Raw genomic sequence first — 55,605 nt, 5'->3', positions numbered from 1 at the left:
CCTTAAAGAAGGTGACATAGTTGTCTTCATGCCAGCCAATAAACAGGGCGAAGTAAAATCGATAGAAATGCATCATACAAGGATCCCGAGGGCTGAACCTGGTGACAACATAGGCTTCAACGTGAGAGGCATAGCCAAAACAGACATAAGACGGGGAGACGTATGCGGCCACGTTAACAACCCGCCAACCGTGGCAAGAGAATTCATTGGCCAAATAATTGTAATATACCATCCGACAGCAATAGCCGCCGGTTACACACCAGTCCTACACTATCATACTGGGCAAATGGCTTGCAGATTCACAGAACTAATCAAGAAAATTGACCCCCGCTCTGGACAGGTTGTCGAAGAAAAACCATCCTTCCTCAAAACTGGGGACGCTGCTCTAGTGCGGATGGAACCGCTCCGTCCAATATCTATTGAAACCTACGCAGAGTTTCCAGAGCTTGGAAGGTTCGCCGTCAGAGACATGGGCACCACAATCGCCGCAGGCATAGTGAAAGAAATAACCAAGAAAGGCCTACAATAAACACCTATCCCCTTTTTATTTAGCAAGAAGCTAAAATAGCAGCTTTTAACACACTGCTATAGGCACCGTTCAAGCTGTTATGAAACGCTAGCGAACCGTAAGAGAAAATAATCTCTAAAAGTTCAGCATATAAGTCAGAGTTGATATTATGTCCGGAGCTGAAACGCTGTTGCCATATTTAAAAGAAAAGAAAAGTAATGAATTTGAACCTACAATAATCGTGGACAGCCGCGAAGCAAGCAGCGCTGAAAAAATCGTTAAAGGACTTAGAGAACGCGGCGTAAACGTGAAAATCGAAGCTTTGGAAAAAGGAGACTATATTCTATCCGACGTTTGTGCTGTTGAACGCAAGAGGGTTCAAGATTTTGTTTACACGCTTACACACCGCTACCTTTTTGAACAGCTTTTCAAGCTTAAAGAAGTTTACCCAAAAGCGTTAATTCTCCTTGAGGGTTACATGCCCATAATCTACAGATTCAGCAGAATAAAGCCGGAAGCCGTTTGGGGCGCCTTATTCAACCTAGCTAAAAATGGCATAGCCATAGTGAACACTACTTCTCACAAGGAGACTGTGGATTTTCTCTGCATCGCTGCCCGACAAGAGCAGATTGTTGAAAAACGTGTTCCAACAGTGCATCCCGTCAAGAAATGCGAAACCCTCGAGGATGCCCAAATCTTTTTCGTGGCAAGTTTACCTAATATCGGAAGAGAAAAAGCCATAGCAATCCTTAAATCTTACCAAACACCGTTAAACGCATTCTTAAACGTTGACAATTGGCCAAAAACAGTTTATGGGCTTGGCCCAAAAATAAGCAGCAGGGTTAAAGAGGTGCTAAATACGCCATTTAAAGGGTGAAACGTCACATGGACGTAGAAATCGCCTCAACAAAGAAGGTTACAGTATTAGGGTTGGATAAACGTAACATAGGTGACATTGCATGGTGCGCCACAACATATGGCGCGAATAGGCTTTACTGGATAAACGGCTACTTGCTATGCCTAGAGGTTTACGAGAAATCCTTCGAGCATGAATTGAAAAACCGTGAGTTTCCAATAAGCCAAATCTGCTATGCAGAATTTCCAAAATACGAGAAAATATACGAGGTAGACAAGAGCCTTCAAATTCCAATAGTGAATGTTTCAGACATGAAAATCTTCAAGAACCTATTGAGGGCTATAAAGGAAGACGCGGAAAAACAAGGCTAAAACTTCTTCAAACGCTGAAAGAAAATCTTTATACCACACCTTTGAACTTTTTTGTGAAAAGCCATTTTATATATAAATGGGAGAAAACGGTAGAAAAGAGGAGTATTTGACCTTAAGCTTCACTTTCCTTTGAACAGAGGCTTTCGCTTTTCGACGAAGGCCGAAACTCCCTCTTGGAAGTCTTCTGTTGAAGCGACTACGCTGAAGCCTTCCCTTTCCAGCGCTATTGCAGCGTCGAGACTCATTTCATATCCCTTATTCACTAAGGCCTTCGCCACTTTAAGAGCTACTGGAGCTTTCTGGGCTAGTTCCAGGGCAAACTGTCGTACAACTTCCTTGAACCTGTCTGGAGGTGCCGTCATGTTTACAAGGCCAAGCTGCTCCGCTGTTTTTGCGTCAATCATTTTACCTGTAAAAATAAGCTCTTTAGCCTTGGTCATGCCTATTAATCTGGTGAGTCTTTGAGTCCCACCCCAGCCGGGAATTAGCCCAATATTTATCTCAGTCTGCCCCATTCTCGCGTTTTCCGAAGCAATGCGGATGTCGCATGCCATCGCCGCTTCTAGGCCTCCGCCTAATGCGTAGCCATTTATAGCCGCTATAACGGGTTTTTCAAGATTTTCAATGGTGCTGCAAAGCTTTCCGCCAATTTGGGATAGTTCCCTGGCTTTCAAGGCATTCATCTCCCTCATGGTTTTGATATCTGCTCCAGCTGAAAATGCCTTTTCGCCAGCACCTGTTAACACAATAACCTTCACGTTTTCGTCGGCTTCTGCGTCTTTAAGGGCTTTAAGAATCTCGTCTATAACGTCGGCGTTAAGGGCATTAAGGGCTTCAGGCCTGTTTATTGTTATTGTGGCTATGCCCTCGCTTTTCTCGTAGAGTATATGCTTAAACTCCATCGGTTTTTGTCTCCCTACTTTTGCGTCCAATCGTAAAAGCCCTTGCCGGTTTTTCTTCCAAGAAGGTTAGCTCTAACCATTTGTCTCAGCCCGGGATGCGGCTGAAACCTTTGGTCAAGCTCACGCTGTAGAACTTCAGCTATGGCCAGGGTTGTGTCAGCCCCTACGTAGTCCAACAGCATAAGAGGCCCCATGGGCCAATTCAATCCAAGTTTTACGGCTTTGTCTATGTCGTCTCTGTCGGCGACACCCTCCCAGTACAGGGCTACGGCCTCATTTAAGGCTGGTATAAGTATGCGGTTGACGATGAATCCTGGACAATCTTTTTTCACTAGAACTGTTTCTTTCTGCATTCTATGGGCTACGTTTAGAACCGTTTGCACAGTTTCATCTGAAGTTTTTGCGCCTCTTACCACCTCAACAAGCTTCATAAGTTGAGGTGGATTGAAGAAGTGCATCCCACAAACTTTTTCCGGACGGTTTGTGGCTGAAGCAAGCTCCGTTATGCTCATGGATGAAGTGTTAGAAGCGATTATCGCGTGAGGGGGTGCCATGGCATCAACTTCACGGAAAGTGGTCTTTTTTAACTCTAAAATTTCCGGGATAGCCTCAATGATCAAGTCAGCTTTTGAGACGGCCTCTTTCAGGTCAGTGGTTGGATGTATCCGCGCCAAAACCTCGTTATACTCAGTCTCGGTTATCTGGCCCTTACTTAGGAATTTTTGCAAGCTGCTGCGAATCATGTTTAAGCCGTTTTCAACAAAACGCTGTTCAACGTCTCGTAAGTAGACCTCGTATTTGCCTATCTGTGCCGCCACTTGTGCAATACCATGTCCCATCAAACCGGCACCTAAAACGGCGATAGTTTTAACTTCCATATTACCTCACCAACATTTCCAGCGAGGAGATTTTGCATTTCAAGTTGATAAAAGGCTTTCTAAAATAATTCCCTTAAAAGTTGTTTGAGGTCGTTTCGTGATGAGGTATCTCAAGTTTGTTACAGCTTAAAGCTCTAGTGGAGCCCCGTATAATTCTCCAAAAAATACTTCGTTGAAGGCTTTTCTGGGTCTGGGAGGTGGATTTTCTGCTGGAACACCTATTGGTAGAAGCGCTATAACTGCTAGATCTTCCGGAACCTTGAGAATTTTCTTCACGTCCTCTTCGTTAAATGCCCCTATCCAGCATGTACCATACCCGAGGTCTGTAGCAGCCAATACCATGTGTTCAACCGCAATCATTGGATCTTGTTTGTAAGGGATTCTGGTTTCCGCAAGCTTATAAGGAAGCTTTTTAGGCAAGGCTTTAGGGTCTCCTAAAGCAACAACGACAACGTCAGCATCCGCTATAAACATCTGGTTGCTAGCTGCAACAGCCAAAGCTCTTTTTGTTTCCGAGTTTCTTACGACAATGAACCGCCATGGCTGGCGGTTGCCACCAGAAGGCGCTAAACGGCCCGCTTCAAGAATCTTTTTTAAGTCTTCATTAGGTATTGGAGCATGTTTAAACTTTCTTATGCTTCTCCTTTTTTCTATGACCTCAAACAAGTCCATTAATTATCCCCCTTTCCTTATACGTTTTTGCATCCTTGAGCTTTAGATGGCTTAATTCTTATATAAGGGCCTTGTTAAATAAAATGCGTTGATCCCATGTTTATCTAACGGAATGTGATGTCATGCGGAAAACAATCTTTAAGAAGCTTGAGGCGCAAGGGTTAATAGCTAATTATAATCGTTTGAGGAAAAACCTTCCACCGAAACTTCCTGACAGAGTTTTTATTTGGGATGAAACCTTAAGAGAGGGTGTTGAATCCCCCACGGTGTTTTTGACTTATGTGGAAAGAGTTAAGTTAGCTAAACTTTTGGATGAAGCTGGAGTCTCCGTTATTAATGTCGGTTTCCCCGCGCTTTCAGAAGAGGAGAAGAATGCTGTTAAAAGAATAACCAACGAAGGTTTTCAGCAGGCCAGCATAGCCGCTTCAGCACGCGCCACAAAAAGTGATATAGACGCTTGCCTCGACTGCAACATAAAAGAAATTCCAATAGTTACCCCGTTTAATGGGCTTAACCTCCAGTATAGACTCAAAATGTCAAAGGAGCAAGTTCTAAAAAACACTGTCGAATGCATAGAATATGCAAAGAGACACGGTGTCACTGTTGATTTCGTTTTGGAGGACGCATCAAGAACGCCTCTGCCGGATATTCTGCAAATTTTTGAAGCTGCCCTTAAGGCTGGTGCTGACAGACTCGTCATCGCGGACACCGTGGGATTTTTAAGGCCTTTATCGATGCGTTATCTGGTTTCCCATGTCAGGGACAGCTTGAAACAATCTCTTGGCAAGGAACCGCCTCTTTCCGTTCACTGCCATAACGATTTTGGTTTAGCCACAGCGAACACTCTGGCAGCTGTAGAGGAGGGTGTTGCCTATGTCCATACAGGTATTGCCGGCTTTGGCGAAAGGGCTGGTATCGCCCCGTTGGAGGAGGTTGTCGCCGCCCTTGAAATATTATACAATCTAGATACTGGAGTAGATGTAAAAAAACTTTACAGACTTGCGCAACAGGCGGAGAAAACCTTCGCATTACCCATACAATTTCATAAGCCCATAGTCGGTGAAAATGCTTTTGCATATGAAGTTGAAGAACACGTCGAGGGAATGTTGGCTCACCCGCTTATATATGAACCATTCCCACCAGAAATGATTGAAAGAGAAGCGCAATTATACATCAGTCGAAGCGGTGGAAGACAACTAGTCCAAAAGCGCTTGGAAGCCGCTGGAATAAAGGCCACGCCTTGGCAAATAGATGAAATCGTTAGACGAATCAGAGGCACTCAGGAAAGCCTAGACAAGGGTGGAACTCAAATGATTTTCTACCAAATTAAAAAGTTAATGAAAGAATTGCGCAGAGGCCTAACAGAAGAGGATTTTTGGCAAATAGTGGAACAAGTTACAAAACAAAAGCCCAAGACACCGGTGCCACCAGTGGAGGTTAAGGAACCAAGCCCTTAGATCACAGCCAGTTCAGTAATAACTCGTTTGATTTCTTCCACGCTTAGAGGTCTTGGATAGTTATATATGGGACCGCTTGGTTTCTCATTGTAGTAGGGCCTATTGCAGTTTGGGCAACCGGAGGTTTGAAAAGGCCTCCCGGTTTCAACTATCTGTTTTAAAGCTTGTTTGTCGACGCCATAATCAACTATATGGCCGTCCATGTCAAATTTCATGTTATCAGCTCTCGCCATTCCGTGAACTATCAAATAACGGGCTAGTTGGATTCGTCTATACTGTCCGATGGATGGTTGCTTCATGTTTTCCAACGCGGTTCCAGCGACTGGAGTAAACGCGAAAAGGGCAGGCAGAACACTCATGTTAACACACTTTTGAATCATATATACCATTTCTTTTTCTGTTTCGCCTAACCCCACAATTAGGTGGGTGCTAACTTTACCCTCTCCAAAGACCTTCACAGCTTCTGCTAAAAGAGCTAACTGTCGCCCCATTTTGTATGGACCCCCAGCCGACACGCCCTTAACCTTGTCAAAAATTTCTTCAGTCGCTGCGTCTAACGGTATGCCTATTCTTTCAGCTCCAGCTTCAGCTAAATGCTTTATGTTTTCAAGGTCTAATGGCTGACATGAAATTGATATTGGAACTTTTACGTTGCTGGAAACTTCTCTTAGAAGGGCCGAGAGGTGTGTAAAAACTTTGGGATAGTTTAAGGCTTGAATGCACACGCGTTTCATTCCGCCATTTTTAACGGTTTCCGCCAAGGCTTCGAGAACAATTTCTGTTGGAAACGCTGGCCAAGTAATTCTTGAAAGCATGTCTGCTCTGCCGTGGCTTTTTCTGGCTTGAGGACAGAATCCGCAGTTTGCCGTGCATCTGCCTTTTCGATACGTCATTAGATATGCTGTCGTAGGAGAAGCATCAAGCTTTCCGCTGAGCAAGCCCATAGCTATGGCGGAGCCTAGGGAAACTCGCACTTTCTTCGGAAGCTCACTGTCCAATTTTGCGCCACACATGAGGCTAGTCGATATGCTTCTTTGCTAAAGATTCTAAATTCATAAATATTTTATTGCGTAAACATTCACAAGCCCCTTTTTAGAGTGTGCAAAACTTGCGAAGGTCAAGGCTTGAAAACTACGAGGCCATTTTATCAGCGTTAGCTAAGAGGCCGTTAACCGTCGATAGCATAGCCTACAGAACCAGCATGGACTGTACAATACTTCAGCGACATTTAGAATCACTCTTAAAATACGGACTTGTACATGAGGAAATAAGCAGCGGAAAAAGACTTTATAAAATAACGGAGAGAGGTATGGCGGTTTTCAGAACCCTAAGCTTTCAAAGGCGCTTAGACAATATAACAAAATCTATCAGGACGGTCGGAGTTGAAGCGGCGCCAACCCCACTCATAAGGGACAACGAAAAAGAGAAGGCAAGAGACCAAACTTAAAGAGATTTATTAACCACATTGTATGCTTTACTAAGGAGAAATATGGTTAAAACTCCGGAAACAATTTGGCAAATGCCAAATGAGGAGCTGCTCAACTTTTTAAACACTGGCCTAGAATGTTCAAGGCGTAAAAAAATACGCTTTTACGCTCCTAGCTTCATGCATTACAAGACGGCTTATTTCTGTTCTTCGCCAAGGGATTTTCCAACAATCTCAGTGACTGGGAAAAGCTGCGCGTTAAAGTGTAAACACTGTGGTGGCAAAGTTTTGGAAACTATGTATCCGGTTAAAACTCCGGAAGAACTTTACAATTTGTGCAGCAGGCTTAAGGCTGAAGGAGCTGTGGGCTGCTTGATAAGCGGTGGTTGCCTTCCAAACGGTTCTGTTCCATTAGATAACTTCACAGGAACCATAAAACGTGTTAAGGAGGATCTCGGGCTAACGGTCTTCGCTCATGTCGGCGTTTTAGATTATAAGAGGGCTTTAAGGCTCAAGGAGGCTGGTGTGGATGCAGCTTTAATAGATATTTTAGGAGCAAATGAAACTATTAAGGAGGTCTACAACCTTAACTTAACCGTTGAAAGCTATGAAAGAGCCTTGAAAGCTTTAAACCAAGCTGGCTTGCCCTTTATCCCACATGTTATTGTTGGTCTCCATTACGGAAAACTTAAGGGTGAGTTTAATGCTCTTCGGATAATTTCGCGCTACAAGCCTTCAGCCCTTGTGGTTATCGCTTTCATGCCCATCTATGGAACAGCCATGGCGCATGTGGAGCCACCCAAACCACTAGACATAGCGCGTGTTTTAACCATTGCAAGAATTATGTTTCCGGAAACGCCAATAGCTTTAGGTTGTATGCGTCCTAAGGGCAGGCACAGAACCGAGACGGATGTTTTAGCCATTAAGGCCTGTGTGGATGCCATAGCTTTTCCAGCTGAAGAAGCCATAAAATTTGCATGCGATCAAGGTTTCAAAACAAGTTTTTCATCTTACTGTTGTTCGCAGATATACCTAGACTTTTTGAGGATTAACAGTGTATAATGTCGTTTTTAGGCTTTGTTGATAAAGCATTTGCTTTCTAGGAGGGTTGTGGAAAGAATTAAAAGCTTAAGCCGCTCAATTATTATGTAAGGGATTTGGTGTTCATGCCGAAAGTTAAAGTTGATTGGAGTAAATGTAATGGCGATGGTGTATGTGTTGAAATCTGTCCAGTAAATGTCTTTGAACTTCAAAAGCTGCCGGAATACCCGGACACGTCAAAGTCGGTTCCAGTTAGAGAGAGTGACTGTATAACGTGCATGGCATGCGTGACATCCTGCCCAACACAAGCGATAACGGTTGAGGAATAAAGAGTTTAAGTCGACTCCCCTTTTCTCTTCTATATGGGAGAAGCTAGATTAGATGGTTTAAAGTTTCTAGAATAAAGGCTGCCGCGGCTATAGCCAACATTACTATGCTCCACGGCTTTGTTATTTTGTGGCTTCGCCTATTCATTGCAAACAAGACGAGCGTTACAAGGATTACGAATGGCACAGTTATCAAAATTTCTTGTATAGAAACACTGAAAGACCTTACTAGGGCGACTATTCCAAGCACGAGGGTCATGGTTATAATATTGTCGCCTATCACATTGCCTATAGAGATCTCTTGTTCGCCGCGGAGGGCAGCGGCCACTGATACAGCGACTTCTGGGACAACGCAGCCCAACGCCATTATGGTAATACCAGCATAGAACTGGCTTAGGCCGAAGGTCTCAGCTATTGATACGGCGCTGTAAACCAGAAGAAAAGTTCCGGCTATGAGGGAAACTCCGCCTAAAAACAGAATGGCGGCGGGTTTTGCTACGCCTTTAGGTTTAGGGTTTTCAGGGTTTCCGTTGCCGTTTCCTTTTCGAATGGAATAGTATATGAAGGCTGGGTATAACGCCAAAAAGATAATTCCAATCCACTGGGTTACCATGCCTGTTATAATTGTTAAAACTATTAGCAATACTGCAATTCCAGTCATGAAGAGGCATTCCTTGCTTATAGTAGAATTTTTGATTTTGAATGTGCCTAAGAGTCCACATATACCTATGATAAGGGGGATGTTGTATATGTTTGAGCCTATTATGTTGCCCAGAGCCATTTGCGAAGACCCATAAAAGGCTGCAACCAGCGAGCTTAAAAACTCTGGGGCGGAGGTTACGGTTGCCACAAAAACTGTTCCAACAACAACCTTATGGAGATTTAGATTAGAAGCTAGACACGCGGCTGCTTGAACTATCTTTTTTGAACCGATGTATAGGAGGAGCACACTTGCTATGAAGGTTGCTACGCTCAACAGCAGTATCATTCGTAAACCCAAGCGCTTCTGCTTTCATTTCTCCCAAAGACTCTAAAAGGCCGTATATAACCTTATCTGAGGCAATAGGCCACATATTAAATTTGAACTAGGTCTAATTTGGCTTATATTCCACCGACGATGACGCTAATAGTGTTAAAAGCTTTTAACGTGCTGGCGGAATGAAGACTCTAAGTCTGTTTAACGCATTCAGCCTCTCCCTATCACCGATCTTTGCTTCTTCGACAGCTTTCCTTAGAATTTGGATGGACTCATCCATGGCTTTCCTATCCACTGGATATGGTACACCATCTTTTCCACCGTAAGCGAAAGAATATTTCACAGGATCTTTCCAGCTCGGTTTTTCACCATATATGAGTTCGGCTATAAGGGCTAAGCCGCGCACGGTAGCTACGCCTACACCCTTGAAGCCTAAAAGCTCCTCATAGTTGCGGGGTTGAAACTCATAAACCTCTTGGAGGGCTTTCCAGTTTATGTTAGCCGGCATGGACAAAAAATCTATTTGGTAGTCTACCCATGGCGTTTGAGTCCCCTCTGGAAGCCAGTCTTCAATGGACTTCTGATGGGCTGGGCGAATAGACATGACCAGGCGCATAAGCTTTTTGGGCGGTTCGCATGCTAAGTCCACGGAAGCCTTTCGGCAACCCTCGCTTTCTTTCGCGGTCATGTCTAGGGCTACTTGGCGTCGCGTATCTCCCACAATGGCATTATGCGGTTCAACCACAAAGCTTGCCACGTTTTCTGAAAGCCAGTGATATCGCCTTGCAGTGCGGTCTTGAGGGCACATTCCTTGCTGGACAACTGCCCACCGTCCATTTTCATCTAGAAAAAAGGCATGGTGATAAAGTTGGTATCCAGCTTGAATAGCTGTATTATCCACTTTAGCGCTAATTCTGCTGGCATATTGAAGGCTTGATATTTTGTTGTCTGAGAAACCGAACTTTTCGCCTATTTGCCCAATTTCAAGCGGTGTCTGCCTTGAAATTTTACCCTTTCCACCGCAAACAGCAACGCCATGTTCTTCGGGGATTATAGCTTGCTTCAAAACGCCTGTGACTACTGTCGTTACGCCTGAAGAGTGCCAATCATAACCTAAAACGCAACCCAAAGCCTGGAACCAAAATGGGTCAGACAAACGTTTTAAAAATTCGCCTGTGCCATGCTCGTCGATTATTATGGTTACGATTTCTTTGGCTAGCTTTTGCATGCGAACAACTAGCCACTTCGGCGCTTTACCATAATGAAGGGGTAGCCTCGCCACACCAGTCCTCTGCATTTCACTTATCGCCTATTAAACCCAAGAATATGCTATGCTTTTAGCCTTATTTCTACCTTATCAAAGTCAAGTTTGTAGTTGACATGTTCATAGAAATGCAGCCCTCTCGTATTGCAACATCTCCTTCCAAAAGCACGCCCCCTCAAGTTTTGGAATCTTTGAAAATGGTGCTGTTTTGATCCTTATTTTTCTAGTCCCCCTATCTCTTATGAATTTGAGTTTAGCGCTTTTATTCAGCTTTTTAACATTTTACATGTTTCTAGAAAGAATTTTAAAGCTTATATTGAGAAATTAAACCTTTAAAAACTGGATTTTCATTGTTTAGATTCTTTTAGTGGTTAATCCGGTTGAAAGATTTGAGTTTTCTCCTCTCGTTCTTGCATAGCACTACTGGATTCTGTATATTTTTGTTTGGGGGTTTATGGATCGTTTTAAATTTTTACTGCACAAATGGTTAAAAGCACCACTATATTTAGTGCATAAAAATAGTCTTAAAACACTAAAAATAATGGCACGCACGCGACGTGAAGCCTTTATGAAATGCCCATACTGCAGTTCAGAAAACATTAAAACTCTTGAAACCCGCGACTCAGCAGACAACACCATAAGAAGACGCAAAGAATGTGGCAACTGTGGAAAACGCTTCACCACATACGAGTATATAGAGGCCATTGAGTTGATGGTGCGAAAACGCGACGGCAGACTTGAACGCTTTGACATAAACAAAATCATTAGAGGCTTACAGAAAGCATGCGAAAAAAGGCCAGTAACCATGGAGCAAATTCGCTCCCTGGCGGAAAAGGTTAGGCAAGAACTCATGCAACTCGGCAAGGAAGAAGTTTCATCCCAAGAAATTGGCGACTTAGTGATGAAACATTTGAAAAACCTTGACCGCGTAGCCTATGTGCGCTTCGCCTCGGTATACCGCAGATTCGAAGAACCCGAAGACTTCCGTCGCGTGCTAAAAGAGGTGAACATAACTTGAAGTTTGTTAGAAAACGGGATGGAAGGCTTGAGCCCTTTGATCAAGAGCGTATAACAAACGCCATTTGGAAAGCCGCTAAGGCCGTCGGCGGAAAAGACCGTGAACTAGCCAAGAAACTAAGCGACCAAGTTGTCGCCGAACTGAAAAAGCGGTTCGGCGAAGACGGTGTCCCCACAGTTGAGGAAATTCAGGATGTTGTGGAAAAGGTTTTAATAGAAAACGGTCATGCGCGAACCGCTAAGGCATACATTCTTTACCGCAAACAACACCAGGACATACGGGAGCTTGCAGCTCTCTTAAGCCAAGCGGACCTTGTAGACCAGTATTTAGAGATGGAAGACTGGCGGGTTAAAGAAAACTCCAACATGAGCTATTCGCTTCAAGGCTTAAACAACTATCTATCATCTACAGTTATCGCCAAATACTGGATAAGCCGAATCTATCCACCTAACATAGCAGAGGCCCACTTTTCAGGCGACATGCACATCCACGACTTAGGTGTGCTTGGGCCTTACTGCGTAGGCTGGGACATAAAGGACTTGTTATTAACTGGGTTTGGAGGAGTTCCGGGTAAAATTGAAAGCACTCCAGCTAAACATTTCAGAACGGCCCTTGGCCAAGTGGTAAACTTCTTTTACACGCTGCAGGGTGAGGCAGCTGGCGCCCAAGCCTTCTCAAACTTCGACACTTACCTCGCGCCTTTCATACGATATGACGGCTTAAGCCAAAAAGAAGTGGAACAGGCCCTTCAAGAGTTCTTTTTCAACATGAATGTGCCCACGCGGGTTGGCTTTCAGACACCATTCACAAATGTCACATTGGACTTGAAAGTGCCAGATTTTATGAAAGATGAACCGGTTATAATAGGCGGAAAAGTCATGGACGCCACTTACGGTGAAATGGAAAAAGAAATGGAAATATTCAACATTGCTTTTACAGAAGTTCTAAGTAAAGGCGACGCTAGAGGAAGAGTATTCACTTTCCCAATTCCAACATACTGCATAACGAAGGACTTCAACTGGGATTCGCTGGTTTCTGAGAAAATTTTCGAAGTAGCCGCCAAATACGGAGCGCCCTACTTCTCAAACTTTGTGAATAGCGACATGAAACCCGAAGATGTCCGAAGCATGTGCTGCCGCCTAAGAATAGACAACCGGGAACTCCGAAAACGCGGCGGAGGCTTCTTTGGAGCTAATCCGTTGACAGGCAGCATAGGCGTTGTAACACTAAATCTTCCAAGAATCGGCTACCTAGCCAAGGATGAGGACGAATTCTTCGAACGATTAGAGACGCTGATGGAGCTGGCTAAAGACAGCTTAGAAATAAAACGCAAAGTTCTAGAACAATTCACAGATAAGGGTCTATACCCCTATTCGAAGCGGTATCTACGCGGTGTAAAAGAGACTTTTGGAAAATACTGGAAGAACCACTTCTCAACCATAGGCCTGGTAGGCATGAACGAAGCCATCCAAAACCTTTTCGGCTACAGTATAGCCACGCCAGAAGGCCTTGAATTCGCAGAAAAAGTGTTAAACTTTATGCGGGAAAAACTCGCCGACTTCCAAGAGGAAACAGGCAACATTTACAATCTGGAGGCTACACCAGCCGAAGGCGCAAGTTATCGCTTAGCTCGCATAGACAAACGTAAATATCCCGATATAATAGTGGCCAACGAGAAGTATCTGTCGAAAGGCGCTGAACCCTTCTACACAAACTCTTCGCAGTTGCCTGTAGACTACGATGCAGATCTTTTCGAAGCATTGGAACACCAAGATAGGCTCCAGCCGCTCTACACTGGTGGAACAGTTTTTCACATCTATCTCGGTGAGCGTCTCTACTCATGGAAGTCCGCAGCAGAACTTGTCCGCAAAGTGACATGGAACTTCCGCCTACCATACTTAACGCTGACACCAACTTTCAGCGTCTGCCCAACCCACGGCTATCTAAGCGGCGAACATAGGCGATGTCCCAAGTGTGGAGTCTGCTGCGAAGTATACTCGCGAGTAGTAGGCTACCTCCGCCCAGTAGATCAGTGGAACGACGGGAAACAAGCTGAATTCGCGATACGCAGAACCTTTGAAAAAGCCGTCATCACGCCTCAAGCTGTGGCAGCTCGGTGACCATCCAAATGAAGTTCAGCGGCCTGCAAAAAACCAGCTTAATAGACTATCCTAACCGCGTGGCAGCAGTCTTGTTCACACCAGGCTGCAATTTGCGTTGTCCATACTGCTACAACTGGCGTATAGTGGTTAATCCACAGCCACCCTTCCTAAACGAGGAAACAGCTCTCCAAATATTGGAAGAACGCAAAAAATACGTGGACGCCGTCGTCATAACAGGCGGTGAGCCAACCATCCACAAGGAACTACCCCGCTTCCTGAAGAGGCTTAAGGAACGAGGCTTCGCCGTCAAACTCGACACAAATGGCTTAAACCCAACAGTGCTTGAAGAGTGCCTCCCATACGTGGATTATGTAGCTTTAGACTTTAAAACTTCGCCAGAAAAATACCGTTTGTTGGGAGCTAAGGAGACAGAAGCCTTTCTAAGAACCGTCGAGATATTAAAAAGTGGAAAAGTGGAATACGAGTTCAGAACCACCGTTGTGCCAAAAATTGTTGAGGCGACGGACATAACACGCATGGGCGAAATAGCGAAAGGCGCCGAAAACTACGCCCTCCAACAGTTTATACCCGGCGACACGTTAAGCGAAGAGTACAAAAACATACAACCATACCCATTGGACATACTTGGGAAGTACGCGGAGATCTTGAAAAAATATGTAGGTAATATTGTAACACGCTTCTAATCAAGCAAGCCCCTTAACAGTGATTAATCAGTGAAAAAATGCATAACCACGTTGGCTTTACTTTTCTTGTGGATGATAGCCACAGCGCCTAACGTAAATGCAGGAAACAGCGCTGTTATAGTCCCGCCAGCGGAAATGTTTTCTTTAAACATACATCTAAACGAGTCAAGCAGTTTACATGGAGGTTTTTATGCCGTAAATGGGACTGTCAACTTTCTGTTTTCCGCTCCAGACGGAAAGGTATTGTTTGCTTCAAACAATACACGCAACAGTACAATAAACTTTTAAGCATCAAAAGCTGGGACATATGTTCTTAGTCTATTAAATCCGAGTAAGGAATATGCAGTACTGGTAGAGCTAAACTATTCCGTCAAATCATGGCATAACATCGGTTTTTGGACCTGTACACTACTCATCAATCTCTCTTGGGTACATATTTTGTTTATGATCTTATCCATTACACTTACTGCGATTGGATACTTAAACGATATACTGGAGAAGTTGCTGGGCGCGAAAATATTGGTTATGAAGGAACTTGTGAGCTATAAAAGCCCGGAATTACCAGTAAGGATAAGAAAAGCAGCAGAGAAAAAATGAGACGTGTTAGTAGGCGGATACGCCTACGAAGCGTAGTTTTTTCAGTTTAACCATCGGCACGGTTGTCGTTTCTAGTGTTAATAGCTCCTTTCCAATCATTGGGATTTCCTTCAAAGCGGATAGCATGCTATCTGTGAAGCGCATGTTGACAATGGGCTTTGTTATTTCGCCATTTTCTATTAGGAATGTTCCGTCTCGTGTCAGTCCAGTTAACACAAGCTTTGTGGGTTCAACTGGGTTAACGTAGTGGAATGTGTTGACGAATATACCATGTTTTGTTTCGGCAATAGCCTCTTCTAAGGTGGTGTCTCCAGGCTTCATTATCATATTGTAGGGCAGGGGCATTTCGCCGTAAAAGTCACCTAGCGGTGGAAGTGCATGCCCCGTGCTTTTCTTGCCTTCCTTGCCTGCTGTAAAGGAGTTGTAGCATATGCTTTTCTCTGAAACCACGCCATTTATTATGAGATCTAACGGCTTTTTTGGAACACCTTCACCGTCCACAGGCACCGCGTAGAGAGTTTTCGGGTTTCTGGCATCATCAACCACGTTAAGTTTTCTGTCGAAAACCTGCTGGTTTGCAAAAAACTTGACAAAAGACTCTCCATCTTGGTAATACCTAGCCGAAAAACCTACATACCCCATGTATTCTAGAATTACAGCCACAGCCAGAGGAGACAAAACAACCTCGTATTCGCCAGGTTCAATCTTTACTGGATGGAGACTTCTCACAGCTTTATCCGCGGCGTCCCCAGCCAAAGCTGCTGGCTTAAGTTCTTTCACCTTCCTAGAGTACTGCTGAGCTGCACCGAAGCCCTCTGATTCACCGTTCCTTGCTATTACTGTGGTTTTCATGTAAGCTAAGGAAAGCTGAGCCCAGGCTGAAATCCCCAAGGAATTTGCAACAGCATAGCCCAGCGAACCCGTGGATAAGTATCCGGCAACAGCGGCTACTTTAGGCGACTTAGAATGGGCTGTTTCAACGGCTTCCACAACCATTTCAGCCCTAAAATCAGGTGTGCACTCGGCTGTTTGCCTATCAAATGCTCCACGCATAGGCTTCCAGGGCTCCGATTCTGGAAGGCTTTGGAAATCCTTGTTTGATGAGGAAGCTCTTGCAATTTTGACTGCTTGCTCCACAACTGCTTTTACACTTTCTTCCTCAAGAGTGTTCGCTTGAACAGTGCTTATCCGCTTATCCCTCAAAACAACTTTTATTGCGATTCCGCCACTTTTTTGGGCAATATTCTGGTGAATCTGAGAGTTTGCAAAACGCGTCAAGGAATTGTCAACCATAAATGCTACAGCCTGCGCTTGACTGACATCCTGTTTTAGGGCATAATCAACAATTTTTTGGGCTATTTCCCTAAGCTCTTCCAGGTCCATACAATCTCTCCTACCCCACGAGTCCAACGCGAACCTTCCGGAAGCGGGCTGTTCCACATCCATGCCCTACATACATTACTTGTCCGGGTACACCTTTGCCGCAGTTCGGTGTACCCCACATTTTCCAGTCGTCTTTGCTTACAGCATCACATGAGCCCCAGAACTGGGGCGTTACACCCATATATGTTGGATTTTTAACCATTCTTTCAATGCTTCCATTTTTTATTAGCCAACCTATCTCAGTGCCGAACTGGAAGTTTATACGTTTGTCGTCTATGCTCCATGAACGGTTCGTAATCATCAAAACGCCCTCTTTAGTGTCTTCAATTATCTCATCCGCCTTATAGTCCCCTGGAAGTAAGTTGATGTTTGTCATTCTTATAAGCGGCAGAGCCAAAGGCGAGTCAGCCCGCATGCCTCCACTGCTCTCTTTAAGACCAAGCTGAGCAGCAGTTTCCCTTGAACTCTGATAGCCCACGAAAATGCCCTCCTTAATTAGGTAGACTTTTTTCGCTTTTATACCTTCGTCGTCGAAGCCAAAGGTTCCAAGTCCAAAGGGCACGGTGGCGTCTGCAACAATATTCACTTTTTCAGAACCGTAACGGAATTTTCCAAGCTTTTCAGGTGTCAGAAAACTTGTACCCGCATAGTCGGCTTCTGTTCCCAAAACTCTGTCAAGCTCCGTTGGGTGCCCGCAGCTTTCATGAATCTGCAGAGCCAGCTGGTCGCCCCGCAAGATTAAGTCCATTTCTCCGGAGGGACACTTTTTAGCCTCAAAAAGTTGGATAAGCTCTTCTCCAACGTTTTTGGCGTGATCCAACAAGGCTAAGGACTCGAAAAACTCGTAGCCGCTTGTAGCGAAGTCTCCACGGAAAGCAGACGGATAAGATCTTACTTGAACTTCTGAGCCTTTAACAGCTATGGCGGATATTCCGCCGCCACACCATGTTATCTGCTGGTTTATCTCGGCGCCTTCGCTGCTCATGAAAAACTTGTTTTCACGGTAACCACGATAGTGAGCATAGGAAACATTCACAAGCGGTGAAAACTCCTTCAAAAAGCGGCTGGCCTCAACTAGAACTTTAAGCTTCTCTTCCAACGAAACTTTGAATGGATCCTTTTTGAAACTTGTGGCATACTTCTCACGATAAATCTTCTCAGCTGCTAAAACAACCTCCTTCTTCTTTAACATGGCACTGGCCTTCGCAATGTCTACGGCCAGCTTGACACAACGTTTAATCTCCTCCTTTGATACATTAACCGAACCTGCAAACCCCCATGCGCCATTGACAATCACTCTTACGCCGAACCCTTTTAGCTGCGAAAAAGATGTCGTTTCAGGTTCGCCATTCTTCACCGTCAAGTTCTCGTTTAAGATTTCGCTAATTCTGATGTCAGCGTAGGACGCGCCTCTTTTAGCAGCCTCCTCTAGGGCTAATTTTCCAAAATCTATGGACATTTGCAACACCATCGCGTCTATCTGGACAGTTTAGATGATGATTCTAGCTCTGATTTTAAGCTTTGGCAAGCGTAAAGTTTAAAGGTTTACATCATGTTAAGAGTCGAATGCTTCCATTAGCAAAGAGGTTTAACTGCTTGAGCGAAGAAGAGGAAACTCTAGAAGAGCGTAAAGCAAAAATTCTAATCAAACTCAGAGGCTATAAACTCATCAAAAAAGAAAAAAATAAAGATTTAGCAAGCTATATTGTTGAGTCACCAAAAGAGGATAAAAAGAAAATCTTAATTTGGTGTGTTCCAGACGAGACTGTGGGCATACAGACTATAAACCGCATGGCAAAAGCCATGAAAGAAGCCGAGGTAGACCATGGAATACTCATAGCAGACGGACGCTACACCAACGCCGCAAAACAAACCGCAAAGAAAAAACGCGTAGAACTTTTGCCAAAAACTTTCCCTGTTTTTGACATTTTCGAGCACAAGCTTGTGCCAAAACATGAAATCTTAACACCAGAGGAACGTGAAAAACTTCTAGCCCAATACAGAGTGAAACCATATCAGCTTCCACAAATAAAAGCTTCAGACCCGGCGGCCAAAGCCATAGGCGCAAAACCCGGTGATATCCTACGCATAATCCGAAAAAGTCCTACAGCAGGCGAACATATTGCTTACAGATACGTAGTAGAATAACAGAACAGAAGAAAGTTTACACGAAAACTATACAACCGAAAAAGGCTTAGAAGTTAGAAATTATTCTCTGTAAGATAAGCATACCCTACGTTCCGTTTTCGGCGTTTGTAGCGTTATTTTTATAAACCAATTCGATGTGAATAGGGAAACACATCGAGATGATAACTCTTGGAAGATGAACACAGACCATCACTCCTCAAGGTTTTAACGGCACTTGTTTTCGGTTTGTTGCTTGGTGTAGCGGCTGGCTTAATAGGCGTCGGCGGAGGCGAGTTTAGAATGCCTGTACTACTTTACGCTATTGGTCTCCCTGTTCTGATGGCTATAACTGTAAACCTTCTGGTGGGCTTGTTAACGGTTATCGTCTCCTTTTTCAGGCGTTTTCAGCTTGGCTTGTTAAACGGACACTGTTTAAATGTGGCTTTAGTCATGTCAGCCACGTCTATCGTTGGAGCCTATATCGGAGCGCTTTTAACCGGAAGGATTCCGGAAAAGCTGTTAAAGCGTGTTTTGGCAGTATTTCTGATAGCGATAGGTTTGAAGATTGGTCTTGAGCCTTTTGTCAATTTCCCCTTTGGATTTGCATTTGCTTTAAGCGTTTGGGAGGAAGCCCTTATAGCAGCTTTAATCGGCTTAGTTATAGGAGTTATATCCGGAGCCCTTGGTGTAGCTGGCGGCGAGTTTAGAATACCAGCGCTCATATACGTTTTCGGTTTAGATATTGTTGCCGCAGGGACAACAAGCCTTCTTGTTTCAATACCAACAGTGGCCTCAGGCTTTCTGAAGCATCAAAACATGGGACACATGAATAGGAAAGCAGCCCTCATAGCAATTGCAATGGGCGCAGGCTCAGTTGTCGGCGCCTTCGTGGGCGCATCTTATGCAGGAGTTGTCGAGAAAGAAATTTTAAAGGTATTGCTCGGCATAATCCTTGTTTTGGCAACCGTGCGGATGGTAACTAAACCTTAGAAGTTTTCCCTCCTCTTTTAACTCATGTAAAATTACAAGAGCCTCGCCTAAAGGTATCCCAAGCTTAGCCGCTAACTCTTGAGGGGTAACATCCGGTTTCTCGTGGAGTATAACGTCTCTAGTGTAAACCTTATGACGCGGATACATAACCATTGCATGAACAGTCTCAACTAGTATGGGCCAAAGCTTTTCCCTTACGTATTCTTCAAGGCCCATAGCCCTTCACAGAGATATCTGTAACATGTGGTTATTCAGTTTATTCTAAAGAACTACCAAGACTTTACGGTCTATTGCCAAACTCCTCAAAGCTTACAATCTTTTCAAGAGGCTTTCGACGCCTAATTAAATGGAGCGTTGCGCCCGTAAAGTCAATTTTCCTTCTCGGATAGCCAATTGCCAATAACGCTACAACACGATAGTTCTGCGGGATTTTCAATGCTTCCCGAATATAATTTTCGTCAAAGCTTCCAACCCAACATGTACCAAGCCCCATGCTTGTAGCCGTTAAAACCATATTCTGCATGGCTATGGCAACATCTACCATAAACCATTTAGGAGAAGCCTTCTGGTCACCGCAGCCAACAATGACGACCGGCGCCTCTTTGAGGAAACCTGCAAACCTAGCTTTAGCAAGTTCTTTCCGCTTCTCAAGGCCGGTGACAACTATAAAGTGCCAAGGCTGAATGTTACTGGCTGAAGGCGCAAGCCTACCAGCTTCCAGAATCCGTAGAAGTGTTTCTTTAGGCACCGGTGTTGGTTGGTAAGCTCTTACCGAGCGCCTCACCTGAATAGCTTCAAACACTTCCATTCAAGACGCCCAAAATGTGGTATGCTTTGCGCCTGAGATAGGTTTTACTGAGTGAAACGTCTCAAAAGGTTTTCCGGGGCAAAGTTTTATCTTTAACTTTCTTGTTAAGCTAAAAATTCCAAGGGATTAAAGCATGATCAAGGCGGTTATCTTCGACCTAGATGGAACAATAGTAAAATTTAACATTGACTATAAAACTATAAGAGCTGAAGTTAGAAGTTTCTTAATAAAAAATGGGCTGCCTGCCTCGGTTTTATCCACAAACGAAAGTATATTTGAGATGTTGGAGAAAATGGAGATTTTTATGAGAAATAATGGTAAAACAGCAGACCAAATAGAAGAAAACCGAAGAAAAGCTTTGACAATAGCTGAAAAATACGAGTTGGAAGCTGCCAAAGCCACAAGCCTACAGCCCGGGATAAAGGAAGTTCTGAAAGCCTTAAAGGATATAGGCCTAAAGATGGGTATATGCACAGTTAACAGTCAAAAATCAGCAGATTACATATTGGAAAGATTTGGAATAAAAGATTTCTTTACAGCGGTGATTACAAGAGAAAAAGTTAAACGTGTAAAGCCTAACATAGAACACTTACAAGCAACCCTAGAAGCCTTAAAAGTAAGCCCCAAAGAAGTTTTAGTTATTGGAGACAGCCAAGCTGACGTCAAATGTGCAAGAGAGCTAAATGCCACAGCGGTAGGCATACCCACAGGCACATCAACACTAAAAGAGCTTATAGACGCAGGAGCGGATTACTTAATAACATCAGTAACGGATATACTGGACTTAGTAAAGCAAATTAATTCCAGAAACGCTTAACAACCGAAGTAAAAAATTCAAGCAACTGAAATTTATTGAGGAAAATTTTGAAATAAATTTTTAGAAATGAGAATAAAAAGGTTATAGAGGCTTAAAGTAGTATCTCGGCCATTGGGGCCACTGTTGAGTCTGCTGAAGTCCCCCGAATTCCATTTTTAAACGCATCCCTATTTTTATTCCATCTAATGGTACATCTCTAATCATTCCCGGAAGTTTTATACCATTTTCAAGCTCGACTATACCCACTGTATATGGAGCCATGTTTTGGAATTGCGGCGGTGCAACGTGAATTATTGTATATGTTAAAAGTTTGCCGGTTGTTGGAAGGTCAACCCATTCAAATTCTGTTGAGAAGCAATTATCACATAGCGGCCGTGGAGGTAAGTGAATTTTTCCACACTTACGACATTTCCCGCCCATTAGCTTTTTCTGGCAGATATTTTTATAAAACTGCTCGATTGTGAAGTTTTGCGGTTGAGCAGTCATACCTCTGTTCACCCCCGCTTATAAATGTGAACTGTAGCTGTTGCCCCTGAACCACCCACGTTATGTGACAAGCCTATCTCAGCGTCTGCCACTTGGCGTTTTTCAGCTTGCCCAGTAAGCTGCAAATATATTTCGTATGCTTGAGCTGTTCCTGTTGCTCCTACCGGGTGGCCTTTTGCTTTCAATCCTCCGCTTGTGTTTACAGGTATCCTTCCCTTAAGCGATGTTTCGCCGCTTTCGGCTAAGCGTCCTCCCTCGCCGGGCTTGCAGAAGCCAAGGTCTTCGTATGCTACTATTTCAGCTATGGTAAAACAGTCATGTACTTCCGCTACATCTATGTCTTCTGGTTTTACACCTGCCATTTCGTAGGCTTGTTTTGCAGCAAGTTTAGCCGCTTTAAGTGATGTTAACTCTTCTCTTTCGTACAAGCCTATCATATCACATGCTTGTCCGCTGCCGATTATATGGACTGGTGCGTCTGTGTATTTTTTGGCCAATTCTGGCCGTGTCAGTATTAGGCAGCTTGCCCCGTCAGTGATTAATGAGCAGTCAAAAAGTTTTAGAGGCCAAGCAATAACTCGTGATGACAAGGCTTGTTCAAGGGTTATCTCCTTTTGAATATGCGCTTTCGGATTTAAGCTCCCATTATAATGGTTTTTCACGGCGACATGCGCCAACTGCGCCTCTGTTGTGCCGTACCTGTGCATATGTGCCGTTGCTATAAGCGCATACAACCCTGGAAAAGTTAAGCCATGCCACTGTTCAAATGGAAAATCTGCAGCCATTGCTAGAAACTCGGTAACCTCAGGTGTGCTTCGATGAGTCATTTTTTCAACTCCACCAACCATAACAACATCACAAAGACCTGAAGCAACAGCGTATACAGCTGCCCTAAGTGCGACTCCAGAAGAACTGCAAGCAGCCTCGGTTCTCGTTGCCGGGATGTGCAACACTCCAGCCCAGTCTGCTGCTATAGCACCGGTGTGTCCCTGATGTTCATAAGATTCTCCCATATGCCCAATGAATAACGCTTTTATGTCTTTTTTAGGATCTAAGCGTGGACAACGTTCATAGGCTTCTTTAGCAGCTTGGGCGAAAATTTCGCGGGCACACAGCCCTTCCAGTTTTCCAAATCTTGATAAGCCTGCAGAAACTATCGAGGCCAGAGGTTTTCCCTTCAACTTAACTTTCCTCCAGACACCTTGGAAAAGAATCATAGTTAAAAACAAGTATTTAAGTTTCTTAGTATCCCATCCATCTTTTCAAGGAAATAACTTTAAGTTTGACATCGACAGAGAGAAGGGAGTGCGAACTAGAGGAGTGAATAGTGAGCAACACCGGCGGAAAAGTAAACCTATTGAAACTTTCATGGGTTAGAACATCCCTAATTTTTGGGTTAGTGTTTCTTGTCGTTGGTTTAACAGTCATCTTCATTATCAAATTTTTTGACATGAGCAAAATGCAATTTCTTTTGAATGCCAAAAGTTTTGTCAGGGAATACGGTTTTATAGGGATATTTTTCATGACAATTTTGGCTGGGACAATAGTGCCTCTTGGAAGCCCCGCCCTTGTAGTGGCTGCCGCCTCTTTTGGGCTTAATCCGGTTTCGCTTGCCTTAACAGCTGCTACTGGTTTTACGATAGGAATGATGATAAATTATTTTCTGGCTTACCGTCTTGGGAGACCGTATATTAAAAAGAAAGTGGGTGTTAAGGAACTCGAAGTGGTGACGGTTTTGTGGAACAGGTGGGGTTGGGTTCTCTACGTCTTGTTTGGAGTCATTCCAGTGTTGCCAGTGGAGTTCCTTGCGTTGGTATGCGGGCTTTTGAAGACGCGTATTCAGACATTTTTGGTTTTAAGCTTCACACCTAGATTTTTTGTTTTTATGTTGCTCGCGCATTTTGGTGAAGCATTAGGCAGCTGGGTTGGGCTTATTTGAAAATTTTTGTTAAAGCTATTTTCGGATTGGTTGTGGGATAGCGATCAAAGTTTGGGTTCTGCGCACACCATTAATCTGTTGAATTTTCTCAATTATCCTTCCAAGTTCTTCAACTTTGGCAAACTCCACGAAAACGGCAACGTCAAATTGACCAGTAACTGCATGCGCCATCCTAACACCTTCAATTTCTAATATCGCTTCAGCTACTTCCCAAATCATGCCGGGTTCAGTGTTTACTAAAATATAGGCTTCCAAGAGTATCACTCAAAGTTTACTTGCAAAATCAAAGATAAAAAACTTAAGAATGAACTACAAAATCTCTGTTGTGGAAGAGTTAGCTAAGTTCGTTTTTAGTAAAGCCTTTTCAGCTGGTTTAGGTTTTTCCATAGGTCTGAGTACGGCATTATTGACATCTAATGCTTTTAAACTGCCGGAGAAACCAGTTAAACAAGTAATTATATGCCCAAAATGCGGTGGCAAGAACAGCCCTAGTAACAGGTTTTGCTGGCACTGCGGTAGGGCCTTATACTTGAAGCAGTCTACATGTTGTCCAAAGTGTAGTTTGTCCATGCCTCTAAGCGTGAAGTTTTGTTGGAGGTGCGGCTCTCCGTTAAGTGAGAAGTCGAAATAGAAAAATGGGAATGGGTTCTAGCCCAGTTTTGCTCCACAGTTTCCGCAGAATTTCATTCCCGGCGGATTCTTTGCGCCACAGTTTGGACAAGTGGTTTCTGCGGTTTGGGTTAATGGCGAGCCACATTGCCCGCAGAACTTCATTCCAGCAGGGTTTTCAGCGCCGCACTTTGGACATTTGATTTTTGCTGGTGGCGCTAAGCTTGAGCCACATTGCCCGCAGAACTTCATGCCGACAGGATTTTTGGCTCCACAGTTTGGACAGATAACCACTTGCTGAGCTTGGGCTGTCTGGGCTTGCTGTAACTGTTGCGCCATCAAGAAAGGCATTGTTAAGCCTACGCCTGCGCCCAAGCCTGCGGCAGCTGCGCCTCCGCCCTCGGCTCCCTTTAGTTCGCCTGCTGTTTCTTTCATATATTGCATCATCATGGCTTGGGCGCCCAGTCCAGAGGCAAAGCGCCTAGCTTCTTCGGGTATGTTTATGCCTTCGAAAACACAATCAATTACTTTTAAGCCAACTCTCGCGGCTTCGTCGCTGATTTTCAGGGCTACTTTATCTGTGGTGACATCTGCATTTTTCACAACCTCAAAAATATCGTGGCGGCCGAACTCGCTTATTATTCGCTCGTTAATAAAGCCTCTAATGTAGTTTTCCACGTCCCGAGAAGTGCTTGCACCTCGGTTGCCAAAAAACTCTACAACAAAAAGTTTAGGATCCTCAACCTTATAAAGCATGTAACCATAAAATCCTATTTCCGCCTGATATTTTATATCTCCACTTGGTGCGGAATACGCTTTCCCGCCAAAGTTCGCTCGGAACTGGCTGTTGCTGACAAAGACAACTTCACAGTCGAAGATGTCACCTATAATCCCTAAAGCTTTCAGGGCACCAGTTAAGAGCGGAATATTGTTGCTAGTTATAGTGTGTCTTCCAGGCCCAAAAACATCATAGGCTTTTCCGTCGCGGAAGAAGACTGCCCACTGATTTTCTTTAACAATGACTTGGCTTCCATATTTAAGTGTGAGCTTTGGAAAACGGTAAGCAATATCCTCTGGTCCAGCATTATCCCATGCGACACGCTCAATTATTGGCATCTAACTTAAACCTCCAAGGGTCTAAACTGTTTTTCACGTTCATCCCATTTAGATTCAAAACCAAGTATTAAGGATTTAATGTTCCGCGCCTTGGCGATGGCATCCGTCCAATTTCCAGTCTGCATATCATTGTAGAGTTCATCCACAGCTTTAACGATACTTTGAAGTTCATCGTTTAAAGCCTTATCATAGTTTAGAACGCGAGTTAGTTCGGTTTCACGTATGCTTCCCTTACGGTCCATCAAACCAGCATAACCATAATCGGCACGGTGGACTTTCTCGCCGACACGATCAATGACTTGAATAACCTTTTTGAAGTCCTCGGCAGCTTTCCCGGCGTTTAAAGCTGCGAGGTAAATTTCTTCCCACTTATGGCGCAGACTCTTGAAGTCTGCATAGTAAAGGTCGCGGAGTTTTTTGTCAATCTCCCGCACGTCCTCCCTTGTAGCGTAACCCATCCTGAAAACATTTTGAATTTTTGCCAAAAGTCCCTGCCTATCCTTAACCTTTTCCAGAGTTTCTTTTTCAGACATTCAAATTCCTCTAACGCCTAAAATATGTAATACCCTCACCTAAACTTTACCCTTAATGCATCCATGCGGGCTTGTCGACGGTGTTTATTTTAGAATCAGCGGGTAAACCTCTTTAACTACGTATTCAAGGTATTTCTCCTTGTCTGTAATGTTAAATATGGTTACGGAAGCATCTCTTGTTATGCCAACCACGTAGCCGTATTCTCTTGAGCTGGCCACAATATACCACAAGTCGCCGTGCTTGCAGTAGTCTTCAAAAAGTGAGGTGTTCACTAGGTCAGGTCCATAAAGTGAAAGTTTATTCACGTTTGGAATATCAACGTTATCGAAAAACGTGATCTTAGTATCCTCTGGATTTTTCAAGTGGAAATCGCGAAGTGCTTCCGGTGGAATGCGTGCTTCAACTATGCCGCCGACTCTGTCAAAGAGGATTTCGCTGAGCTTGTTCGCTATGAAATTGGCTAAACGTTTCCTCTCAACAATTGTTAGGAATGTTGCATCCTCAAACGGGGAAAAACAGAATAATGCTTCAATTGTACGGGGAAATGGTGCAACTTTACCTCTGTGGAAAACATGGATTACATAGTCATGGGAGTAAACGCCTCTCAACATGTTTTCTTCCGGTTTTAGTAGAAGACCCCCAACTTCTGTTATAAGCGTAAACTGGTAATCACCTTCTTCATAAGGTTCTTCAACGTGGTAGCCGTTAAGCTTGGAAGCAATTTCATCCAAAGAAAGTTTTTCTAAAAGTCTAAAAACCTTGCCGGCAACAACCATAGCTATCAATAACTTTTACAAAATTTTAAAACTAAAGTTTTACGCTTAAAAGGGTGGACAGAAAAACATAGATTAAATGATGTAAGACACTTGCGGTTTTTCACTGTGCCCGTTGAGTCTTCCAAAAACTATCATCCAATTATTGGTCTTTTGATCTCTGAACATTATGATGCTCGAGCAGCCCGCCTCTTTCGCTATTTTGGAGCTTTCAAGTAGACTTTGCAAAAATTCCGGACTCCAATTGCAGATCATTGACATTTCTTCACCATGTTTATTTACGGCTCTTAAGTGTAGAAAGTAGTCCCCTATAGGAATTTCTTTTACAATGCATGTTTCATCCGCTTTTTGCATGACTTCTATTGTGTGAATGAGAAAGCTGTCGTCTTGATCCTTTATTATCAAGTGAAGGCCGTTTCCAACAAATGTGTACATGAATTTCTCCATTATTTCAAGTTTGTTCACGTTTTTCCCTCGACTTTGAAGAAGTATGAATTGTTTATAAGGGGTGTTCTGGAAAAGAAAATATGTCGTTATTCGTAAGACGTAATATTTATTAGTTTGTGCGTCGCACTTATATACAGACAGAGGTGAAAACGTGCCGAATGAAGTAATTACTCCCCAAACAGAGACACAGGCCATCCTACACGTAAAGGACGAAGAAATTGAACAATTCGCTAGACTTGCCCAACCGTCAATTTTAGCAGTAGGTCTAGGCGGAGCGGGATCAAATATAATAACATGGATAAAGGAAAAAGGCATAGTCGGAGCCAAACTTGTAGCAGTAAACACGGACGCAAATCACTTAAGGATAACAAAAGCTGACAGAAGAATCCTAATAGGCGCAAACCTAACTAAAGGTTTAGGCTGTGGCGGATACCCTGAACTAGGAGCTAAGGCTCTACTTGAAAGCGCAGACAGAGTCGTTCAAGAAATAGCTGACGCCAACATAATATTTCTGGTTGCTGGATTAGGAGGGGGAACGGGAACAGGCGCCATAACTGCATTGTCGGAAGAGATGCGTAAAAGGTTTGAAGAGTCGCCAATTCCACACTTGATTATAGGCGTTGTTACGCTTCCCTTTGACGTTGAAACCGCCAGAATGGAAATAGCAAAGAAAGGTTTAGATAGATTAAAAAGATCATGCGACACCGTTGTTGTGATTGATAATAACCGGCTTGTTAAAGTTGCTGGAAACCTTCCCTTCAAAGAAGCTTTAGGTGTGGCAAACACCACCATTGGAAAATTCATTAAGGGCATAACCGAAACAATAACAACAGCCAGTCTAATCAACCTAGACTACGCAGATTTAAGGGCAATAATGCAGGGAGCAGGCCTTGCCTCAATAGGGGTAGGCGAAGGTACAGGAGAAGGCCGAGTGGAGCAAGCTGTCGAAAAAGCCTTGAACGGACGTCTCTTAGACATAGAAGATGTGACAAAAGCCCGTGGCTTGCTTATACATGTTTCTGGCGGCGAAGACCTAACCCTTTTCGAGGTCAGCCATGCTGCGGAAATTATGAAGCGTTCGCTACCACCAAAGGCGAAGGTAATCTGGGGCGCAAGAGTCGACAAGGAAATGCAGGGAAGCGTCTCAGTCATGGCCGTCGTAACAGGTGTAGAAAGCGCATTCTTAAGACGACGCGAAAAGCGCATAGGCCCCATCAAAATACGATAACACCATCCTCTTTTTCTATACAACACTCACTCCAACTCTAATAGGTTCATTTACAAGTTGAATAATCAAGAGAATGGCCATTGGGCTTCTCATCAGCCGACAGAAACAATCTATAAGACAAATTCTTGTTTTGTGTTTTGACGCGATTTCAATGGGGGCGGTAATATGAATGAAAAAGTCGTGGGAAAAATATAGCGATTGCATCAGAAATTGTTCATAATTCTTTAGTTGGTCTTGTTAGGATTATTGTCAGTTATGCATCCATGGTAGCCTTTAAGAATTGAGATGGAGGCAATTGGGGGTAAAACGATCAACTGCAAGTGTGGTCAGATAGGAACACAACATCCTTATGCCTCTCAGATTTCTGCTTTGGATGCTCAAATTAGTCAGCTTCAAATGTGGCTTGAAGGAAATATTACACTCCTTAATTCGCTAAAAGTATAACATGGATGTACAGCAGGCAGTTCCTTCTATGGTTTTAGCCCGATTGTTTTAATAAAGGTTTTTAACCTCTATCTTATAGTGCAGCTGGAGAAACAGAGGCAAAACAGTGCTGATAAGTGAAGTAATCCTTGAGAACTTCATGAGTTACGAGTATGCTAGGGTACCCTTTAAACCCGGTGTTAACGTTGTTTGCGGTCCTAATGGTGCTGGAAAATCTTCGCTTTTGTTGGCTATTTCGGTGGCTTTAGGTCAGTCCTATACTGAGCGTTCCAGAAGGTTGAGTGATTTGATCCGTTGGGGCAAAGATCAAGCTCGTGTTACGCTTATTTTGGATAATTCTAGGCGAAGCGGCAAACGGCCTGTTTCAAAGTTTAACAAGGATCAGATTTTTTTGACACGTGTCTTAAGACGGGATGGCAAGTACTGGTTTGAGCTTGAAAACAAGGCTGTCTCGAAGCAGGATGTGGAGAGGCTTTTAGCTAAGCTAGGCGTTGATCCGGACAACATGTTGATTATCATGCACCAAAACATGGTGGAACAGTTTACGGTGCTTTCCCCGCAGGAAAAGCTCCGCATGGTTGAAGCGGCTGTTGGACTTGAAGCTTACCGCGAAAATGTTTTAGAAGCCCAAAAAAAGCTTACCCGCATACTCAGCCAAGAAGAATCCATAAGCAAGCTTTTGGAGTCAGCGGAACAGACGCTTAATTACTGGCGGGAACAATACGAAAGACTTCAAGAAAAGAAGCAACTAATAGCTAAAAGACGCTTCCTGGAACGGGAACTTGCGTGGGCTGAGGTGAACCGCCGCGAAAACATTCTGGAAGAACTAGAAGCTAAACGTGAGAAAGAACAAGCATTACTGAGACAGATCGAAGCAGAAGCCAAAACAGTCGAAGAACATCTTCTAAGCCGGCAAAGTCAACTTGAAAAATTGAGAAGCGAATGGAGGGAAAAACTTAGCGGCCTCATAAGCCTTGAACGGGAGAAAGCTGGAAGTCAAGCTACAATTTCGCTTTGCGAACAACTAATGACAGAAACGGCACTTATAGAAAATGAAGCTGTGATCAGCGGGCAACGTTTGAAACTTTTAAAAACTGGAAGTCTAAAAGAGCTTATGGAAATTTCAAAACAGAAAATTTCTAAGCTGGATGAAGAATTGAATAAGAGACTTTCGGAAATCAGAATCTTTGAGGGACATATGGAAAAAGTTGAAAGTCAAATTCTAGACGCGCGGGTCAAGCTTGCGCTGCTGAATTACCGGATGGAGAACGTGAAGGCAAACATTGAAGAACTGGATAAGGAGCTTAAAGACGCAAAAGCCCAACTGGATTTAGCTCTCAAAAAGGCTGAGGAAGGTGGTCCAAGAATAGCTACTATTAAAAGCGTCGGCGAAATTTTGGATGAAATTCGTGTGACGGACGGACATTTGGCTGCTTTAGCTGGCGTTTCAGAAGATGTTGAACGCATGTATGAATCTTATTCGCAGCTTTACTTGGAGCTTAAGGAAAAGGCTAGGCTTGTGGCGGAAAACCGGGAAAAAGCCTTAGTAGAAGTTAAGACGCGAATGCAAGCTTGGCGAACCGTCATCCAAAGTCTGCTGGATCGTGTAAACTTGGAATACCAGAAGATTTTGGCGCATTCGCAAGCCGTTGGCGAAATTAGACTTATAAACGAGCATGACATTGAGGCGGCGGGACTTGAAATCTTGGTTGGCTTTAAGGGCGGCAAACCGGTGCCGCTTAACGCCTACACTCAAAGCGGGGGCGAAAGAACCACAGCCACCATGAGTTTTCTGTTAGCTTTACAGCAGCATGTACGCTCGCCCTTCCGCGCCGTAGACGAGTACGACGTACACATGGACCCCAAAAACCGTGAATTGATAGCTCAAATGCTCATTTCAACAGTCAAGAATGCAGATGCCCAGTACGTGGTGATCACGCCAAGCCAAATAACTTTCGCCCAAGATGACGTCAACATAATTACGGTTCAGAATGTTGAGGGTAAATCTATAATTAAAGAGGTTGCCTAATGCAGTCTAAAAGTGAGCGCACAAAAATCGGAAGGGAGAGGCTTCAACGAGTAATTGAAATGTGTCGAACCGTTGAGGAACGCTTACTTGACCCCTTTTTGGTTGATGTGGACGAGATAATAAAGGTTATTAGGGAATTCTTTCCAGAATGGGAGCAGCCTGAAGACCTTTGCCTAGACGCTGAAGCAATAAACCGCCTTGCATCGGTCATTAGGCTTCAAAGTGAATGGGTTAAACATCGTTCTACTTCCCTCTACACAGATCCGTTCCTTCTTGAAGAGAAGATAAAACGTCTCGAAAAAGAAGCAGTTGTGGAAGCTTTTCTCGGTGCATGGCACCCAATAATTGAACTTGAACAGATTTCGCTTCACAGTTTAAAGGAGGCGCTACAATATTGGGAAAGCCTACCGCCATTAAAGGATAGATGGAAAGAGTTCCCCACACCAGAAGAAACTGGAGGCGCCGCTACACGTGAGGAGCTTATAAGGCTGAAGATCCTGCGGGATAAGGCCTTCACAGAAGAGTTGGAAAACTTCTGGAATGAGTTGAAAAAACTTGCCATTGAAAATGGCGAAAACGGCAGAGTCAGATATTGGGATTTTGTGGGCGCGGAAACCTACGAGGAAACCATTCATAGAGCTTTCTTGACAAGTTTTCTTGTCACCTATGGATATGCAACCCTTGAAGTTTACCCTTTAGAGGGGGAAATATTCATTAAACCTTTTGAGAAACAGCAGAGACGAACAACCAAAAAACAATTGGTTTCGCTACCCATAGCCATAACCCGCGAAGAATGGGAAAAATGGAGAAAAGGAGCTAAAGCCCGATGAGCAGGCAAAAAGCAGTTTACGCCAGCAAAATTAAACGCGCTGTTCACATGCTCTTTTACCGTCGACACAAAAAACCTGGAGTGAAGGGTTGGGAACTTCGGAAAGCTTTAGGCGCGGATTATCCGAAAGTGCTTAGCATATTAGACGAGTACCTTAAGCCGTTGGACTTGCAGGTTAAAATGGTTTTTGAAGAAGAAAAACCGCATTCTGAAAAACTGATGCCAGAAGAAATGGACAAAGCAAGATTTTACATAACGCTCCGAGGCGACTTGACGCCAAAAGAAGCTAAAATGGTTGGATGGCGTATAGACGACTTAGCCGGACTAGCCATAACAATAGCCTACATAATCTCAAAGAGGGGGAAAGCGCCCCGTAGAGAAGTGGAAGAACTGTTACGCGAAAAACTGCCAGGCTGGAAGGCAAGCCTAAACATAGACCGCTACATACGTTATGGATACATATCCCAAGACGAAAACGAACAATTATACCTAGACTGGCGGACAATGGCGGAAGTAGACCAAAAAGCGCTGATAGACTTGCTTCTCTCAAAATAGGCGCTATTTTTTGATTTTGCGGTAAATAAACGCTATTACATCGGCTATAATTATTGCAGTGAGGGCGAGCAGTGGACTGCCCAAAAACTGGTTGACAACGGATTCTTCTATGGCGTAAACACGATCAACAACAGAGAACACTAAAAGTGCTAGCGCCAAAAAGGTGACAATTAACTTTTCCTTCATGTACCTTCTGCTTCTCCAGCGTCTTTTAGGCGTTAGATTATGCTGACGTTGTGTATTTGGAAGTAGCGTTTAACAAGCATACGTAAACGTTCAGCATTTCTGCCATTTTTGCCTATGGCTACACCTTTTTCCCGCGGGTGAACAGACACCACAGCTATTGTTTTTCCGTCAGGTCTTTGGGTTATTCTAACTTCTTGAACAGTGGCAGGCTTCAGGGCATTTTTTATAAACTTAACAGGATCATCAGAGTATTCAATTATTTCATGTTTTTTGCCGGTCATGCGCTCCAGAAGTCTTATGTTTTTTCCGCCTTTTCCTATGGCAGCCCCTAAGTCGCCTTCTTTAACGACGAAGATTACGCGGCCCTGCCCCTCGTCGACTATGCAGTCTTTAACACTGGCGCCGCTTATGCTCTCGAAGAGCGCTATATATTTCATTTCAGTGCTTGTGAATTTTATGCCGCTGTTCATTCACTTCCTCCGCCAGACTCCATTTCTGTTTCAGTTGTTTTTATTAATCTAAAAATCTCTGAATCTCCAGGCTCTCTTATAGTTAACGCTGAAACCAAGAAGGGTTTTCCACAGATCATAGCCAAATCTGTAGAAGTACCCCTATAAACGACTAGGGGAATTTTGGAAAGCTTACAGTAGTATTCAAGGTCGCTGCGAATCTCTTTTGGGCAATTAGAAGCTATAATAATCATTTTTGCCCGCCCAGTTTTGGCGCTTTGTATGGCGAAGTTTGCGCCAAAGTAGACTTTGCCTGTTTTAACAGCCGTGGCTATTGCTTTATCCACGTCTATCATTTGTTTTCCTCCTTAGGTTCAAATGTTGACATAAACAATTCGACAAGTCCTGTGCCGACGGGTATGGATTGGCCGACTATGACGTTTTCGGTTACGCCCTCTAAGGGGTCGCTTTCTCCACGGACCGCCGCGTCAACAATGTTTGGAACCGTTATTTCAAAGGCTGCTCTGGCTAGGACGCTGGCTTTTTTGCCGCTTACACCATGTCTTCCGATCTGTTGCACCTCACCTGTGACCGTCATCATATCGGCCACAAGCATGACATGACGTATGTCGACATCTAGGCCCTGCTCCTCCAAGACACCCTTAGCCTCTTGTATAAGGGCGTTTCGCGCGGCCTCTATTCCAAGGGTTTTGGCTATTTCGTGGATGTTGTTGGTTGTTGTTCTTGTGGCATCTACGCCGTATGCTTCTAGAACTTTTGGAAGGTTTGAACCATCAGTTCTGATAACCCACTCACCATGCTCTTCGGTTACCAGAACCCGTTTAATGCCCGGAATTCCCTTAATGTAGAGATTTGAAACTTTCTCTAAGAGTTTCTTGAGAGCCTCCGATTTTTTCGGTTTTACATGAATACGGTTTCCACTTATCTTCACGGTGCAGTTTGCTATCTTCACTTTATCCTTCAGTTCTTCTATAGTGACGCCTCGATCCTCCATCATAGTTTTATTTAATTCCACGACGATCTCTTCGCGTACCGGGTCTTGGTAAATCGCCTGTGCAACATTCTCCAAAGTTGTGTATAATATGTTTCGTGCGATTTTTACAGCGGCCTCCCGGCTTTTTCTGTGTTTTTCGTCTAGATAAATAACCATTATCGGTGTGGATGGCACCCTCCGCGCGTCCACTATCTCGATAAGTCTCGGCAAGCCGAGAGTAACGTTCTGTTCTCTAACACCCGCATAATGGAATGTTCTAAGAGTCATTTGGGTACCAGGCTCACCTATGGATTGGGCGGAAACTATACCTACCGCCTCGCCGGGTTCCATTAGTGCACGCTTGTAATGTTCCACTGTGAGCTCTACGGCTTTATCAACGCCTTCTTTGCTCAGTTTAGCTTCGGTTAAGCCTTGTTTCAGTTCGCTTATGAGTAGTGGAGTTAACTGGTCTTCAACTTCTTTAAGCTTCTCCCTGATATACTCGGGTGGTGCAGGCTCTCCCTTCTCCAATCCAATTTTTATTTGTTCGATAAGGCGGCTGACATTTACTGCTTTTCCATGATCGCTTTTAGCCGGGTCCACACCGTCTTCGCCATATTTGAATTGGATGATGTCACCTGTTGAGCTTCGCACGGTTCCGTCATATTCTAGGCGTAGATGTTCAAGGGCGTTGATTAAACGCCTCTGCATATAGCCGCTTTGCTGTGTTCTAACAGCCGTGTCCACAAGGCCTTCCCTGCCTCCCATGGCATGAAAGAAAAATTCTATGGCATCTAACCCTTTTTGATATGAGGAATAAACAAAACCTCGTGCCTTGGGTGTTGGATCATCATGTTTAAAGTGGGGTAGAGCGCGGCCGATATATCCTCTCATTATTCGTTTTCCACGAACAGCTTGCTGTCCTACACATGCGCTCATCTGTCCAATGTTTAGAGCTGATCCTCTAGCACCAGTGCGTGTCATGGCTATGCCTGCATTTTCAAGTGTGAAGGTTTCCTCGGCAACTTTGCCAGCTTCGTCTCTAGCATTAGCCAATTCGTTCATTACGTAAATTTCAAAAGTGTCCTCTAAGGTTTGCCCAGGAAGCGCTTGTAGCGTGCCATTGCGATAACTTTCTATAAGTTCCCCTATCTTTTTCTCAACTCTTTCCATAATCTTTCTTATTCTGTTTTCTGCTTGCTGGGATAGAACGAGCTCTTCGTAGGAGTAAGTGAAACCTCGCATTGTTAAGAAAAGTTTCAGAACCTTTGTTACTTTATTTAGGAACTCGCGGCCGGTCTCTGCACCATAATCCTTTATTATTCTATGTAGAAGGCTTTCGGATTGTTCAGCGCCTATAGCTCGCCTATCGATCACCCCGCTTTTCAATTCACCATTTTTAACAACCACGTAAGCGTCGTGGGGACATTCCTCTTTTAAGCATTTAGAACATCCGCGGCATATGTTCGCCTTTAAGACATAGTTTAGGCCTTTTGGGAGGAATAGGCTAAAGATTTGTTTCCCACTCCACATCGGCTGCGGCTCTTTAATTTGGGGCTCGGGCAAGGGGCCTTCATATCCAGCTGCCACAAGCAGTCGGCAAACCTCGTCCTTGGTAAGGTAATTAGATTTTCTTGTGAAGAGATAAGCCGCCGTTATGAAATCGCGGATCGCCCCGATTATTGGACCTCCAAACCTTGGAGATAGTATCTGGTCTTGAACCTGCATTAGCAAGCGAGCTTCAGTTTGGGCTTCCTCGCTTTGGGGTATGTGAAGGTTCATTTCGTCTCCATCAAAGTCTGCGTTGTACGGCGGGCAGACACACAAGTGAAGCCTAAAAGTCTTGTATGGAAGAACACGCACGTAATGCGCCATTATAGACATTCTGTGAAGAGATGGTTGACGATTGAAGATTGCAATATCGCCATTGCGTAAATGTCGCTCGACAATAAATCCGGGTTCAAGAGCCTCCGCAAGTTTTTCCCGGTCAGCTACAAATTCAAGCCTTATCCGTTTTCCGTCAGGGCGAATAATATACGCTGCACCGGGGTATTGAAACGGCCCATTTATAACGAGCTTCCGCATCTCCTCAATATTCCATGGAGTTACTTTTTCAGGCACTGTAAGCCGCATGGCAACTTCGATGGGCACACCAACTTCGTTAATGTCAAGGTTTGGATCCGGAGAAATTACCGTGCGAGCTGAAAAATCAACCCGTTTCCCGGAAAGGTTGCTTCTAAATCTTCCCTCTTTACCCTTAAGCCTCTGAGAAAGCGTCTTTAAGGCTCTGCCTGAACGATGTCTTGCAGGCGGTATCCCCGAAGCCTCGTTGTTAAAGTATGTTGTAACATGGTATTGTAGGAGCTCCGCTAAGTCCTGAATTATGAGGGTCGGTGCCCCTGCGTCCATGTTTTCTTTTAACCTTTGATTAATCCGAATAATGTCCACAAGCTTGTGGGTCAAGTCATCTTCTGAGCGGATGCCATGTTCTAGAGTGATGGATGGCCGTACATAAACTGGTGGAACAGGCAACACTTGAAGAACCATCCATTCTGGACGGGCATTTTTGGGATCAAAACCTAAAAGTTCAAGGTCCCCGTCTGGTATGCGTTCAAGCCTCTCTCTAACCATGCTTGGAGTTAAAACTTGTGAACCGCTTCCCGGAATTTCTTCGCTGAATTTTGTTGGTTTTTCAAATGTTATCTTATACTGAGGAGCGTTACAGTGGGGGCAATTCTTCGCCCTAATTTCTTGGATCACTCTCTTGAAAACTTCGTCTGGAACATGTCCAAGAAGCTGCTTTATCTTCTCAATTCTAGCCTGCAATTTTTTGATGGAATCCTCTGAAAGCAGTATTCTTCCGCAGTTTCTACAAGTCACCCTTAGAAGGTCATAGATTATTCTTGCAAATTCTATATGAATTATTGGAACAGCAAGCTCAATATGCCCAAAGTGGCCTGGGCAACGGGCTGACGTGTTTCCACATGTTTTGCATCTTTGCCTAGGCTCCAGAGTCCCTAGACGACCGTCCATGAGGCCTGCAGTTATGGGCGTGCCATCTTCGTCATAGGTGTCAGGTGTTTGAATTTCAACAACCGAGAGTTTACGTATTTCCTGGGGTGAAAGCAGTCCGAAACGGATTTCGTCAACAACTTTGTGGGCAACTTCCTCTAACGCCATTTCAGGCTCTCTCCTTAAGCTTTAATCTTGGGGCTATACAAAGGCTCATTAACTCCTGAAGTAGAAGCTTAAAGGCATAGGAAACAACCACAGGAGAGATCTTCGCCTTATCTTCACATAACCTGCACACATATTTTCTCTGTTTCATGTCATAGTAGGCTATATAGCCACAGTTCTCGCACACATGCAAAGTGTACTTATCGGATTCCTCCAAAAGCCTGTCGTGAAGTAGCATAGCTGCCCCATGGCCAATGAGACAGTCGCGCTCCATTTCTCCGAACCTTAAACCGCCGCCTCTAGCTCTTCCCTCAGTTGGCTGTCTTGTAAGCATTTGCACCTGCCCCCTCGCCCTCGCGTGTATTTTATCCGCAACCATGTGGTGTAGTTTCTGGTAGTAGACTACTCCGACGAATACATCTGCAACGAATTTTTCGCCTGTAACACCATTATAGAAAACTTCTCTGCCGGTGTGGCTAAATCCAAGCTTTATAAGGGCTTTCCTTAACTCTTCCGGTTTTTCGTTTGAGAAGGGTGTCCCATCAACCGGTTTGCCCCTTAAGGCCGCAACTTTTCCAGCTATGGATTCAACAAACTGTCCAATGGTCATTCTTGAAGGAATTGCATGGGGATTTATTATAACGTCCGGAACTATGCCGTCCTCTGTGAATGGCATGTCTTCCTGCGGTACGATAAGCCCGATGACACCTTTCTGGCCGTGTCTTGACGCAAACTTATCGCCTAGCTCCGGGATCCTTTGATCTCGAACCCTAACCTTAACGAATTTTCCACCTTCACGAGATTCTGTTACGAAAACTGCGTCCACGACACCTGTTTCCGAAGGCCTCACATCCACGGAGGTATCTCGCATAGAAGGCCCTTTAACTTCAAACTCTTTGTATTCTTCCAGAAATCTAGGCGGGCTTATTCTTCCTATCAAAACATCTCCGCCTGAAACTTGCGCTTCAAGGCTAACTATCCCATCTGGTTCAAGCAGTCTATAATATTGCTCTCCCCTATAGCCTCTTGTTCCCGGCTCAGGTATTGTGAATTTGTCTTTTAGTCCTCCCATGTGCTGGCGGCACTCAGCCTCATATATGCGGTAGAAGGTGGAGCGAGCTAAGCCCCTTTCTATGGAGGCTTTGTTGAATATTAAGGCATCTTCCATGTTGTAGCCTTCATAGGATAGTACAGCCACTATACAGTTCTGCCCTGAGGGGCGAAGCTTATACCCCATAACTTCCATGAGGCTTGTTTCAACAAGGGGGATTTGCGGATAATGGAGAATGTGAGATCTTGAATCTACACGGAGGGGGAAGTTTGTGGTGAAAATGCCTAGCGCTTGTTTAGCCATTGCCGCTTGATAGGAGTTTCGAGGTGACTGGTTATGCTCTGCATAAGGTATTGTCGAAGCGCAAATCCCGAGGATTGTATGAGTTGCAATTTCTAAATGAGTGTGCTCCAGAGTTAGTTCCGACGGGCTTATGGCGATGTAGGCGCTCTCTTCCTCTTCAGCATCCAAATATTCAATTATACCGTTTTTGACGAGATCTTCCCAAGTCCATTCGCCCCGGGCCACCTTTTCGATATGTTCCCGTTGAAGTTTGGGAACACCATTTTCGACTATTATTAAGGGGCGCCTCACTCTTCCCTCGTCACAGTTTACGTAAACCTCTTCCCTTTCGCTATAAGTCTTAGAGAAGTAGGCTATGTTAACTTCTGTGGATATTTCACCCGTTCTTCGTCTTTGCCTGAATTCTTGAACAAGCTTTCCAGGAGCCGTGCAGTAGCCAATAATGTTTCCATCAACGAAAACTTTTGCACCATGACGCTTCAAAGTTTCGTTTGCCTCATAGACTGGTGTAACGCCCATGTTGTACAAGAGTTGTCTAATTTTTTCAGGGTTCACTCCAACTGAGATACAAGCAGACAGGGCTAGGTTTTTAACTAGCCCACAGTTTGACCCCTCAGGTGTTTCGTTTGGACATAAACGTCCCCAATGGGTTGGGTGAAGATCTCTAGCTTCAAAGTTTGGCTGGCTTCTACTCAGCGGAGATTGAAGCCTTCGCAGGTGGCTAAGCGTCGAGAGATAATTTGTTCTATCCAAAAGTTGCGTTACACCAACACGTCCTCTTCCCCAGTTTCCAGTTGCCAATGCATGTTGAAGTCTTTCAGTTATTATTCCAGAACGGACAGCCGCGGAGATATTTATTATTGGACCTTTTACACCTATTCGTTCAAGCTGATACTTTATGTCTCGGACAAGATTGCGGAAGGCTACACGGAACAAGTCTGCCAAAAGAGGACCAGCAAGCCTTAAGCGTTTATTTTTAAAGTGATCTTTGTCGTCCGGTTTTCTCCTTCCAAGCTTTAATTCTATGACTCTACACGCCATTTCGCCCAAAAATATGGCCTTATCCCTTCTGCTTTGGCTCGTTCTCCCTAAGTGTGGGAGAAAGTTTTTGTCTATTGCCGCTTCAGCCTTTTGTATGCGGTATTCCTCAACTTGCCCGTGGGCTACACGGTTACCAATGTACAAAATCGCTTCTCTAACAGTGTCAACTCCGGCGGCTTTTTCAAAGGATGGTTCCAGTTCGCTTTGTATCTCCTCATCAAGCGAAACTGCCTCCGCAATCTCTTTGTCAGACTCTAACCCCAAGGCACGCATAACTATAACAAACGGAATGTCTGTCGGCACCCCAGGCATCGTAACATATAAGGCACCGTCAGGCTTCATTTTCAATTCTATTCTAGCCCTAAATCCAACAGTTGTAGAGAACAATTTCGCCTGATACACCGGCGTAGCGCCTTTTTCGTCTATATCAACAATAATGCGGTTAGGAGCCAAGTCCTCCATAGCCACTATTACACGTTCAGAACCGTTTATGATAAAGTATCCACCAGGGTCATCCGGATCCTCGCCACACGCTATTAATTCATCGCGAGAAAGTTGCGACAAGAAGCACAATTTAGATTTTAACATTACAGGAATATCCCCAATAGGGACTAATTCTGTGTCTTGTTCCCTACCATCAATTATAGGAGTCATTTCAAGAGCTATTGGAGCGGCATAGGTTAGATTACGAAGTCTAGCCTCAATTGGGTAGATTTCATGCTTTGTTCCATCAACTTCCGCCACATATGGCCCGCTAATCCGCGTCTGTGGGTCTATTATCCAAACCTGTCCAAGCTTCACCTTGTATGGGCATTCCGGAACCTCGATTGGGATTTCGCCAACCTCGTCTATTATCTCCTGTAAACCGTGATCTATAAACTCGTTATATGAGTCTAAATGTTGACGGACAAGACCTTTCTCCTTAAAGAAAGCTTTTAGCAGTATATCAGCATCTTCCTTTGAAAATTCAATCCTAGCCATGCTAAACAACCTCATAAATCCAAACTTTAATCAAATATTTGAAGGCGACATTCACCAAGGGTTTTTTCAAACCTTCTAATTTCCCTCCGAAACTGGATCATCCCAGCTAAAAAGTCTCCAACATTATAGTAGGCTAAACACGTAAACTACACAGCTAACTAATAAACTTTTTCATTAAAAATTCACGTCTCTCATTACCGACTTTCAGCATCTAAAACTAAAACGCGAAACTGTAAAACTTAAATTTCAATTATCCACTTTTCAAGATTGGGCGGCGGTAGCCAAGCCAGGCCAAAGGCGGAGGACTCAAGATTGGTGTTTAGCGGCTGAGCCCCTATGAGCCATCCTCTCCCGTAGGGGTTCGCCGGTTCAAATCCGGCCCGCCGCATCACCAATTTTTTGAGAAAACTTAGACTTTGCACGTGAAAATGCTTGTCAGAAGTTTGCCGTACCATATTTTGCGTTCATTCGTCACCGTAACTCCGACCGTTTCTGCTGTTTCTTTGAACCTTTTTGAAGCTGCCGTTATTAGAATGAGAGTCGCGTCTGTACATCTTCTTTTTAGGGTTTGGAGAAAATTTTCGTAGAGTTTGCGCACTCCTTCTTTTGGATTTGCTCTAAGACCATAAGGCGGATTCACAACTATTAAATCAAAGTCTATGTTTGGGTAGTCTTCAGCTTTTGTTGCATCCCCAATTTTGAAGTTTATTGTTTCATAGACTCCGGCTTTTTTGGCATTCTCCATTCCGCCATAAATATGAGTAGCGAACTTTTCCATAGCATATACGGTAAACCGGTTTTCTGACTTTCTGATTTCTTCCGCAAGAACTTCGGCCTTAATTCTTTCAAATTCATCTTGATTATAAAGTTTAAGCCTAAGAAAAGCAAAGTTGTTTCGCCATTTTCCCGGCGAGACCCGTTTCGCTTCTAGAACGGCTTCTATTGGGATTGTTGCGCCGCCACACATGGGGTCGAGCAGGACTTTGTCTGAGGACCATCCGCCTATTTTCAGCATTGCTGAAGCTATTGTTGATTTTAGTGCCGCTGGATGATTATAAACGCGGTAGTGGCGCTTGTGTAAAGATTCGCCTGTCGTGTTTATACCCATTAAAAATTCATTGTCTCTTACGAGACAGTATACCTCAACATCGGGTGCATCCAAATTCACTTTTAATCTTTTATTTGCGGTTCCAGTATAGGAGTCTATTATTGCTTGGCCAACAACCCTCGAAACATCTATACTTGTGAAATTATGTAAACCAATTCTCTGAGTTCTCACGGCAAAAGTTTGTTCCGGGTTTATTATCCACATGTAGTCTAAGTTTTTTGCAAGTTTGTAGATATCTTCCAGATTTTCGAATTTTGAGTGGCATAGTTGTATGAAAAGCTTGTTTATAGTTCTGGCTTTAAGATTTAATAAGTAGACGTCAGTTATGCCGCCTTCAAAAACTATGCGCCCTATATCCTCTTTAGCTTTTTTATCTAAGAGTTTTTCAACTTCCTCTGCGGCTATGTCCTCAAGTCCTATAACCGTCGTTGCAAAAAATCGAAGCCTCTTCATCCTCACGATAATTGACATTTTAAAGTTTCTTTTAACACTTATTCCAATGGCCTGCAGTGAGTTTTTAGTAAAGGAATATATCTAGCGTTGCACTTTTGAAAACCCTTAAAGGCGAAGGTTAATGGAGCTTACAGAGAAAATATTGAGGCTTAAAAGAGAGAAGAAAGCGGTTATTTTAGCTCATAACTACCAAAGGCCAGAGGTCCAAGACATAGCGGACTATGTGGGTGACAGCATAGAACTCAGCAGAAAAGCTATGGAAGAAGAGAACGCGGAAATTATTGTTTTCGCAGCTGTTGATTTTATGGCTGAATCCGCTGCGATCCTTAACCCGGATAAAAAAGTTCTGCTGCCTTCCGCTGGAGCCCGCTGTCCCATGGCTCAAATGCTAACTGTTGATGAAATTAAAAGGTGGAAGGTGCTTTACCCCCTCGTGCCAGTAGTCTTGTATGTTAATACTCTGGCTACAGCTAAAGCTTACTGTGACGTGTGCTGCACGTCTGCTAACGCTGTGGAAGTTATAAACGCGTTAGACGCTGAAACAGTGCTGTTCGGACCGGACCACAACTTGGCGGAATATGTCCAAGAAAAAACTGGAAAAACTGTTATTCCAATTCCCGAACGTGGCTTTTGTCCCACTCATTTACTCTTTCATCCTGAAGAGGTTCAAGTGCTTAAGGCTCAATATCCAGATGCTGTTGTCATGGTTCATCCGGAATGCAACACTGAAATGCGTAAGATAGCCGACTTTATAGGCAGCACATCCCAGATGTGTAGGTATGCAAAAGAAAGCTTGGCGAAAACTTTCATTGTGGCAACGGAGGAGGGGCTTCTACACCGTCTGAGAAAGGCTAACCCCGAAAAACTGTTCATTTTAGCTTATGAGGGCGCGATTTGTCCGAATATGAAGTTAAATACTCTTGAAAGAATTTACATGGCCCTCAAAGAGGAAAAACACGTGGTCACAGTTCCAGAGCCTATAGCGAGTAAAGCTAGGAAAGCCTTAGAAAAAATGTTCGAACTAACACGTCACTAGAGCAAATGTTTTCAAGGAGAGACTATCATTGTTTTTAGGATTTTAACGCCCCTTTTTGAGGAAAGTTCATCGCTCAACCTTCGTATTTCCGCAGCGTCTCCCTTAACAGCTATAGCTTCCAAACAGTCTCTTTCAGTCAAGTGAACATGCATGGTTGAAGAAATGATGTTGGCGTATTTGTGCTGCACATCTGTCAAAGCATCCTCTAAACCTCTAACTTCATGGTCGTATAGAACCATTAAAACACCAGCTTGAAGCCCTTTTTCTTCCTGGAGCCATTTACGTTCAGAAATAAAGAGTCTAACGGCATCTTGGACTGCCTTTGAACGGTTCTTGCAGCCCATTTTTTGGATAACTTCGTCAAAGTCTTTAAGCAGGTCTGACGGAAAAGTTACGCTTACGCGAACAATTTTCTCCGTTTTCAATCATGAGACACCGATATCGATTTTGTATTTTAAACCATAAAGTTTTTATGGAAAAAAGTATTACTTTTATGGAAAAAAGTATTACAAGGAACCTGAATGAAACCATTTAAACCAGTCGACATCGCAATAATAGCTGTTTTTGCAGCCATGTGGGCAGTGTTAAACCTGACCATTGGACCGTTAGGATTTACACTTTTCCAGCTGCCGATATTCTGCGACTTCTCAGTATATTTCACGCTATTGTTGGCCGTGTGGGTTTCTGGCAGAATAGGAACATCCTCGGCGATAGGTGTTATCGGTGCTCTAATAGTGCTTGCCATAAGGCCAAGTGCGACGCAGATGATAGGTTTCATGGCGTCGGCCATTCTCTTTGATGTCTTAATGACTTTATGTAAACATGAAATACGTCTTAAACCATACAATATGGCCATAGCATGTGCTGCAACAATTATATCTGCATATTTCGCTGGAATCATTATCGGAACCATTTTTATGAAAATGTCGCTGGAATGGGCGTTAACCTTTTGGGGGATCTGGCATTTAATAGGCGGGGCAATAGGCTTTATGGTCGCGGTGCCAGTAATTGTAAGTCTTGAAAGGACAGGCGTGAGGGGGATAAAAGGTGTTTGACGAAAAGGAAGCCTTAATATTAGACATTAGAAATGCGGAAAAACTTCATGGTCATCTTGGACCATTCTTGGTTATAGGCGTAAAAATGGCAAGATTGGCGAAGAGAACTCTGAACATAGATGGAGACAAACAGCTGGATATGCAAGTTTCTGTGAAGCTTCCACTGATCACACCTTTTTCATGCATTCTTGACGGCATCCAAGCAACAACTCAATGTACAGTGGGGAACAGGAGACTTAAGGCAAAAAACTCTGAAGGTGACATAACGGCAATTTTTAGGCTTAAAAATCAAGATAAGATATTACGGATTAACGTAAAATCGCAAGTTGTAGAAAATGTTAAACAACAGCTTTTAAACGGGACCCTTAATGAAGAGCTCGCTTGGAAAATAGCTGCCCTACCAGAGGACGAGCTGTTCAAGGTAGAAAAGGGATAAAGCCTTCTTGAACTTATTAAATTCATATGTTTACCAGAGAAGATTTGGAAATAGCGAGGAAAAAACTGTACAAAAACGGTTTGACACTTGTAATTGTGAAAGATTCGAAGGTGCTCTTTGAAAGCAAACACCATGGAGTTTCAGGTTTTATGCAGGCTTTAGAGAAACTCGGAGACAAAATGGAGGGGGCCTCGGTTGCGGATAAAGTTGTCGGTAAAGCCATAGCGCTGTTGTGCATTTACGCCAAAATAGAAGCTGTTTACGCATCAACATTGAGCATAAAAGCAAAACAAGTCTTCGAAACACATGGCATCTACTTTGAATGTGGCAAACTCGTAGATAAAATATTAAACGCCTCTGGAACGGATATCTGTCCTTTTGAGAAAGCCACCCTAGAAATCGATGACCATAAAGAGGCTTATGAAAAGCTTAAAGCTCTTTTAGAAACTTTTCAAAGCAGGGGGATGAACCAACATGAATAAAGAACACGAAGGGTTTATATCTGTGGAGGACACTGAACTAGAGCGCATAAAGGAGAAAAACTCCACAAGCTAATGAAAGAGTTTAAGGAGAAAAAAGACTTGGGCGGACAAGTAATCCACCTTACAGATTCAAATTTTAATGAAGTTATAAGCCGGAACAAACTGGTTTTAGTTGACTTCTATGCAGACTGGTGCATGCCATGCAGAATGATGGCCCCCATTGTTGAAGAACTAGCTAAAGAATATGCTGGTAAGGTTCTGATTGGAAAAATTAATGTGGACGAAAACCCAGATACTTCGGATCGTTTTCAAGTCTTTAGCATTCCAACTCTTGTGGTTATTAAGTCTGGCAGAGAAGTGGACAGAATAGTTGGCTTTGTCCCCAAAGGTCAAGTAGAAGCCCGGCTCAAAAAGCATTTGGAGTAAAGGTTATGGAGATTTCAGAACGCCGCGTGATAGGCGCGTTGCTTCTGCTTCTTGGGGTTTCCATGTTTGCTGCAGGTTTATATCATGGAGAGCTAAAGATAGTTATCGAACTTTTAAAGAAAGTTTTCTCCGCATGGGGCGTTTAATTAAATTACGATAGTATTTCAGCGGGGGTTTTTCATTTTTTCATACATTCGCTCTAACGTCCATTTGATGCTTGATTTCAACTCTCTTAAGCGTTCTGCATCAAAGTTTCTTATGTGGATTTCACGGATAAAGTTGCCGTCTCGCACAAGGTTGTAGGTAAAGATTTCTTCCGGCTTGAGTTTTCCAGCTTTCGCAAGTTCACCGTCTTTTTCTTGCATCTTGTTTAGCACCCTCTCGACGAGAAACTGGTTGAATGGTGGTATGTTAGCATCAAAATTCTTGTCCTCCGCCAAAACAATTTTCATAAAGTTATCTCTTACGTAAAGCTTTGCAAGTGGTTCCCCAGCCATAGTCTTTAGCGCAGTGATCTCTTTAAACTCGGATGCACCTACAAGTGCTTCCGCAGGCTGTTGAATCACTTCTCCTGCTGTTTGCGGTTGAGCAATTTCCGCTACTTGAGGTTTTTTGACAATCTCGGCTCGTTTAAATCCTTTAGCCAGTAAAACGGTGTTTACGCTTTCAAGAATTGATTGAAGCTCTTTAAGCTCGGATTCAAGTTTTTCAATTCTTTTCTCGATCCTTTTTTTGAAGGCGAGAAGTCTTTTAACTTCTTCAACTTCTTCGGACATGTCATATCACAATTAATCTCCAGCTTTGTTCTATTATCAATGGCTTGACGGACATAAAACTTATGATATTTCCGCCAATGTTGGGCTTAGCAGCTCCTCAACTTTAATGCCGAACTCTTTTTCGAGAAAATCCTCAAATTCACGAAAAATTGGACTATCAGTGTAATTAAATTTTAAACACGCGTTCTTCCCTTTTGCAATGGGGCTTAAATCGTAGATGGCAATTTTTTTCGAAAATTCCGGGTTTTCAAGACAAATGCTAACAACATCCTTTGGTGGAGTTTCAGAGAAAAGCCAAGCAATATATGAAGCCTCAACAACATGGTAGGTTAAACCTTCACGGATCACACATTTCCTGTTAGTGACTATACTTCTGAAAGAGGATGGGTGGATACTTTTAGCCAAAAGAAAACTGTGATATCTATCTCCAGTTTCAACCCAATCTTCACTTTCAGCAGTTCTCCAACCACGAAACTTGCACAACTCTTTAAACTCTTTTAAGATCCGCCAAACTTTTTTAAAACATTTATCTTTCAACATGCTAACCTCATCTGAAGGGTGACCCATTAAATTAAAATTTATCCGCAGATTTAAACTTATTTGCCGGTTAATCCGCAAAAGTGTAGGATTTAAGTTTAAAAAATTGAAAAAATGAAGGCAAAAAAGGTATTCTTAAACAATTTTCCGAGCATAGTTTGATGATTCTAGATTGAATTGTCGAAAGTTTTTCGGATTCTGAGACATTCTTCTACATTTTTCCGGCAAAAAATAATATATCCAAAAATAACCAACTATAAGGCATTTAGGAAGGCGTCGCATTGAAGGTGAAAAACAACAACTTTACCCTAGATTCAACGGACATCAAAATTTTGGAACTACTGCAGGAAGATGCCAGGCAAACATACACAGACATTGGCAAACGTCTTGGAATAGCCCACTCAACAGTCTATGACCGAATAAAACGAATGGAAAATCATGGCATAATAAAAAAGTACACCGCCCTAGTGGATACGGAAAAAGCCGGCACGAAAACCGTAACAGCTATAATGACTATCTACACAGACCCGAAAGAAAACGAAAGGGTTGCCAGCAGACTCTGTCAGATCCCCCAAGTCCTCGAAGTCTACACGTCACTGTCAGAGGAGCTCCAAATAACTGCAAAAGTTATAGCCGAAAACCAAGAAAGCCTACACGAATTTATAGCCGCCAATGTGGCACCTCTTCCCGGAGTTCTGAGAATAAGAACGTCAATAGTAACCAAGAAATTCAAGGAAAATCCACATTTATTACTAAATGATTTGAAAAAGTTGACACACGCAGACAATAACGGCAGTAGAAAAAATGAGGAAGAAAGATAAAATGACAAATGGGTTGGAAACAAAAGCGCTGAAAACAGTTCCAAGAGAAAAAGCGTTCTATTTCTTTACATCAATCGGAAACTACACAGGCGAAAGTGCCTCATCACTAAAAGAGTTCATGGAAAAAATAAACAGCGTCAACATAAAATCTTTGGAATTTCATCTTTACCGTGGAGACTTTGAAAAATGGGCAATCGAAGTCTTAGAGGACAAAAAGTTAGCAGACGAAATATGCAAGCTTCGCAGCTTAAATTTCTATGGAGACACTCTCAGAGAAAGATTGTATAGCATTGTGGCTAGACGCTACCGAGAATTAACTGAGTTTCTGCAACATGTTTAAGTCTTTTACTTTCGACGTTCAAAAACTAGCTTTCAGCAATTTTCTTTAATTGCTTCTGATACATTTCAATCACTTCGTTTGTAGTCGTTGCGTCTTCAGCGGCCTTATCAATTCGGTAATTGCCAGTAAACCTTGGAAAGCGTATTGCCAAGCCGCTTCCTTGGCGAATAGCGTTCATGGCGCATGTGTGGATTGGACTTAAGGTTATCTCTGCACCCAACACTTCTATGACTATTTTTGGCTCGAACCACACGTCAGCTTCGATAAGCGAGCTAACTCTTGGATGTCTGTGCGGTATAACATGTTTCTTCATCATTTCTGGTAGTTTTGCCAAATCTTCGTCCGTAAAGCCTGTTCCACATTTCGTCACGGTTTCAAAAATGTCATTTTCCGGGTTATAAGCAGCTAACAGAAGAGCGCCGTAAGTGCCGGCCCGTTTTCCACGTCCATGAAAGGCTCCGACGACAACCAAATCCACAGTGTCTGTCATTTCGCTCTTATAGTCGCGTTTATACTTTATCCACAGCCAACCTCTTGCGCCAGCTTGATACATGGAATCAGAGCCTATTGACTTGCATATCAGACCCTCGCATCCGTTTTCTATGGCTTCTAAAAAGAAGTTTTCGAGTTCCTTAATATTGTCGGTGGTTATGGATTTGGCAAGTTTTATTCTTTCGCCTTCTTGGATTATACCTTCAAGAGTTTTCCGCCGAACTAGGTAGGGTTCAAGAGTCAAGTCTTTTCCATCCACATATAGGGCATCGAACATGAACAGCGAGACTGGATATTCTTCCATGGCTTTTTCTATTCCGTATTTGCGTCTGCGATGCATAAGCTCTTGGAAAGGCCGCATCTCACCTGTGTCGGGGTCTATGGCTACACATTCAGCCTCTACTATGGCATCTTTGGCTAGAACATGCTTCCTCAAAAGATCTATAGCGTCCGGATACTGGTCGGATATATCCTCAAGCCTCCTTGAGAATAGAGTTATTTCATCTCCTTTTTTGTGAGCTTGTATGCGTTCGCCGTCATATTTGTATTCAGCTATACATTTCCCGCCGAGTTTTTCCAGAATTTCTTCCGGTGAAGAAAGCCTTTCAGCCAGCATAGGCCTTATGGGCTCACCGACGATGACCTTGAACTTTTTGATTCCTTCAAGACCTTCCTCAGCGAGGACTTTGGCGACTCGGCCGAGGTCTGAAGAGATGTTGTAGGCGCGTTCCACAAGCTCGCGAGTCTCCTTACCCCCACCGTAGGCTATTGCCAAGGCATCTAATACGGTCATATCTGCAATACCTAAACGAAGGTTACCTGTAACCGTCCGCATTATGTACTTAGCTTCTTTTGGTTTAGCGTCGGCTAGAAGCCCTGCTAAAAGCGTTATTTTAGTGTCGATAGCGCCTGGACCGGAGGCTCTCGCCATTTTGTCAAAAGTTTCGTAGACTCTTTGAACAGTTAGGGGTTTTTGGAAAAAGGTCATCTGTTTTTTCTGCGCAATAAACTTTTGGGCTGTTTCGCCAATATCACCAGTTTTTTTCATGTCCTCCTCAATTTCACTTTCCCGCCTTCCAGAAGCGTGGGCAAGAGCTTTTAGGGCGAGTCTCTCAGCCACACCAATCTCAAGTTTGACAAAGTCTGGGTAAATTTTCCCTTGAGTTAAGTAGACAACCTTATCGATAATTTCTTTAGGCGTCCTCTTCAGCAAACTCACCAACAAGTCTGTCATTTCAAGTCTCTTAGTTGTAGCCTCAATCTGCTCATAAGCTTCAGCAATCTCAGAGTACAGCAAAATTGACTCCTCAACGGGTGATAGAGAGAGGCCAAATATATTAAGTTTGATATAGCATACCATGCAAGAAATTTCTTCGCCTTATTTCATGTTTCTCTTCTTCTTTAAAACTTCTCATAATGGATTATCTGCTTTAATGGTCGTCTGCTTCTCGGCTGCGGAGATTCAGCTGGATAGCCGACGGGTATTATGGCCACCGGCCTCAGACCCTCTGGAATACCCAAGATCTTTCTTGCCTCGTCCTCTCTGAAAGCGCCAACCCAGCACGTACCTAAGCCCAGGGAATAAGCTGCCAAATGAATGTTCTGTATGGCTGCAGCCGTATCCTGTATACAGTAGAGCGTTCTACCCCTTGTCCCATAACCACGTGCTGAACGCTCTTCATCAGCACATACAACAATTACAACCGGAGCCTCCTCGATAAAGGACTGCCCCAAAGCAGCCTCAGCTAACCTCCTCTTTGTTTCAGAGTTTCTAACAATAACAAACTCCCATGGCTGAATATTTCCAGCAGATGGTGCCCACATGGCAGCCTCAATAAGCTTTTCAACAATTTCTTTAGGGACATCCGCCTCTTGAAAAGCTCGAATACTACGCCTTCCTTTAATGGCTTCAAAAACATCCATGTGTTACACCCGTTTAACAGACTATACAAAGTGTCTAAATAAAGCTTGTTGCATGTAGTTTTAGCGGACCGGCAAAATCGAGGAAAAAACTAAAAAGGCGTATTGCTTCTGTATCTTTGGATGATGATCCAGAGAGTCAATAGAGCCTATCGGCTGTGATATGACTCGACGACGGGCGAACTGACACTCAATCAATCTCTTATATGAGATGTTACTGTTTGAGCACCACATGCAAAAATGATAGCTTGAAAAACACATATTATCTGTAACCATGCTATAGAAAGTGTTGGATTTAGGCTCCTTTAAGGCTGACTTTCTCAGAGAAGAATGTAATAAGAAGATTTTTATATGACCCTAAAGTAACTTTGAATTTATGAAAATTCTTGAAGGAATAAAGGTTACTAGACGTTTTGGAGGGCTCACCGCCTTATACAACGTGGATTTTTGTGTAAATGAAGGCGAAATTGTAGGCTTGATCGGCCCAAACGGAGCGGGAAAAACTACTCTTTTCAACGTGATAACCGGTGCCATCCCAGTCACATCAGGGGTTATCAAATTTGAAGGAAGAAACATAACCGGCCTTGGGGCACACAAAATTTGTAAGTTAGGAATAGCTAGAACATTTCAAGTACCTAAGCCATTCCCTCGCATGAGTGTATATGAGAACATACTTGCGGCGGCAACTTTCGGACGAGATAAAAGCGATAAATCTTCTAACTTAAAGCAAGAGATCCATCAAATAATGGAAAAATTTGGATTAACAAGCAAAAGTGAAACGTCAGCCTCAAATTTGGCAGTGTTTGAGCAAAGAATGCTTGAAATTGCAAGAGCATTAGCAACTAAACCAAAGCTTCTGTTACTTGATGAGGTGATGGCTGGATTGAATCCCAAGGAGGCAACTCAAGCAGTTAAGATAATTAAAGAACTACGAGATAGCGGAATTACAATTTTTATGATCGAACATAACATGCGTGTAATAATGGGGGTGTCTGACCGCATCATTGTACTCAATCAGGGGATGAAGATAGCTGACGGTAAACCTGAAGAAGTAAGTAAAGACATAAAAGTTATTGAAGCTTACCTTGGGGAGGCATATGTTGGAAGTTAAAGATTTAAATGTAGCCCGCGGAGGCTTACACGTTCTGTGGGACGTTTCAATAAAAGTTCAAAAAGAGGAAATCGTAGCTTTAATAGGTTCAAATGGAGCTGGAAAAACAACACTTTTGAGCACTATAGCTGGGATACTTAAACCATTATCCGGCACGATTCTTTTTAACGACAGAGAAATTACTGGCTTGCCACCACATAAAATTGTAAAACTAGGAGTCTCATTTGTACCCGAGGATAGAAAATTGTTTACTAACTGCACAGTACGAGAAAATTTGCTTCTTGGCGCATATACATCGAAAGAAAAAAGGCATACAAAAAGCATGCTTGAAACTGTTTATCAGATATTTCCGCTGTTAAAGGAGAGAGAAAATCAGTTATCCGCCACATTAAGCGGTGGTGAGCAAAGAATGCTAGCTATAGCCCGAAGTCTGATGTCGAGCCCCAGATTATTAATACTGGATGAACCTTCACAAGGACTGTCACCCAAAATGACTATGGAGGTGCTTAAGACCTTAAAAAAACTTAGAGACTACGGTATTAGCGTCCTGCTGGCCGAGCAAAATGTTCACGTCGCCCTAAACATTGCCGACCGCGTTTATGTAATGGAGACTGGAAAAGTAACACTTCATGGTAAAAGCGCGGAACTTTTTGGGAACGAATATATTAGAGAGGCATTCTTGGGAATTTAATCAGCTTTCTTTAAAAGTTTCCCAGTTATTCCTTCAGGTAAAACGAGGATGATAAGAATCATTATTGATCCTAAGATTATCATGAAATAGTCCTTAAAAGTGGTAAGCAGATACTCTTCCAGTAATGAGAGAACTAAAGCACCTACGATAGGTCCAAAGTACAGTTCCGTTCCACCGAATAACGTCATTATCGCAGGCATAAATGAGTATAAACTGTTAAAAGCTATACCCGAATCCACGTACCCCCACCGGGGTGCAAACGACGCGCCCAATAGGCCGATGAACATGCTACTCACGGCAAACCCAAGAACCTTATATAACGTAGCATTTACGCCGAAATGAATAGCAGCGTCCTCACATTCACCGATCATCCTTAGCGCAAGGCCCAACTTTGACTTTCTTAAAATAGTTGTAAACAAGATGATGGCAAAAGTAATTATGAGTATTGGATAATAAACGTCAAAAGGCGTAATGAACCTACCCCGTGTCCCAGTTACAGACATCTCCCAGAATAATATTGCATTATTTAAAAGCTCGGCCAGTCCAAAAGTGAATATAGCAAAGAATACACCTTTCATTCTCAAAGTGACGAAACCGACGCCGCATGCAAATAAAAAGCTAATTACACCAGCTAACAATAAGATGAGCGGAAAAGCTAGCGTCCTACAGAATATGGCCGTTATATATACCCCAACTCCAAAAAACGCAGCGGAACCCAATGAGACATATTTTGTAACGCCACTAAAAAAGTGCCAGCTAACAGTCAACCCAATCCAGCATAGGACGCTGGTTAACAATGCTAAGTGATATCTCACCATGAAGAACGGAGCAACCATTAACAGTGCAAAAATTACCAAGGGAGAAATTTTCAAGTAAACATTGTTCGTTACTCTAACCAACTAGAATTCACCTCGTAAACAGTCCCTTAGGTTTGACTAGAAGTATCAGTATCAGAACGGCGTATATAACAACAAGAGTTAACGCTGAATGTATCACCCTCATAGTGACATACGCCAGATATCCAAGCAAAAATCCTCCCACAACATTACCTCTAAAACTGCCGACACCAGCCAGAATTACTAATACTAAGCTGATTAATGTATATGGAACCCCCATAAATGGATTTATTGTAGAATACAGAACACTTGTCAGAGCGCCTGCCCAAGCGCTGAATAAAATGCCAAGGCCAAATGATACGGCGTAGATATGATTAAGATTAACGCCAACAAGCTGAGCTCCTTCAGGCTGGCTTACCATGGCTCGCATGGCTAAGCCTGTCTTTGTGAATCGCAAAAACACATAAAGGAAAACATTGATAGCGATTGATATTAAAGCGATAATTATCCTATTAACTTCAAAACTCACGCCCCAAATAGTCATTATTCCAAGCGAAGGCACTTCATAACCTCTGTAATTTGCTGTCCATAAAACCATAGCTAAGTTTTGGATGACAAAAGAAAGGCCGAAACATATTAGTAAAGATCTAAACTCAAGCTCTTCAGATGACTTTGATAGTTTCACCACCCTACGAAGTATTAGCACATATACAAATAGTCCGACAAAAAACATCAAAGGTCCAACGATGACTATGGATACAAAAGGATTCATTCCAAATAGTGTGAAACAGAAATAAGTTAGGTAAGCGCCTAGCATCAAAAATTCTCCATGTGCAACGTTAAGTATACGCGTAACCCCATATTGCAAATTAAGTCCTACCGCTATCAACGAGTAGAATGCTCCTAAAATGACACCACCGACAATTATGTCCAAAAAAAGAGAAGGGGTTACCAATTAAAAACACTCCGAAAGTCTTTACCACGAAGTTTTAGGAATCCATTGCGCGGTGGCTCTGTTCAAAGGCCACACAACCTTCAGTATCTCTTCGCCTTGCCATTGACAAATGTAGCCAGCCCCTGGAGCGTCTAAGTAAACATTTGACGTATCAAACTTTGCTGGCCCAACTACAGTGTCGAAAGTTTCACCAGCCAAAAAGGCGTCTCTAATTTTAACTCTGTCTAGGCCATACTTTTCTACGGCTTTGAAAAGCACTTGATGGCAAACGTAAGCTGCTATAGTGTTGGCCCCAGGATAATAACCAACTTTCGCTTTATATTTTTCGGCAAGTTCAAGCAGCTTTGTAGAACTTTTATAATCCACTTCAAATCCGTGGTACTCCATAATTCCTGTCATTGCTTTAACACCAAAGGCGGGCACCATTATCGCCGGATATTGGGAGCCAGGACCCATGAACATTATTCTAGGAACATAACTAAGCTCCATACACTGCCTTATTAATAGAGTCCCATCCGCCGGGTAAGTGGACGCCCACAAAGCGTCCACATTGGCCTCTTTAAGCTTCCTGATTAATGGCGATAGATCAGTAACCGTCAATGGATAAAGCTCCGGTCCAACTACTGGAGTAATGCCTCTCTGTGCCAACTCCGACGCCAGCCGCCCTGTAAATTCTATGCCGTGTAAATCACTTATGCCAATGATGCCTATGCGAGATGCATTTGCCCATACAAGGAAATCTGCCACATACTTAGCTACAAATGGTGGTTGGCACAGTACAGGAAAAACCCATTTTGTTCCACCGGAGAGTATAAGGTCTACTACTTGACCACTTCCCATGGCATGGGCTATCAACGGATATCCATATTTTTCATATAACGGCAGAACGGCAAAGTTTTGAGAAGTTCCCCATGGCGCAAACATTAGGTCAACCATGTCTTCGCTCATACACTTTTCTGTAAGCCTAATAAGTGTCTCCGTATCACTTTTTGAGTCATACTTTATAAACTCGATAGGTAATTTTTTGCCATATTCGGGGACATAAAGACCGCCGGCCTTATTATATTCGTCAATAAGGATCTCCATCCATATTGTACCCCATGTCTCCGGCCCCGGAGCGAATACTCCAGTAAACGCGTCGACATACCCTATTACCACTTTTTCCTTTGCACCCTTTTGAGTTTGGTAGAAGTAATAGACCCCACCAGCGATTATAACAACAACAATTATCACGGCAATTATAATTGCTTGCATTTTAGTTACGGCTCTGCTTTTCACGATAATCCCCAGTCTATTACGTTGGAAAACAAGAACTATAAAAGTTTTATTGCAAAAGAAAAGTAAGATATAAACTTTTCCGTAGATTAGCAACATTTTAATTTAAATAGTTTTTTATAGTTATTAGCATGCAAGGAGATAAAAGAAGATATGTTATCTCACCGAGATATTGTTAAGATTGCTGTTGTAAACTTCGAACCCGTGATTGACGGGCTAAAGCCGGATAAAGCTGCCACGTTGAAAAAAATTGAGCACTTCATTGTTGAGGGAGCGGAGAGGGGGGCCAACATTATCGTCTTTCCCGAGTTGGCCTTAACAAGTTATAGTGGTTTTCCTCCAGAAATGGCCAACGAGCTTTCAGAACCCATCCCAGGGCCTTCGACAAATGCCGTTCAAAAAATTGTAGCTGAACATAAGGTCTATGTCGCGTTTGGAATGATAGAAAGGAACGGTTCAAA

The 55,605-nt window shown here is 43.4% G+C and carries 62 protein-coding genes and 1 tRNA gene (2 of these 63 cut by a window edge); 32 read left to right on the top strand and 31 right to left on the bottom strand.

The annotated features are described in order from the left end of the window. The 3 genes from tuf to KEJ24_08705 all read left to right on the top strand — a co-directional run. A protein-coding gene (tuf, locus tag KEJ24_08715; GenBank protein MBS7647901.1) for a translation elongation factor EF-1 subunit alpha crosses the window boundary here: on the top strand, window positions 1-529 show its 3' end. 779 nt of this gene lie to the left of the window's left edge; only the last 529 of its 1,308 coding nucleotides appear in the window; its start codon lies beyond the left edge, outside the window; it ends in the stop codon at window positions 527-529. A 148-nt stretch (window positions 530-677) separates the two neighbouring features. Beyond that, entirely contained in the window at window positions 678-1,385 is a 708-nt protein-coding gene (locus tag KEJ24_08710) for a hypothetical protein (protein MBS7647900.1), read from the top strand. An 8-nt stretch (window positions 1,386-1,393) separates the two neighbouring features. Further along, window positions 1,394-1,735, top strand: coding sequence for a hypothetical protein (locus KEJ24_08705; GenBank protein ID MBS7647899.1), 342 nt, complete (start codon window positions 1,394-1,396; stop codon window positions 1,733-1,735). A gap of 119 nt (window positions 1,736-1,854) precedes the next feature. Here the strand turns inward: KEJ24_08705 and KEJ24_08700 are convergent, their stop codons facing one another. The 3 genes from KEJ24_08700 to KEJ24_08690 form a co-directional block, all read right to left on the bottom strand. Further along, window positions 1,855-2,637 carry an enoyl-CoA hydratase/isomerase family protein gene (locus KEJ24_08700; GenBank protein ID MBS7647898.1) on the bottom strand — a complete coding sequence of 261 codons (783 nt, stop codon included), beginning with the start codon at window positions 2,635-2,637 and terminating at the stop codon, window positions 1,855-1,857. 14 nt (window positions 2,638-2,651) lie between these two features. After that, the gene (locus KEJ24_08695; GenBank protein MBS7647897.1) at window positions 2,652-3,515 is read right to left on the bottom strand and encodes a 3-hydroxyacyl-CoA dehydrogenase family protein; all 864 of its coding nucleotides are present in this window, start codon (window positions 3,513-3,515) and stop codon (window positions 2,652-2,654) included. Window positions 3,516-3,641: 126 nt separating this feature from the next. Beyond that, window positions 3,642-4,187 carry a nitroreductase family protein gene (locus KEJ24_08690; protein MBS7647896.1) on the bottom strand — a complete coding sequence of 182 codons (546 nt, stop codon included), beginning with the start codon at window positions 4,185-4,187 and terminating at the stop codon, window positions 3,642-3,644. Window positions 4,188-4,309: 122 nt separating this feature from the next. On the opposite strand from KEJ24_08690, the gene KEJ24_08685 reads away from it, so the two are divergent. Beyond that, on the top strand, window positions 4,310-5,644 hold the full coding sequence (locus KEJ24_08685; protein ID MBS7647895.1) for a 2-isopropylmalate synthase: 1,335 nt from the start codon (window positions 4,310-4,312) through the stop codon (window positions 5,642-5,644). Here the strand turns inward: KEJ24_08685 and KEJ24_08680 are convergent. After that, window positions 5,641-6,642: a radical SAM protein gene (locus tag KEJ24_08680; protein MBS7647894.1), complete on the bottom strand. Its 1,002-nt coding sequence runs from the start codon at window positions 6,640-6,642 to the stop codon at window positions 5,641-5,643. The genes KEJ24_08685 and KEJ24_08680 overlap by 4 nt on opposite strands. 110 nt (window positions 6,643-6,752) lie before the next feature. On the opposite strand from KEJ24_08680, the gene KEJ24_08675 reads away from it, so the two are divergent. From KEJ24_08675 to KEJ24_08665, 3 genes are all read left to right on the top strand, one after another. Then, complete coding sequence (locus KEJ24_08675) at window positions 6,753-7,091, top strand: ArsR family transcriptional regulator (GenBank protein MBS7647893.1); 339 nt, start codon at window positions 6,753-6,755, stop codon at window positions 7,089-7,091. Between the two features lie 42 nt (window positions 7,092-7,133). Continuing rightward, window positions 7,134-8,132, top strand: a complete 999-nt coding sequence (locus KEJ24_08670; protein ID MBS7647892.1) for a radical SAM protein — start codon at window positions 7,134-7,136, stop codon at window positions 8,130-8,132. A 104-nt stretch (window positions 8,133-8,236) separates the two neighbouring features. Further along, the gene (locus tag KEJ24_08665) at window positions 8,237-8,440 is read left to right on the top strand and encodes a ferredoxin family protein (GenBank protein MBS7647891.1); all 204 of its coding nucleotides are present in this window, start codon (window positions 8,237-8,239) and stop codon (window positions 8,438-8,440) included. Window positions 8,441-8,483: 43 nt separating this feature from the next. Here KEJ24_08665 and KEJ24_08660 read toward each other — a convergent pair whose 3' ends face one another. Together KEJ24_08660 and KEJ24_08655 are read right to left on the bottom strand one after the other, a co-directional pair. Continuing rightward, entirely contained in the window at window positions 8,484-9,425 is a 942-nt protein-coding gene (locus KEJ24_08660; GenBank protein ID MBS7647890.1) for a sodium:calcium antiporter, read from the bottom strand. Between the two features lie 154 nt (window positions 9,426-9,579). Beyond that, a complete protein-coding gene (locus tag KEJ24_08655) occupies window positions 9,580-10,710 on the bottom strand; it encodes a DUF763 domain-containing protein (GenBank protein ID MBS7647889.1) in 1,131 nt (376 codons plus the stop codon). 535 nt (window positions 10,711-11,245) lie between these two features. Between KEJ24_08655 and nrdR the strand changes: the two genes are divergently transcribed. Genes nrdR through KEJ24_08635 form a run of 4 tightly spaced genes read left to right on the top strand, consistent with a single transcriptional unit; the run spans window position 11,246 to window position 14,789 of the window. After that, window positions 11,246-11,695: a transcriptional regulator NrdR gene (gene nrdR, locus KEJ24_08650; protein MBS7647888.1), complete on the top strand. Its 450-nt coding sequence runs from the start codon at window positions 11,246-11,248 to the stop codon at window positions 11,693-11,695. Next, window positions 11,692-13,815: a ribonucleoside triphosphate reductase gene (locus tag KEJ24_08645; protein MBS7647887.1), complete on the top strand. Its 2,124-nt coding sequence runs from the start codon at window positions 11,692-11,694 to the stop codon at window positions 13,813-13,815. Before nrdR ends, KEJ24_08645 begins: the two co-directional genes overlap by 4 nt. An 8-nt stretch (window positions 13,816-13,823) precedes the next feature. Beyond that, window positions 13,824-14,501, top strand: coding sequence for an anaerobic ribonucleoside-triphosphate reductase activating protein (locus tag KEJ24_08640; protein MBS7647886.1), 678 nt, complete (start codon window positions 13,824-13,826; stop codon window positions 14,499-14,501). A 30-nt stretch (window positions 14,502-14,531) separates the two neighbouring features. Next, the gene (locus tag KEJ24_08635) at window positions 14,532-14,789 is read left to right on the top strand and encodes a hypothetical protein (protein ID MBS7647885.1); all 258 of its coding nucleotides are present in this window, start codon (window positions 14,532-14,534) and stop codon (window positions 14,787-14,789) included. 315 nt (window positions 14,790-15,104) lie between these two features. On the opposite strand, the gene KEJ24_08630 is transcribed toward KEJ24_08635, so the two are convergent. Both KEJ24_08630 and KEJ24_08625 read right to left on the bottom strand, forming a co-directional pair. Continuing rightward, entirely contained in the window at window positions 15,105-16,481 is a 1,377-nt protein-coding gene (locus tag KEJ24_08630) for a TldD/PmbA family protein (GenBank protein ID MBS7647884.1), read from the bottom strand. A gap of 10 nt (window positions 16,482-16,491) precedes the next feature. Continuing rightward, window positions 16,492-17,940: a TldD/PmbA family protein gene (locus KEJ24_08625; protein ID MBS7647883.1), complete on the bottom strand. Its 1,449-nt coding sequence runs from the start codon at window positions 17,938-17,940 to the stop codon at window positions 16,492-16,494. 344 nt (window positions 17,941-18,284) lie between these two features. Here KEJ24_08625 and KEJ24_08620 point away from each other — a divergent pair, with 344 nt between their 5' ends. Together KEJ24_08620 and KEJ24_08615 are read left to right on the top strand one after the other, a co-directional pair. Beyond that, window positions 18,285-18,629, top strand: a complete 345-nt coding sequence (locus tag KEJ24_08620; protein ID MBS7647882.1) for a DNA-directed RNA polymerase subunit H — start codon at window positions 18,285-18,287, stop codon at window positions 18,627-18,629. Window positions 18,630-18,797: 168 nt separating this feature from the next. Continuing rightward, window positions 18,798-19,598 carry a sulfite exporter TauE/SafE family protein gene (locus tag KEJ24_08615; protein ID MBS7647881.1) on the top strand — a complete coding sequence of 267 codons (801 nt, stop codon included), beginning with the start codon at window positions 18,798-18,800 and terminating at the stop codon, window positions 19,596-19,598. Here the strand turns inward: KEJ24_08615 and KEJ24_08610 are convergent. Together KEJ24_08610 and KEJ24_08605 are read right to left on the bottom strand one after the other, a co-directional pair. Beyond that, window positions 19,536-19,814, bottom strand: coding sequence for a hypothetical protein (locus KEJ24_08610; GenBank protein ID MBS7647880.1), 279 nt, complete (start codon window positions 19,812-19,814; stop codon window positions 19,536-19,538). The two genes, KEJ24_08615 and KEJ24_08610, sit on opposite strands and share 63 nt — an antisense overlap. Before the next feature lie 64 nt (window positions 19,815-19,878). Beyond that, window positions 19,879-20,406 (bottom strand): nitroreductase family protein, encoded by a 528-nt coding sequence (locus tag KEJ24_08605; protein MBS7647879.1) that lies wholly within the window; start codon window positions 20,404-20,406, stop codon window positions 19,879-19,881. 133 nt (window positions 20,407-20,539) lie between these two features. On the opposite strand from KEJ24_08605, the gene KEJ24_08600 reads away from it, so the two are divergent. Beyond that, window positions 20,540-21,223 (top strand): HAD family hydrolase, encoded by a 684-nt coding sequence (locus KEJ24_08600; GenBank protein MBS7647878.1) that lies wholly within the window; start codon window positions 20,540-20,542, stop codon window positions 21,221-21,223. An 81-nt stretch (window positions 21,224-21,304) separates the two neighbouring features. Here KEJ24_08600 and KEJ24_08595 read toward each other — a convergent pair whose 3' ends face one another. Beyond that, window positions 21,305-21,709 carry a Zn-ribbon domain-containing OB-fold protein gene (locus tag KEJ24_08595; GenBank protein MBS7647877.1) on the bottom strand — a complete coding sequence of 135 codons (405 nt, stop codon included), beginning with the start codon at window positions 21,707-21,709 and terminating at the stop codon, window positions 21,305-21,307. Window positions 21,710-21,717: 8 nt separating this feature from the next. Next, window positions 21,718-22,926: a thiolase domain-containing protein gene (locus KEJ24_08590; GenBank protein ID MBS7647876.1), complete on the bottom strand. Its 1,209-nt coding sequence runs from the start codon at window positions 22,924-22,926 to the stop codon at window positions 21,718-21,720. Between the two features lie 110 nt (window positions 22,927-23,036). Here KEJ24_08590 and KEJ24_08585 point away from each other — a divergent pair, with 110 nt between their 5' ends. After that, window positions 23,037-23,648 carry a DedA family protein gene (locus tag KEJ24_08585; protein MBS7647875.1) on the top strand — a complete coding sequence of 204 codons (612 nt, stop codon included), beginning with the start codon at window positions 23,037-23,039 and terminating at the stop codon, window positions 23,646-23,648. Between the two features lie 15 nt (window positions 23,649-23,663). Here the strand turns inward: KEJ24_08585 and KEJ24_08580 are convergent, their stop codons facing one another. Next, window positions 23,664-23,867 (bottom strand): Lrp/AsnC ligand binding domain-containing protein, encoded by a 204-nt coding sequence (locus tag KEJ24_08580; protein MBS7647874.1) that lies wholly within the window; start codon window positions 23,865-23,867, stop codon window positions 23,664-23,666. 85 nt (window positions 23,868-23,952) lie between these two features. On the opposite strand from KEJ24_08580, the gene KEJ24_08575 reads away from it, so the two are divergent. Further along, a complete protein-coding gene (locus tag KEJ24_08575; protein MBS7647873.1) occupies window positions 23,953-24,279 on the top strand; it encodes a zinc ribbon domain-containing protein in 327 nt (108 codons plus the stop codon). 17 nt (window positions 24,280-24,296) lie between these two features. Here KEJ24_08575 and KEJ24_08570 read toward each other — a convergent pair whose 3' ends face one another. From KEJ24_08570 to KEJ24_08555, 4 genes are all read right to left on the bottom strand, one after another. After that, window positions 24,297-25,373, bottom strand: coding sequence for an SPFH domain-containing protein (locus tag KEJ24_08570; GenBank protein ID MBS7647872.1), 1,077 nt, complete (start codon window positions 25,371-25,373; stop codon window positions 24,297-24,299). A 5-nt stretch (window positions 25,374-25,378) separates the two neighbouring features. Then, window positions 25,379-25,906 (bottom strand): hypothetical protein, encoded by a 528-nt coding sequence (locus KEJ24_08565; GenBank protein MBS7647871.1) that lies wholly within the window; start codon window positions 25,904-25,906, stop codon window positions 25,379-25,381. Window positions 25,907-25,990: 84 nt separating this feature from the next. Then, entirely contained in the window at window positions 25,991-26,683 is a 693-nt protein-coding gene (locus tag KEJ24_08560; GenBank protein ID MBS7647870.1) for a hypothetical protein, read from the bottom strand. 72 nt (window positions 26,684-26,755) lie between these two features. Beyond that, window positions 26,756-27,145 (bottom strand): hypothetical protein, encoded by a 390-nt coding sequence (locus KEJ24_08555; GenBank protein MBS7647869.1) that lies wholly within the window; start codon window positions 27,143-27,145, stop codon window positions 26,756-26,758. Between the two features lie 199 nt (window positions 27,146-27,344). Between KEJ24_08555 and ftsZ the strand changes: the two genes are divergently transcribed. The 4 genes from ftsZ (at window position 27,345) to KEJ24_08535 (ending at window position 32,212) form a co-directional block, all read left to right on the top strand. Continuing rightward, window positions 27,345-28,355, top strand: coding sequence for a cell division protein FtsZ (ftsZ, locus tag KEJ24_08550; GenBank protein MBS7647868.1), 1,011 nt, complete (start codon window positions 27,345-27,347; stop codon window positions 28,353-28,355). Between the two features lie 550 nt (window positions 28,356-28,905). Next, on the top strand, window positions 28,906-30,828 hold the full coding sequence (locus KEJ24_08545) for an AAA family ATPase (protein ID MBS7647867.1): 1,923 nt from the start codon (window positions 28,906-28,908) through the stop codon (window positions 30,826-30,828). After that, window positions 30,828-31,658, top strand: coding sequence for a hypothetical protein (locus KEJ24_08540; protein MBS7647866.1), 831 nt, complete (start codon window positions 30,828-30,830; stop codon window positions 31,656-31,658). The genes KEJ24_08545 and KEJ24_08540 overlap by 1 nt, the downstream gene beginning before the upstream one ends. Beyond that, a complete protein-coding gene (locus KEJ24_08535; protein MBS7647865.1) occupies window positions 31,655-32,212 on the top strand; it encodes a hypothetical protein in 558 nt (185 codons plus the stop codon). Before KEJ24_08540 ends, KEJ24_08535 begins: the two co-directional genes overlap by 4 nt. Window positions 32,213-32,215: 3 nt before the next feature. Here KEJ24_08535 and KEJ24_08530 read toward each other — a convergent pair whose 3' ends face one another. From KEJ24_08530 to KEJ24_08510, 5 genes are read right to left on the bottom strand one after another with little or no spacing between them, the layout of a single operon-like run. Beyond that, complete coding sequence (locus tag KEJ24_08530; GenBank protein ID MBS7647864.1) at window positions 32,216-32,398, bottom strand: hypothetical protein; 183 nt, start codon at window positions 32,396-32,398, stop codon at window positions 32,216-32,218. A gap of 32 nt (window positions 32,399-32,430) precedes the next feature. Then, window positions 32,431-32,868: a NusA-like transcription termination signal-binding factor gene (locus KEJ24_08525; GenBank protein ID MBS7647863.1), complete on the bottom strand. Its 438-nt coding sequence runs from the start codon at window positions 32,866-32,868 to the stop codon at window positions 32,431-32,433. Then, window positions 32,865-33,203, bottom strand: coding sequence for a 50S ribosomal protein L30e (locus KEJ24_08520; protein ID MBS7647862.1), 339 nt, complete (start codon window positions 33,201-33,203; stop codon window positions 32,865-32,867). Before KEJ24_08520 ends, KEJ24_08525 begins: the two co-directional genes overlap by 4 nt. Next, window positions 33,200-37,021 carry a DNA-directed RNA polymerase subunit A' gene (locus KEJ24_08515; GenBank protein MBS7647861.1) on the bottom strand — a complete coding sequence of 1,274 codons (3,822 nt, stop codon included), beginning with the start codon at window positions 37,019-37,021 and terminating at the stop codon, window positions 33,200-33,202. The genes KEJ24_08520 and KEJ24_08515 overlap by 4 nt, the downstream gene beginning before the upstream one ends. Window position 37,022: 1 nt before the next feature. After that, on the bottom strand, window positions 37,023-40,394 hold the full coding sequence (locus tag KEJ24_08510) for a DNA-directed RNA polymerase subunit B (GenBank protein MBS7647860.1): 3,372 nt from the start codon (window positions 40,392-40,394) through the stop codon (window positions 37,023-37,025). A gap of 271 nt (window positions 40,395-40,665) precedes the next feature. On the opposite strand from KEJ24_08510, the gene KEJ24_08505 reads away from it, so the two are divergent. Next, window positions 40,666-40,782 (top strand) — tRNA-Leu (locus KEJ24_08505). Window positions 40,783-40,803: 21 nt separating this feature from the next. Here the strand turns inward: KEJ24_08505 and KEJ24_08500 are convergent. Next, window positions 40,804-41,973 carry a class I SAM-dependent RNA methyltransferase gene (locus KEJ24_08500; protein MBS7647859.1) on the bottom strand — a complete coding sequence of 390 codons (1,170 nt, stop codon included), beginning with the start codon at window positions 41,971-41,973 and terminating at the stop codon, window positions 40,804-40,806. Between the two features lie 103 nt (window positions 41,974-42,076). Between KEJ24_08500 and nadA the strand changes: the two genes are divergently transcribed. Continuing rightward, complete coding sequence (gene nadA, locus KEJ24_08495; GenBank protein ID MBS7647858.1) at window positions 42,077-42,991, top strand: quinolinate synthase NadA; 915 nt, start codon at window positions 42,077-42,079, stop codon at window positions 42,989-42,991. A gap of 11 nt (window positions 42,992-43,002) precedes the next feature. On the opposite strand, the gene nikR is transcribed toward nadA, so the two are convergent. After that, complete coding sequence (gene nikR, locus KEJ24_08490; protein MBS7647857.1) at window positions 43,003-43,416, bottom strand: nickel-responsive transcriptional regulator NikR; 414 nt, start codon at window positions 43,414-43,416, stop codon at window positions 43,003-43,005. A 96-nt stretch (window positions 43,417-43,512) separates the two neighbouring features. Between nikR and KEJ24_08485 the strand changes: the two genes are divergently transcribed. The 5 genes from KEJ24_08485 (at window position 43,513) to KEJ24_08465 (ending at window position 45,536) form a co-directional block, all read left to right on the top strand. Then, a complete protein-coding gene (locus tag KEJ24_08485; GenBank protein MBS7647856.1) occupies window positions 43,513-44,046 on the top strand; it encodes a hypothetical protein in 534 nt (177 codons plus the stop codon). Further along, window positions 44,039-44,482, top strand: a complete 444-nt coding sequence (locus KEJ24_08480; GenBank protein MBS7647855.1) for a formylmethanofuran dehydrogenase subunit E family protein — start codon at window positions 44,039-44,041, stop codon at window positions 44,480-44,482. Before KEJ24_08485 ends, KEJ24_08480 begins: the two co-directional genes overlap by 8 nt. A gap of 26 nt (window positions 44,483-44,508) precedes the next feature. Then, window positions 44,509-44,964, top strand: a complete 456-nt coding sequence (locus KEJ24_08475) for a DUF1893 domain-containing protein (GenBank protein ID MBS7647854.1) — start codon at window positions 44,509-44,511, stop codon at window positions 44,962-44,964. Window positions 44,965-45,036: 72 nt separating this feature from the next. Beyond that, window positions 45,037-45,390 (top strand): thioredoxin, encoded by a 354-nt coding sequence (gene trxA, locus KEJ24_08470; GenBank protein MBS7647853.1) that lies wholly within the window; start codon window positions 45,037-45,039, stop codon window positions 45,388-45,390. Window positions 45,391-45,395: 5 nt separating this feature from the next. Next, window positions 45,396-45,536, top strand: coding sequence for a hypothetical protein (locus KEJ24_08465; GenBank protein MBS7647852.1), 141 nt, complete (start codon window positions 45,396-45,398; stop codon window positions 45,534-45,536). Between the two features lie 18 nt (window positions 45,537-45,554). Here the strand turns inward: KEJ24_08465 and KEJ24_08460 are convergent, their stop codons facing one another. Continuing rightward, window positions 45,555-46,166: a hypothetical protein gene (locus KEJ24_08460; protein MBS7647851.1), complete on the bottom strand. Its 612-nt coding sequence runs from the start codon at window positions 46,164-46,166 to the stop codon at window positions 45,555-45,557. Between the two features lie 60 nt (window positions 46,167-46,226). Continuing rightward, a complete protein-coding gene (locus tag KEJ24_08455; GenBank protein ID MBS7647850.1) occupies window positions 46,227-46,706 on the bottom strand; it encodes a hypothetical protein in 480 nt (159 codons plus the stop codon). 278 nt (window positions 46,707-46,984) lie between these two features. Here KEJ24_08455 and KEJ24_08450 point away from each other — a divergent pair, with 278 nt between their 5' ends. Next, complete coding sequence (locus tag KEJ24_08450) at window positions 46,985-47,524, top strand: Lrp/AsnC family transcriptional regulator (GenBank protein ID MBS7647849.1); 540 nt, start codon at window positions 46,985-46,987, stop codon at window positions 47,522-47,524. Then, window positions 47,508-47,864, top strand: a complete 357-nt coding sequence (locus tag KEJ24_08445; GenBank protein ID MBS7647848.1) for a hypothetical protein — start codon at window positions 47,508-47,510, stop codon at window positions 47,862-47,864. Before KEJ24_08450 ends, KEJ24_08445 begins: the two co-directional genes overlap by 17 nt. Before the next feature lie 25 nt (window positions 47,865-47,889). Here the strand turns inward: KEJ24_08445 and KEJ24_08440 are convergent, their stop codons facing one another. Both KEJ24_08440 and KEJ24_08435 read right to left on the bottom strand, forming a co-directional pair. Next, the gene (locus KEJ24_08440; GenBank protein ID MBS7647847.1) at window positions 47,890-49,716 is read right to left on the bottom strand and encodes an ATP-dependent DNA ligase; all 1,827 of its coding nucleotides are present in this window, start codon (window positions 49,714-49,716) and stop codon (window positions 47,890-47,892) included. Between the two features lie 41 nt (window positions 49,717-49,757). Continuing rightward, the gene (locus KEJ24_08435; protein MBS7647846.1) at window positions 49,758-50,279 is read right to left on the bottom strand and encodes a nitroreductase family protein; all 522 of its coding nucleotides are present in this window, start codon (window positions 50,277-50,279) and stop codon (window positions 49,758-49,760) included. 373 nt (window positions 50,280-50,652) lie between these two features. On the opposite strand from KEJ24_08435, the gene KEJ24_08430 reads away from it, so the two are divergent. Together KEJ24_08430 and KEJ24_08425 are read left to right on the top strand one after the other, a co-directional pair. Next, the gene (locus tag KEJ24_08430; GenBank protein ID MBS7647845.1) at window positions 50,653-51,387 is read left to right on the top strand and encodes an ABC transporter ATP-binding protein; all 735 of its coding nucleotides are present in this window, start codon (window positions 50,653-50,655) and stop codon (window positions 51,385-51,387) included. Then, the gene (locus tag KEJ24_08425; protein ID MBS7647844.1) at window positions 51,374-52,078 is read left to right on the top strand and encodes an ABC transporter ATP-binding protein; all 705 of its coding nucleotides are present in this window, start codon (window positions 51,374-51,376) and stop codon (window positions 52,076-52,078) included. The genes KEJ24_08430 and KEJ24_08425 overlap by 14 nt, the downstream gene beginning before the upstream one ends. On the opposite strand, the gene KEJ24_08420 is transcribed toward KEJ24_08425, so the two are convergent. Genes KEJ24_08420 through KEJ24_08410 form a run of 3 tightly spaced genes read right to left on the bottom strand, consistent with a single transcriptional unit; the run spans window position 52,075 to window position 55,147 of the window. Beyond that, on the bottom strand, window positions 52,075-52,977 hold the full coding sequence (locus KEJ24_08420) for a branched-chain amino acid ABC transporter permease (GenBank protein MBS7647843.1): 903 nt from the start codon (window positions 52,975-52,977) through the stop codon (window positions 52,075-52,077). The genes KEJ24_08425 and KEJ24_08420 overlap by 4 nt on opposite strands. Before the next feature lie 7 nt (window positions 52,978-52,984). Continuing rightward, window positions 52,985-53,869, bottom strand: a complete 885-nt coding sequence (locus KEJ24_08415) for a branched-chain amino acid ABC transporter permease (protein ID MBS7647842.1) — start codon at window positions 53,867-53,869, stop codon at window positions 52,985-52,987. A gap of 21 nt (window positions 53,870-53,890) precedes the next feature. Further along, window positions 53,891-55,147 carry an amino acid ABC transporter substrate-binding protein gene (locus tag KEJ24_08410; GenBank protein ID MBS7647841.1) on the bottom strand — a complete coding sequence of 419 codons (1,257 nt, stop codon included), beginning with the start codon at window positions 55,145-55,147 and terminating at the stop codon, window positions 53,891-53,893. 150 nt (window positions 55,148-55,297) lie between these two features. On the opposite strand from KEJ24_08410, the gene KEJ24_08405 reads away from it, so the two are divergent. Beyond that, window positions 55,298-55,605, top strand: the beginning of a protein-coding gene (locus KEJ24_08405) for a carbon-nitrogen hydrolase family protein (GenBank protein MBS7647840.1). The gene runs 556 nt beyond the window's last position; only the first 308 of its 864 coding nucleotides appear in the window; the start codon lies at window positions 55,298-55,300; the stop codon falls past the right edge of the window.

It is taken from the genome of Candidatus Bathyarchaeota archaeon, assembly GCA_018396705.1.
In the GTDB taxonomy this organism is placed as follows: Archaea; Thermoproteota; Bathyarchaeia; order Bathyarchaeales; family Bathycorpusculaceae; genus DRVP01.
Note: the sequence above shows the minus strand (reverse complement) of the source record. Positions and strands in the feature narration are given on the sequence as shown.

What these genes read in the sequence shown, in the direction of transcription:
- KEJ24_08710 (MBS7647900.1), top strand. Translation starts at nt 678, where the DNA reads ATGTCCGGAGCTGAAACGCTGTTGCCATATTTAAAAGAAAAGAAAAGT.
- KEJ24_08705 (MBS7647899.1), top strand. Translation starts at nt 1,394, where the DNA reads ATGGACGTAGAAATCGCCTCAACAAAGAAGGTTACAGTATTAGGGTTG.
- KEJ24_08700 (MBS7647898.1), bottom strand. Translation starts at nt 2,637, where the DNA reads ATGGAGTTTAAGCATATACTCTACGAGAAAAGCGAGGGCATAGCCACA.
- KEJ24_08695 (MBS7647897.1), bottom strand. Translation starts at nt 3,515, where the DNA reads ATGGAAGTTAAAACTATCGCCGTTTTAGGTGCCGGTTTGATGGGACAT.
- KEJ24_08690 (MBS7647896.1), bottom strand. Translation starts at nt 4,187, where the DNA reads ATGGACTTGTTTGAGGTCATAGAAAAAAGGAGAAGCATAAGAAAGTTT.
- KEJ24_08685 (MBS7647895.1), top strand. Translation starts at nt 4,310, where the DNA reads ATGCGGAAAACAATCTTTAAGAAGCTTGAGGCGCAAGGGTTAATAGCT.
- KEJ24_08670 (MBS7647892.1), top strand. Translation starts at nt 7,134, where the DNA reads ATGGTTAAAACTCCGGAAACAATTTGGCAAATGCCAAATGAGGAGCTG.
- KEJ24_08665 (MBS7647891.1), top strand. Translation starts at nt 8,237, where the DNA reads ATGCCGAAAGTTAAAGTTGATTGGAGTAAATGTAATGGCGATGGTGTA.
- KEJ24_08660 (MBS7647890.1), bottom strand. Translation starts at nt 9,425, where the DNA reads ATGATACTGCTGTTGAGCGTAGCAACCTTCATAGCAAGTGTGCTCCTC.
- KEJ24_08655 (MBS7647889.1), bottom strand. Translation starts at nt 10,710, where the DNA reads ATGCAGAGGACTGGTGTGGCGAGGCTACCCCTTCATTATGGTAAAGCG.
- nrdR (MBS7647888.1), top strand. Translation starts at nt 11,246, where the DNA reads ATGAAATGCCCATACTGCAGTTCAGAAAACATTAAAACTCTTGAAACC.
- KEJ24_08640 (MBS7647886.1), top strand. Translation starts at nt 13,824, where the DNA reads ATGAAGTTCAGCGGCCTGCAAAAAACCAGCTTAATAGACTATCCTAAC.
- KEJ24_08630 (MBS7647884.1), bottom strand. Translation starts at nt 16,481, where the DNA reads ATGGACCTGGAAGAGCTTAGGGAAATAGCCCAAAAAATTGTTGATTAT.
- KEJ24_08625 (MBS7647883.1), bottom strand. Translation starts at nt 17,940, where the DNA reads ATGTCCATAGATTTTGGAAAATTAGCCCTAGAGGAGGCTGCTAAAAGA.
- KEJ24_08620 (MBS7647882.1), top strand. Translation starts at nt 18,285, where the DNA reads ATGAAAGAAGCCGAGGTAGACCATGGAATACTCATAGCAGACGGACGC.
- KEJ24_08610 (MBS7647880.1), bottom strand. Translation starts at nt 19,814, where the DNA reads ATGGGCCTTGAAGAATACGTAAGGGAAAAGCTTTGGCCCATACTAGTT.
- KEJ24_08605 (MBS7647879.1), bottom strand. Translation starts at nt 20,406, where the DNA reads ATGGAAGTGTTTGAAGCTATTCAGGTGAGGCGCTCGGTAAGAGCTTAC.
- KEJ24_08600 (MBS7647878.1), top strand. Translation starts at nt 20,540, where the DNA reads ATGATCAAGGCGGTTATCTTCGACCTAGATGGAACAATAGTAAAATTT.
- KEJ24_08595 (MBS7647877.1), bottom strand. Translation starts at nt 21,709, where the DNA reads ATGACTGCTCAACCGCAAAACTTCACAATCGAGCAGTTTTATAAAAAT.
- KEJ24_08590 (MBS7647876.1), bottom strand. Translation starts at nt 22,926, where the DNA reads ATGATTCTTTTCCAAGGTGTCTGGAGGAAAGTTAAGTTGAAGGGAAAA.
- KEJ24_08580 (MBS7647874.1), bottom strand. Translation starts at nt 23,867, where the DNA reads ATGATTTGGGAAGTAGCTGAAGCGATATTAGAAATTGAAGGTGTTAGG.
- KEJ24_08575 (MBS7647873.1), top strand. Translation starts at nt 23,953, where the DNA reads ATGAACTACAAAATCTCTGTTGTGGAAGAGTTAGCTAAGTTCGTTTTT.
- KEJ24_08570 (MBS7647872.1), bottom strand. Translation starts at nt 25,373, where the DNA reads ATGCCAATAATTGAGCGTGTCGCATGGGATAATGCTGGACCAGAGGAT.
- KEJ24_08565 (MBS7647871.1), bottom strand. Translation starts at nt 25,906, where the DNA reads ATGTCTGAAAAAGAAACTCTGGAAAAGGTTAAGGATAGGCAGGGACTT.
- KEJ24_08560 (MBS7647870.1), bottom strand. Translation starts at nt 26,683, where the DNA reads ATGGTTGTTGCCGGCAAGGTTTTTAGACTTTTAGAAAAACTTTCTTTG.
- KEJ24_08540 (MBS7647866.1), top strand. Translation starts at nt 30,828, where the DNA reads ATGCAGTCTAAAAGTGAGCGCACAAAAATCGGAAGGGAGAGGCTTCAA.
- KEJ24_08535 (MBS7647865.1), top strand. Translation starts at nt 31,655, where the DNA reads ATGAGCAGGCAAAAAGCAGTTTACGCCAGCAAAATTAAACGCGCTGTT.
- KEJ24_08530 (MBS7647864.1), bottom strand. Translation starts at nt 32,398, where the DNA reads ATGAAGGAAAAGTTAATTGTCACCTTTTTGGCGCTAGCACTTTTAGTG.
- KEJ24_08525 (MBS7647863.1), bottom strand. Translation starts at nt 32,868, where the DNA reads ATGAACAGCGGCATAAAATTCACAAGCACTGAAATGAAATATATAGCG.
- KEJ24_08520 (MBS7647862.1), bottom strand. Translation starts at nt 33,203, where the DNA reads ATGATAGACGTGGATAAAGCAATAGCCACGGCTGTTAAAACAGGCAAA.
- KEJ24_08515 (MBS7647861.1), bottom strand. Translation starts at nt 37,021, where the DNA reads ATGGCGTTAGAGGAAGTTGCCCACAAAGTTGTTGACGAAATCCGTTTC.
- KEJ24_08510 (MBS7647860.1), bottom strand. Translation starts at nt 40,394, where the DNA reads ATGGCTAGGATTGAATTTTCAAAGGAAGATGCTGATATACTGCTAAAA.
- KEJ24_08500 (MBS7647859.1), bottom strand. Translation starts at nt 41,973, where the DNA reads ATGTCAATTATCGTGAGGATGAAGAGGCTTCGATTTTTTGCAACGACG.
- nadA (MBS7647858.1), top strand. Translation starts at nt 42,077, where the DNA reads ATGGAGCTTACAGAGAAAATATTGAGGCTTAAAAGAGAGAAGAAAGCG.
- KEJ24_08485 (MBS7647856.1), top strand. Translation starts at nt 43,513, where the DNA reads ATGAAACCATTTAAACCAGTCGACATCGCAATAATAGCTGTTTTTGCA.
- KEJ24_08475 (MBS7647854.1), top strand. Translation starts at nt 44,509, where the DNA reads ATGTTTACCAGAGAAGATTTGGAAATAGCGAGGAAAAAACTGTACAAA.
- trxA (MBS7647853.1), top strand. Translation starts at nt 45,037, where the DNA reads ATGAAAGAGTTTAAGGAGAAAAAAGACTTGGGCGGACAAGTAATCCAC.
- KEJ24_08465 (MBS7647852.1), top strand. Translation starts at nt 45,396, where the DNA reads ATGGAGATTTCAGAACGCCGCGTGATAGGCGCGTTGCTTCTGCTTCTT.
- KEJ24_08460 (MBS7647851.1), bottom strand. Translation starts at nt 46,166, where the DNA reads ATGTCCGAAGAAGTTGAAGAAGTTAAAAGACTTCTCGCCTTCAAAAAA.
- KEJ24_08455 (MBS7647850.1), bottom strand. Translation starts at nt 46,706, where the DNA reads ATGTTGAAAGATAAATGTTTTAAAAAAGTTTGGCGGATCTTAAAAGAG.
- KEJ24_08445 (MBS7647848.1), top strand. Translation starts at nt 47,508, where the DNA reads ATGAGGAAGAAAGATAAAATGACAAATGGGTTGGAAACAAAAGCGCTG.
- KEJ24_08440 (MBS7647847.1), bottom strand. Translation starts at nt 49,716, where the DNA reads ATGGTATGCTATATCAAACTTAATATATTTGGCCTCTCTCTATCACCC.
- KEJ24_08435 (MBS7647846.1), bottom strand. Translation starts at nt 50,279, where the DNA reads ATGGATGTTTTTGAAGCCATTAAAGGAAGGCGTAGTATTCGAGCTTTT.
- KEJ24_08430 (MBS7647845.1), top strand. Translation starts at nt 50,653, where the DNA reads ATGAAAATTCTTGAAGGAATAAAGGTTACTAGACGTTTTGGAGGGCTC.
- KEJ24_08425 (MBS7647844.1), top strand. Translation starts at nt 51,374, where the DNA reads ATGTTGGAAGTTAAAGATTTAAATGTAGCCCGCGGAGGCTTACACGTT.